This is a genomic window from Paenibacillus gallinarum, assembly GCF_014836635.1.
GTDB classification, from domain to species: domain Bacteria; phylum Bacillota; class Bacilli; order Paenibacillales; family Paenibacillaceae; genus Paenibacillus; species Paenibacillus gallinarum.
In genome coordinates this window covers 1-57,267 of sequence record NZ_JACSQL010000018.1, presented here as the reverse complement: position 1 = coordinate 57,267, position 57,267 = coordinate 1, and the positions used below count along the sequence as shown (strand labels likewise).

Below are 57,267 nucleotides of genomic sequence, written 5' to 3'. Positions count from 1 at the left end.
CTTTCTCTTGTCATCACCACTGTGGCACCTGCTTGCTGCAAGTAATCACGTAAGTAAAGAGCCACTGCTAAATTAATATCTTTCTCAATGATCCCTTGTTTGCTGACAGCTCCCCCATCAGGTCCTCCATGACCAGCATCTAGAGCTATTACCTTACCTGATAGCGGCAAGCTCCACGAACTCCATGTTTTCGATGCCGGGACCTCATACACTGCAATACAGATAAAGAGTGCCAGCAAGAGAAAACCCATCATCAGTTTTTTCATGGTGCTTACATGGATCCATACCATCAATTTGCTTGAACGCTGTTTACGCATAAAAAAGCCACCTCCGATCCCATAAATGACCATAATGATCTATATGGGACGAGGTGGACAAATATACCGTTCATATGGACAAACTTATGAAATCTAAGACGTAACGTGTTCCGTCATACCTTCAATCAATATTTGGGCCACTTCTGGACGTGTGAATTCAGGCGGCGGGCACTTGCCATCACGGAGAAGAGCTCTAACTTTGGTACCCGACAAGGTCATATGATCTTCTTTACTATGCGGGCATGTTTTGGCAGAAGCCATGTTGCCACATTTTAAACAAAAGAAGCTATGTTCAAAGAAAAGAGGAGTAATCCCCAGTTCCTCTCTTGTAAAGTTAGTAAATATCTCTTGAGCCTCATAGGTACCGTAGTAGTCTCCTACTCCAGCGTGATCCCGACCAACAATAAAATGAGTACATCCATAGTTTTTGCGTACAATCGCGTGGAAAATAGCCTCTCTAGGGCCCGCATAACGCATTGCTGCTGGAAAGACACCTAAAAAGGTGCGATCGGCAGGATAATAATTCTCAAGCAGCGCTAGATAACTGTTCATACGAACATCGGCGGGAACGTCGTCTGATTTTGTTTCGCCTACCAGCGGATTAAGGAATAATGCATCTACAATCTCCATGGCGCTTTTTTGGATATACTCATGGGCACGGTGAACAGGGTTCCGTGTTTGGAAACCAACAATCGTTTTCCAGCCATTTTGTTGAAAAAGTTGCCGTGTTTGTTGGGGGTCAAAGTAGAACTCATTAAATTTAGCAGGTTGTTTACGGTTTAACACGAAGATGGGACCGCCAATATAAAAGACAGAACGTTCAAACAGCTTTTTTACCCCTGGATGTTCCTGATCATTTGTCTTATAAACATTCTTCGCCTCTTTATCATGATCAACTTCATAAATACTCTCTATCTTGAGGGTGCCGTATATAACATTGTCCTCTTGACCTGTAAGTGCAATGGTCTCACCAATTTGGAGGGTTTGTGCCGTATCCCGATCAACGTCAAGCGTAATAGGTATACTCCAAACGGTGCCATCCGAAAGTCTCATTCCTTCAATCACGGACTGATAGTCTGCTTCATTCATAAAGCCCGTAAGCGGAGAAAAAGCTCCTACCCCTATGAGATCAAGATCAGAAATGGTCCAGTTGCTAATCGGTAATTTTCTTAGTTTCTCTGCGGTTTGAAGTAATTCTTCCCGATTCTTATCTTCTACAATTCGATTCACTAATGTACCACCGTGAGGTAATATCGATGCCATGATCTCATCTCCCTATAGTCTATACACACTTTAGCAACGTGATAGATATGTTATTTATGAAGCCCACATTCGGTCTTATCATTACCTGACCAACGCCCAGCGCGCGGATCTTCACCTGGCATCACTTGTCTAGTGCATTGTTCACAGCCAATGCTAGGGTAGTTTTGATCATGCAATGGATTATAAATCAGATTATTTTCATTAATGTATTTCCACACATCCTCATTAGTCCATCCGGCAATTGGGTTGAATTTCATAAGTCCAAATTTCGTATCATACTCTACCTTCTTAGAGTTAGCACGAGTCGGGGCTTGATCTCGGCGGATGCCAGTAATCCACGCATCATATTGGGATAAAATACGGGTAAGCGGTTCTACTTTGCGAATATTACAGCAAGCGTTAGGCTCAGAATTCCAAAGTTCTGGACCATGAGCAGCCGCTTGTTCGTCTGGTGTTAATTTCGGAGACACTCGAACGAAATCAATATGATAGCGTGCTACAAGTCGATCTCTTGTTTCATACGTCTCTTTAAAGTGAAAGTCTGTATCAAGATAAAAAATATCGGTAGAAGGACTGACTTTTTGAATCATATCCACTAAAACAACATCTTCCGCACCAAAACTACATGCAAAAGTGATGTTCGGGAATGTCTCTACAGCGTAACGAATAATCTCTTCTGGAGAAGCATCTTCCAGTTCAATTGCCTTGTCTCTAGCCAACTCTTCTTTTTCTAACAGATTCACAATGAAGACCTCCCACAGGGGTATATTTTTTACACTAAACCGATATATATGATATGAATTACAATTAAGTATAAATATTTCCAGTTGGATGTCAATGCTATTTCCAAGGCAAACTGTCAGAATTATTAGTAATTATTGATATTCATCTTATATTCCTACTATGTAAACAGCAAAAAAAGTCCTCTCTTCCGAAGAAGAAAGGACTTTTGATCCGAACAGATTAACGTTTGGAGAACTGAGGTGCGCGACGAGCCGCTTTAAGACCGTATTTTTTACGTTCTTTCATACGTGAGTCACGTGTTAAGAAGCCAGCTTTTTTCAAGCTTCCACGGTACTCAGGATCTACTTTAAGAAGTGCACGGGAGATACCGTGACGAATTGCTCCTGCTTGACCAGTAATACCGCCACCGTGAGCAATAACGAGAATATCGTAGTTGCTTGTAGTTTCAGTCAGTTCAAGTGGTTGTTTAACGATCAGTTTGAGTGTTTCCAAACCGCCGAAATAATCGTTGATATCACGTTTGTTAATGACAATGCGTCCTTCACCCGGTATAAGGCGAACACGAGCTACCGAATGTTTACGACGACCTGTCCCATAGTATTGTACTTGTGCCATGAAACTGTCCTCCTTTTAATTATCCGCGAAGTTCGTAAACTTCAGGTTTTTGTGCTGCATGTGGATGTTCAGCGCCAGCATATGCTTTCAATCTAAGTTTCATTTGGTTACCCATACGTGTTTTAGGAAGCATGCCGTGTACAGCAAGTTCGATCATACGTTCAGGTTTGTTTTTCACCATGTCTTTTGCAACAGTGACTTTGAGGCCACCTGGGTGCATGGAATGACGATAGTATTTTTTGTTCTCCATTTTCTTACCTGTAAGAACAATTTTCTCAGCATTGATGACAACAACGAAATCACCAGTGTCAACGTGTGGAGTGAATTGTGGCTTATGTTTACCGCGGATCAGAGCCGCAGCTTCGCTTGCCAAACGGCCAAGCGTTTTGCCTTCAGCGTCAATGATGTGCCAGTTACGCTCAACTTCACTAGGCTTAGCCATATAAGTGGTACGCATGAAAAGATCCTCCTTTAAATATCGCGTTCATAATACGCATTAATAGTTATCATTTATATTCGTTAAAAGTTGCTGTTAGTTTGATGGATTTACGTGTGTTGCATATTGTTTACTTAAGTGGGGCTGTGGGAAAGCCATTAAGAAAACACAACTTATATATTACACGATTAAATGCTACTTCGCAAGACATTATCGCAGGTTTTTTTTAGGAGATTTTCGTACTCTACATTCCATAACATTAAACCCTTGCTAACCGCTGTAGGACCAGCTGCAGAGCGGTCTTGTGCAGCCAGAATATGTTTCATATCTTCAGGCTGACGTTTCCCTTCTCCTATTTCCAAGAGCGTACCGATAATAATTCGCACCATATGCTGAAGAAAACCATTACCGGTCAAATAGATATGAATAATACCTTGATCTCGCGGATGATCCACTCTGCACATGGAAGTGTCGTGGTCCATTCGCGCTTCATATAAAGTCCTGACATGGGAATCCTTCGTTGAATGCCTAGATGCGAAAGAAGTAAAGTCGTGCGTACCTAGTAAGTACGGCAGACTTTCATTCATTGCCTTAATATCGAGCTTGCCTGGATGGTGCAGCTGTATTCGTCGATTAAATAGATCTGCAAATTGATTCGCATTAATCGTATAACGATAAGTTTTTCTTTTGGCAGAGCGCCGGGAATGAAATGAGAGTGGTACTTCATATGCATCTGTTATAAGGATGTCGTCAGGAAGTCTTGTGTTAAGAGCCATGCACCAGCGTTCAAGAGGAATCTTGGACTCTGTGTGAAAGTGAAACACTTGTCCCCTTGCATGGACCCCAGCATCAGTACGTCCTGAGGCATGGATTTTGATTTCCTCTCCAGTCAGATATTTAATCGATTTCTCGATAACATCCTGTATTGTGTTGCCAATGGGCTGTGTCTGAAAACCAAAGTAATCCGTTCCATCATAATTCACACGCATACAAATGTTCCGCATTATTCTCACCTCATCATACCATACTAATCACAGTAACCACTTCGTATCGAATGCAAGCACCACAATGAAAAAGAGCTCCTCTCGGAGCTCCTCCCCAAACTACAGCGTAGCGCAAGTGAAAAAAAGGGGCAGTTCAGAACCTAGATCCTGTCCACCCTTCCTTCACTCTCGCCTAATATTACACGCGGTCTACTAATTCCAAGTAAACCATAGGTGCAGAATCACCGCGACGAGGTCCCAGTTTCATGATACGAGTGTATCCACCTGGACGCTCAGTGTAACGTGGTGCAATATCGCTGAACAGTTTTTGAATTGCATCCTGTTCACCATCAATTGTTTCACGGCGCACATATGCAGCAACTTGACGACGTGCGTGCAAATCACCTTTTTTAGCTTTAGTGATCAATTTCTCAGCGATAGAACGAACTTCTTTCGCTTTCGCTTCCGTCGTTTGAATGCGCTCATATAAGAACAGATCCGTTACGAGGTCACGGAACAATGCTTTACGAGCACTGGAGTTACGACCCAACTTTTGGTATGCCATGTTTTCCCCTCCTTCACTTCAAGCAATCGTGTTGCTACTCTTCTGTACGAAGACCCAAACCAAGCTCTTCGAGCTTCTCTTGCACTTCTTCTAAAGATTTACGACCCAGGTTACGTACCTTCATCATGTCCTCTTCAGTTTTCGTTGTAAGTTCTTGAACCGTATTGATACCAGCACGTTTCAAGCAGTTATAGGATCGAACAGATAGATCGAGCTCTTCGATCGTCATTTCGAGTACTTTTTCTTTTTTGTCTTCCTCTTTTTCGACCATGATTTCTGCATCTTTTGCTTCGTCTGTTAGACCCACAAAGAGCAGTACATGTTCAGTCAAGATTTTTGCGCCAAGACTTACCGCTTCTTCTGGACGAATGCTGCCATCTGTCCAAATTTCAAGTGTAAGTTTGTCGTAGTTTGTTACTTGACCTACACGCGTATTTTCAACACCATAGTTGACACGCGCAATCGGGGTATAGATCGAATCCACAGGGATGACGCCGATCGGCTGATCATCGCGTTTATTCCGATCTGCCTGGACGTAGCCGCGACCGCGATTGGCATAAATACGCATGTGTAGTCTCGAACCTGGACCAAGAGTAGCGATATGAAGATCCGGATTAAGGATTTCAACATCACTATCCGCACGGATATCTCCGGCTGTAACAGCCCCTTCACCTTCAGCATCAATCTCAAGAATCTTCTCTTCATCAGAGTGAATCTTCAAAGACAAAGCTTTAAGGTTCAGAATGATTTCCGTAACGTCTTCCATTACGCCAGGAACTGTAGCAAACTCGTGCAACACTCCATCGATTTGCACCGATGTAACTGCCGCACCTGGAAGTGAGGAAAGCAAGATACGGCGAAGCGAGTTACCTAGCGTCGTACCATATCCGCGTTCCAGCGGTTCTACCACAAATTTGCCATAAGTGCCATCATCGTTGACGTCTACCGTCTCAATTTTTGGCTTTTCGATTTCTATCACTGCAATACCCCTCCTTCAAAACGTCGGTCCGATATGAAATATTTACCTTATCTAGTGTTACCATGTAGTATGCCTAAACAACCATTATTAACAGATTGTGCCGGATTATACCACACGAAGGGGGCAAATCTCATTAGACACGACGACGTTTTGGAGGACGGCATCCGTTATGTGGCACAGGAGTTACGTCTTTGATCAGGTTAACTTCAAGACCAGCAGCTTGCAAAGAGCGGATCGCTGCTTCACGGCCAGCACCTGGACCTTTAACCATAACTTCAACTGCTTTCATGCCGTGTTCCATTGCTGCTTTAGCTGCAGATTCTGCTGCCATTTGAGCTGCGAATGGAGTCGACTTACGGGAACCTCTAAATCCAAGACCGCCGGAGCTTGCCCAAGAGATAGCGTTACCGTGTGGATCCGTAATTGTAACAATTGTGTTATTGAACGTGGAACGAATGTGAGCCACGCCAGACTCAATATTTTTACGGTCACGACGTTTAGTACGTACGACTTTTTTCGGTTTAGCCATTGTAGATTATCCTCCCTTCTTATTTCTTTTTATTTGCTACAGTACGACGAGGACCTTTACGCGTACGAGCATTTGTTTTAGTACGTTGTCCACGAACTGGAAGACCACGACGGTGACGAATACCACGGTAGCATCCAATCTCAGTCAAACGTTTAATATTTAAAGAAATTTCTCGACGAAGGTCACCTTCTACTTTAACCATTTTGTCGATACTTTCACGTAATTTGCTCACTTCATCTTCCGTAAGATCACGGACACGAGTATTCGGACTAATGCCTGTTTCGCTCAAAATTTTCTTGGAAGTCGTTGAACCGATTCCGAAAATATATGTCAAGGCGATCTCAACGCGTTTATCACGTGGCAAATCCACACCAGCTATACGAGCCATTTTACGCTACACCCCCTTCTATTAACCTTGTTTTTGTTTGTGTTTCGGATTTTCGCAGATGACCATTACATTACCTTTGCGGCGAATGACTTTGCATTTCTCGCAGATAGGTTTTACAGAAGGTCTTACCTTCATGTTGATTACCTCCTCAAAGTTTTACGATGAGTAAAACTGACTTCGAAAGCATGCTAACAGCCAGATAATACACAATCTATTTACATAGAGTACACTAGATTATGATACCATGCAAAGCTGATATAAACCTTCATCGTTATTTCAGAAAATAAGCCTTACTATTTACGATAAGTTATACGCCCTTTTGATAGGTCATAAGGCGATAACTGAACAACCACTTTATCTCCTGTCAGAATGCGGATAAAGTGCATCCGCAGTTTGCCGGAAACGTGAGCTAGAATTTGATGACCATTCTCAAGCTCTACTTTGAACGTTGCGTTGGGAAGCGGCTCAAGAACCGTTCCTTCCACTTCAATGACATCTTCTTTGGCCACAGTTAGTCTCCTTTCTCTTCAGCTTTGAACTCCGCCTACATTTAAGAACTGCTGAACTGCATAACGCAGTTTTCCGTTCGTTACCCGTCCAACTTCGTTTAAGCTGTTCACAACCTCGCTGCTAATCATCGGCTGGGGTTCCAGGTGAAGAAGGTTCTTCTTCTTTCGTCCGTCAAACTTACGTTTGTATCCGTCAGCAATATACACGAACCTGTTGTCCTCAACAGCAATGACTACTGCAATCTGACCGGCATCTCTGCCTCGAAGTATTTTTACGATCTGTCCGACTTGTGGGATCTTTTGATTCATCGTCTCATCACCTACGCATCTCGCTTTCGTAAAAATTACATCCTGTCTGGTTAAGAACAAAAGAAAGTTCTTGAGCACACAGCACATTGTCATACGACATTGTATACAGCCGAACATTGTTCGACGCTTCATGCACTCTTCGTTCATCGACTGAAGTACAAATACTGGCAGGAAAACCGTTATAACCTGTGAAAGACGGCACAGCCCCTTGACTGCGATTATGTTGATCAGTCATTTGGTCAAGTTCTCCGGACAAAACCCGAGCAATACCGTGATTTGCAGGATCAGCCTGCACTAATGTGCGAGTTAATCTTGCATCACAGTTTGATCCCAGTTCTGCATCGGACTTACAAATGATCATTACCATTAACCTCGCAGTAAGGATACGATCTCTTGCGACACCGCATGAATTTCCTGTTCCCCGTCGATTTGACGCAGAAGACCTTTGTTCTCATAAAACGTGAGGAGTGGTGCAGTTTTGTTGATATATTCGTCAAGACGTGTACCTACGCTCTCTTCATTATCATCAGAACGTTGATACAATTCGCCGCCGCATTTATCACAAATGCCTTCCTGTTTAGGAGGGTTAAAAACAACATGATACGTAGCACCGCAATTTTTACACAAGCGACGTCCCGTTAGACGAGCAAGCAGTTTGTCACGGTCTACTTTCAAGTTGATGACATGGTCCAAACCAGTATTAAGTCGATTTAGGATACCGTCAAGCGCTTCTGCTTGAGAAATGGTTCTTGGAAATCCATCCAATAGAAACCCTTTCTTGCAATCAGGCTGCTGTAGGCGTTCTTCAACAATACCGATTGTTACATCGTCTGGTACAAGCAGTCCTTGGTCCATGTATTCTTTAGCTTTCATCCCAATAGGAGTTCCCTGTTTGATCGCTAAGCGAAATGCATCGCCTGTTGAAATGTGAGGAATGCTGAATTCATTTACAATTGCTTCTGCTTGTGTCCCTTTCCCTGCCCCAGGAGGGCCCATGAATAAAATGTTCACGTTATGTCACTCCCTCCAAGACTATCCCTTCAACAAGAAACAGCACAATAGGTGCCGGTTCTGGCAACAATCAAACAAATGATTAGCTGCTTTCAATACCGGAACCTATGGCTACTTATTGATGAAACCTTTGTAATGGCGTTTAATCAATTGACTTTCGATTTGTTTGGTCGTATCCAGTGCTACACCGATTACGATCAGCATGGATGTACCAGCAAGTTGTGCAACTTGCGGCAAACCAGAAAGCGAACCTAAGAATACAGGTAGAACGGAGATGACAGCCAAGAACAAAGCTCCGGTCATAGTCAAACGAGTCATGACACGGGACAAGTATTTCTCAGTTGCTTTACCCGGGCGAATGCCTGGGATGTAACCACCATTCTTCTTCATGTTATCGGCCATTTGTTGCGGATTCATCTGCACGAAAGTGTAGAAGAATGTAAAGCCGATAATCATAAGTACATAGAGTACCATACCCAGCGGTTTGTCATAAGACAAATTAGCAGTTACCCAATCAGCCCAGCCATAATTAGCCCAAAATGAAGCAATGATGACAGGGAACTGAAGAAGTGATACAGCAAAAATGACTGGGATTACACCTGCCGCATTAATTTTCAGCGGAATATGAGTGTTTTGTCCACCGTACATTTTGTTACCTACAACACGTTTAGCATATTGAACCGGAATCTTCCGAATCGCTTGCTGGATGTAAATAACCCCTACTACTGTTAACAGGAGAACCAGTACCACAATGATCACTTTAAGTGCATTCATGAATACTTGATCAGCCTGGATAAATTCAGATTCAACTGTCGTACGGATCACATTAGGAATCGTTGAAACGATACCTGCAAAGATAATGATGGAAATCCCGTTACCAATACCTTTTTCAGTAATCTGTTCACCGAGCCACATGAGGAATGAAGTACCTGCAGTCAATACAATTGCAATGACAATATAGTCAATGAATGTTGCATTCGGCACCATTTCCTGTCCATACAACCGGTTAAAACCGATAGATGTACCAAAAGCCTGGATTAACCCCAAAATTACTGTACCATAACGCGTGAGCTGCGCAAGTTTTTTCTTACCATGCTCACCTTGTTTAGCCCATTCCGCTAGTTTCGGAATAACATCCATCGACAGAAGCTGTACAATGATGGATGCTGTAATATATGGCATAATCCCGAGCGCGAAGATCGAAAATTGGAACAACGCTCCGCCCGAGAATGTGTTCAGAAGACCAAACAATTCTCTGCCTTGCGAATCTGCCGCAGTGAATACTTCTTTGTTAACTCCGGGAACCGGAACAAAGGAGCCAATGCGATAGATTATCAGAACAAAGAGAGTGAATAAAATCCGTTTACGCAGATCTTCGACTCGCCATATATTCTTTAAGGTTGTGAGCATTAGATCACCTCGGTTTTACCGCCGGCAGCCTCGATTTTCTCTACCGCAGATTGAGAGAACTTGTTAGCTTTAACTGTCAACTTCACAGTAATATCGCCATTACCCAGAATTTTGATTCCGGATTTTGTGTTTTTCACAATACCCGAATTAACCAAAATTTCTGGAGTTACTTCTGTACCTGCTTCAAAACTGTTCAGATCTTCAAGATTCACAACCGCATACTCTTTACGAGTAGGATTCGTGAAACCGCGTTTTGGCAGACGACGATACAATGGGTTTTGTCCACCCTCGAAGCCTGGACGTACACCACCGCCAGAGCGAGAGTTTTGACCTTTATGACCGCGACCTGAAGTTTTACCCATACCGCTGGAAGTACCGCGTCCAACGCGTTTGCGTTCTTTGCGGGATCCAGGTGCTGGAGAAAGTTCATGTAACTTCATCGTTCGTTGCACCTCCTTAATGATTTGTGGGACATGTCCCTTACGAATTACTCTTGGATTTCTTTAACAGAAACCATGTGACTTACTTTGTTCACCATACCGCGGATAGCAGCATTATCGTTATGAACCACAGTTTGGTTGATCTTACGAAGACCGAGAGTATTAACAGTCGCTCTTTGTGACTCATTACGTCCGATCAAACTGCGAACGAGGGTAATTTCCAATTTAGCCATGAGATTCCCTCCTTAGCCCCGAAGCTCTTCGACAGTTTTTCCACGCAATTTCGCTACATCTTCAGCGCGTTTCAAGCGGGACAAACCTTCCAAGGTCGCATTGACCATGTTCATGGAATTCGAAGAACCCAGTGATTTTGTCAAAATGTCACCTACACCAGCAAGTTCCAAAACGGCACGTACTGGTCCACCAGCGATAACTCCAGTACCTTCAGAAGCTGGTTTCAAAAGAACACGGCCAGCGCCGAACTTACCAGTGATCATGTGAGGAATAGATGTTCCTACGATTGGTACATAAATCAGATTTTTCTTAGCATCATCAATACCTTTGCGAATCGCATCAGGTACTTCGCCAGCTTTACCAATACCAGCTCCAACCCAGCCGTTGCCATCGCCGACAACAACTAGTGCGCTGAAACTGAAACGGCGTCCGCCTTTTACTACTTTAGCTACGCGATTAATATTTACAACTCTTTCAGTGAGTTCTAAAGTGTTAGGATCTACACGCAAGTCGTTAACCTCCTTTTAAAAATATCTTAGAATTCAAGCCCTGCTTCACGAGCAGCATCAGCTAATGCTTGAACACGTCCATGATAAAGGTAGCCACCACGATCGAAAACGATGTTAGTGTATCCTTTTTCTTTTGCACGTTTAGCAACGAGTTCGCCCACTTTACGAGCTGCTTCTACGTTACCACCGTTATTGATTTCGCCACTGATTGCTTTATCTACTGTTGATGCGGATACCAGGGTTACACCTGCTACATCATCGATCAATTGAGCGTAGATATGCTTGGATGAACGGAATACGTTCAAACGTGGACGTTCAGCTGTTCCAGAAATTTTACCACGAACACGGATATGTCTTTTCAGACGTACTTTGTTCTTATCTTGTTTAGTAATCATCTTCGTTTCACTCCCTTCAGTTTGCCTTTAACGCTTCATATTAAGACGCACAGGGTATATTAGAAACACGAGCATATCGCCACCATATGATAGGGACGAGGGAAAAACGGTAAGAAAACTTATTTCTTCTTACCGGCTTTACCTTCCTTACGGATAATGCGCTCGCCTTCATATTTAATCCCTTTACCTTTATAAGGCTCAGGTTCGCGAACAGAACGGATCTCAGCTGCATATGCACCTACACGCTCTTTATTGATACCGCGAACGATGATTTTTGTGTTCGTAGGAACATCGAACTCAATGCCCGGTTCCGGAGTGATTTCTACCGGATGGGAGTAACCCACGTTCAGTACAATCTTATCTCCAGATTTGCTTGCACGATATCCGACCCCAACCAGCTCTAGAGATTTTTCGAAACCTTCAGTTACACCACTTACCATGTTACTAACAACGGAACGAGTAGTACCGTGTAGGGAACGATGGAGTTTGTTGTCAGAAGGACGAGTTACAAGAATTTCATTATTTTCAACAGTTACCTTCATATCTTTATGAAGTTCACGTGTGAGTGTACCTTTAGGACCTTTTACCGTAATAACGGTGTCATTCAAAGTGACTTCTACGCCACTTGGTACAGTAATTGGTTTGCGACCAATACGGGACATGTGTTGCACCTCCTTGTTTTGTGACTTATATTACCAAACGTAGCAGATAACTTCGCCGCCAGATTTTGCTTGGCGAGCTTCTTTATCTGTCATTACGCCTTTGGAAGTAGAAATGATCGCGATTCCGAGACCGCCAAGTACGCGAGGTACTTCATTGCTCTTCGTGTAAACACGTAGACCTGGTTTACTGATTCTTTTCAGACCAGTAATAACACGCTCGTTGTTTTGTCCGTATTTCAAGAAGATACGGATAATTCCTTGTTTGTTATCATCCACATATTCAGCATCACGGATGAAACCTTCACGCTTCAGGATTTCAGCGATTTGTTTTTTCATCGTCGAAGCAGGCATTTCTACCGTTTCGTGACGAACTGTGTTCGCATTACGAATGCGAGTAAGCATATCTGCAATTGGATCAGACATAGTCATTGTGTGTAACCTCCTTCCCGTTCAGGACTTTTTACCAGCTTGCTTTTTTCACGCCAGGGATCTGGCCTTTATAAGCTAATTCACGGAAACAAATTCTGCAAATTTTAAACTTCTGTAATACAGAATGTGGACGACCACAACGTTCGCAACGAGTATAAGCACGAACTTTAAACTTCGGAGCACGTTGTTGTTTAACTTTCATTGAAGTTTTTGCCACTTAGCCTGACACCTCCTAAATAATTTCGGAGAATTCGGGGTCTGTCAAGGACACCCGGATACTATTAGTTTCTTACTTTGCGAAAGGCATTCCGAGTTGAGTAAGCAATTCGCGAGACTCTTCATCGGTTTTAGCCGTAGTTACGATTACGATATCCATACCGCGGACTTTGTCCACTTTATCATACTCAATCTCAGGGAAGATGAGTTGCTCTTTAAGACCAAGTGTGTAGTTACCACGACCATCAAACGCTTTGTTTGATACCCCTTGGAAGTCACGTACACGAGGAAGAGTAATGTTGAACAATTTATCAAGGAAGTGGTACATACGCTCGCCGCGCAATGTCACTTTAACCCCGATTGGCATGTTCTCACGTAGTTTAAAACCAGCGATTGATTTTTTAGCTTTTGTGATTACTGGTTTTTGACCAGAAATCAGCTGCAAATCATTCACAGCGGAATCAAGCACTTTGGAGTTTTGGACAGCGTCACCCACCCCCATGTTGATAACCACTTTCTCGATTTTAGGAACTTGCATTACTGAGCTATATTCAAACTTCTGCACCAAAGCAGGAGTTATTTCATTTAGAAAACGTTCTTTCAATCTTGCCATGAATTATGGACCTCCTTTCTCATTCGGTTACATTAGTCGATCGATTCTCCGGAACGTTTAGCAACGCGTACTTTTTTGCCGTTGTCCAAAACTTTGTAACCAATACGGGTTACGTTTCCGCTCTTCGGATCAATATGCATCACGTTCGATACATGGATTGGAGCTTCTTTCTCGATGATGCCGCCTTGCGGATTAAGCTGGTTAGGCTTTTGGTGTTTTTTCACGAGGTTAACACCTTCTACAAGAACACGGTTTTCACGAGGATAAGCTGCGATGACACGGCCTTTTTTGCCTTTGTCTTTACCGCTGATCACCATAACAGTGTCGTCTTTTTTGACGTGCAACTTGTTGTTATGAGATTCCAAGACCTTTTTCACTTTTGCCATTTCGTACACCTCCTATGACTTGCGTGAACAAGCTATAAATCAATCCTCAGAAGGATTAAGTTGTGATATTAGATAACTTCTGGAGCCAAGGAAACGATTTTCATGTAGTCTTTTTCGCGAAGTTCGCGAGCAACTGGTCCGAAAATACGAGTACCACGAGGGCTTCTGTCTTCTTTAACTACCACTGCTGCATTCTCATCAAATGCGATGTAAGATCCGTCTTTACGACGAACAGAACGTTTTGTGCGAACCACAACTGCTCTTACCACATCACCTTTTTTGACAACGCCGCCTGGTGTTGCTTGTTTGACAGAACAAACGATAAGGTCTCCGATTGAAGCTGTACGACTACGTCCCGTACCACCCAGTACGCGGATACACATCAGTTCCTTCGCACCAGAGTTGTCAGCTACAGTCAAACGTGTAAATGGTTGAATCATCTTGTTTTCCTCCTTTCAGCCAAGCTGAAAATCATTAAATGATAATCGCTTTTTCCACGACTTCAACAAGTCTCCAGTTCTTGTCTTTCGACAAAGGACGAGTTTCCATGATTTTTACAACATCACCGATTTTAGCAGTGTTATTTTCATCATGTGCTTTGAACTTTTTAGTGTACTTGATGCGTTTATGGTACAAATCATGCTTTTTGTAAGTTTCTACAGCAACCACAATTGTTTTATCCATTTTATCACTAACCACTTTACCGACTAACACTTTACGTGCGTTGCGTTCTTCGCTCATTGTTGGGCCTCCTTCCTCAATTACAGACGGATTGTCCATCCGGTACTATATATTAGCTAATCCCAAGTTCTCTTTCACGGATGATCGTTTTAGCACGTGCGATTTCTCTACGTACGTCACGAATACGAGTTGGGTTATCAAGCTGACCGGTAGCGAGTTGAAAGCGGAGGTTAAAGAGTTCTTCTTTAAATCCGGCAATCTTTTGCTCAATTTCAGCAGTGGTTAGGTTGCGGAATTCACTAGCCTTCATTTACTTCACCACCCAATTCTTCACGTTTCACAAACTTCGTTTTGATTGGCAGCTTGTGAGCAGCCAGACGCATTGCTTCGCGAGCAACATCTTCTGGTACGCCAGAAAGTTCAAACATGATCTTTCCTGGTTTAACTACAGCAACCCATTTCTCAACGTTACCTTTACCACTACCCATACGAACCTCTAGAGGCTTTTGAGTGATTGGTTTATCAGGGAAAATTTTAATCCAAACTTTACCACCACGTTTGATATAACGAGTCATCGCGATACGAGCTGCCTCGATCTGACGGTTCGTAATCCACGCTGGCTCAGTAGCTTGCAAGCCATATTCGCCAAAGTTCAGTGTAGTTCCGCCTTTAGCTTGGCCTTTCATGTGTCCGCGTTGTTGCTTACGGTGTTTAACACGTTTTGGTACCAACATGATTAGTTGCCTCCTTCCTTGACAGCTTTCTTAGCCGTAGGAAGAATCTCTCCACGATAGATCCATACTTTTACGCCCAGACGGCCGTAAGTAGTATGAGCTTCAGCTGTACCGTAGTCAATGTCGGCACGAAGCGTATGCAGTGGAACAGTTCCTTCGCTGTAGCCTTCAGAACGTGCGATCTCAGCTCCGCCAAGACGTCCGCCTACTTGTGTTTTAATTCCTTTTGCACCAGAGCGCATAGTTCTTTGAATTGCTTGTTTTAGAGCACGACGGAAAGAAACACGGCGTTCCAATTGTTGTGCAATGCTTTCAGCAACAAGAATTGCGTCAAGATCTGGTTGTTTAATTTCAGAAATGTTGATGTGAACTTTTTTACCGCCTGCAATCTTCGTGATTTGACCACGTAGATTTTCAACTTCAGATCCACCTTTACCGATAACCATTCCTGGTTTAGCAGTATGGATCGTTACATTGACACGGTTAGCCGCTCTCTCAATTTCAATACGAGATACTGCGGAGTCTTTCAATTTGTTTTTCAGGTATTCACGAATTTTTACGTCTTCAAGCAAAAGATCACCGAAATCTTTGCCTGCGTACCATTTGGATTCCCAGTCACGGATAACTCCGATACGGAGCCCGATGGGATTTACCTTTTGTCCCACACGTTTTCCCTCCTTATTTTTCGGATACCACCAAAGTAATGTGGCTGGTGCGTTTATTGATACGACTTGCACGTCCCATTGCACGAGGGCGGAAACGTTTCATAGTCGGTCCTTGGTTTACATAAGCTTGTGAGATAACCAGATTGTTAATATCCAAAGAGTAATTGTGCTCTGCATTTGCAATAGCAGAGTTGAGCAATTTCTCAACTACTGGAGAAGCGGATTTTGGAGTGTGACGCAGAATTGCGATCGCCTCGCCCACTTGCTTACCACGAATCAAGTCAACAACAAGTTGAACTTTACGAGGAGCAATCCGAACAAACTTGGCATGTGCTTTTGCTTCCATTGTTTAACCTCCTCTCAAACATTAGCGCTTGATCATTTATCTTCTTGTTTTCTTATCGTCTGCTGCATGACCTTTGTAAGTACGCGTAGGAGCGAACTCACCCAGTTTGTGTCCAACCATATCTTCCGTTACATATACAGGAACGTGTTTACGGCCGTCATACACACCAAACGTATGTCCAATGAATTGTGGGAAAATTGTAGAGCGACGGGACCAAGTTTTGATCACTAGTTTCTTCCCGGACTCGTTCAAATCTTCAACTTTTTTCATCAGGTGTCCATCAACAAATGGCCCTTTTTTTAGACTGCGACTCATGTGTAAATCCTCCCTTCATCCAATGTTCTCGTTCATTCACGATCGCGCGCGCGAAGTTATGCACAGTGATGTGTATTACTTCGTGCGGCGGCGAACGATGTATTTGTCAGAAGCTTTGTTTTTCTTACGCGTTTTGTATCCAAGAGTTGGTTTGCCCCAAGGAGACATTGGCGATTTACGACCGATTGGAGCTTTACCTTCACCACCACCGTGTGGGTGATCGTTAGGGTTCATTACTACCCCGCGGACTTCAGGACGTCTTCCGAGCCAGCGACTACGGCCTGCTTTACCGATTTTGATCAATTCGTGATCTTGGTTACCAACGGATCCGATTGTAGCGCGGCAAACTTTAAGAATGCGACGAACTTCACCAGAAGATAAACGAACAGTCACGTATTTTTCTTCTTTACCAAGAAGTTGTGCTTCTGTACCAGCTGCGCGAACCAATTGGCCACCTTTACCTGGTTGAAGCTCAATGTTATGAATAACAGTACCTACTGGGATATTTTCAAGAGGCAAAGCATTACCTGTTTTGATATCTGCAGTTGGTCCAGATTCGATTAGATCTCCTACTTTAAGTCCTTTTGGAGCGATGATGTAACGTTTCTCACCATCTGCGTAGTTGATCAGAGCAATATTAGAAGTCCGGTTAGGGTCGTACTCGATTGTAGCAACGCGGCCCGGTATTCCATCTTTAGTACGTTTGAAGTCAATAATACGATATTTACGTTTGTGTCCGCCGCCATGATGACGAACCGTAATTTTACCTTGGTTGTTGCGGCCTGCTGTTTTGCTCAGCGGAGCAAGCAACGATTTCTCAGGCTGGTTAGTCGTAATTTCTTCGAAAGTGGATACGGACATATTACGTCTAGCCGGAGATGTCGGTTTGTACTTTTTAATTGGCACTGAATTTCCCTCCTTACTTTAGCAGTTTCTTATACAGATTCAAAGAACTCAAGTGCTTTGCTATCTGGAGCGAGAGTTACGAAAGCTTTTTTCCACTCTGGAGTATAGCCAGAGTAACGGCCGTAACGTTTCAACTTACCAGGTACGCGAAGTGTGTTCACGTTTTTCACTTTAACGTTGAAGATTTCTTCAACAGCAGCTTTGATTTCCGTTTTATTTGCACGAATATCTACTTCGAAAACATATTTCAAATCAGCCATCATATCAGCTGTACGTTCAGTGATTACTGGACGTTTAATGATATCACGAGGATTTTTCATTACGCAAGAACCTCCTCTACCATCTGTACTGCTTCTTTTGTAATGATCAGTTTGTCGTACGTAAGTACGTCAAGAACATTAATGCCGTCAGCCGCAACAAATTTCACACCTGGAATATTTCTCGCGGAAAGAGCAACATTATCATCATAGCCTGAACCAACGATCAAAGCTTTGCGATCTACTTTAAGATTGTTCAAAATAGCAGCAAATTCTTTAGTTTTCGGAGTGTTCAGTGTAAGAGCATCCAGAACGATGATTTCGTTGTCGATTACTTTAGAAGACAATGCGGATTTAATCGCCAGACGACGAACTTTTTTAGGTAGTTTGAAAGCGTAACTGCGCGGAGTTGGACCGAATACAGTACCACCACCTACCCATTGTGGTGCACGGATCGAACCTTGACGAGCGCGACCTGTACCTTTTTGTTTCCAAGGTTTACGTCCACCGCCACGTACTTCAGAACGTCCTTTTACTTTGTGTGTACCTTGACGAAGGGAAGCGCGTTGCATAACAACAGCATCATGAAGAACGTGAGTGTTCGGCTCAATTCCGAATACTGCGTCATTCAATTCAACTTCTCCTACTTGGCTACCACTGACATTATAAAGTGCTACTTTTGGCATTTTGTGTTCCTCCTTTCCTTAGGTGATTATTTCTTCACCGATTCTTTAATTTTAACGAAGCTGTTTTTCGGTCCAGGAATAGAACCTTTAACAAGCAATACATTACGTTCAGCGTCTACTTTGATTACTTCAAGACGTTGAATTGTAATTGTTTCGTGTCCCATGTGTCCTGGAAGGTGTTTACCTTTAGGTACACGGTTCGCTTGAATGGAACCCATGGAACCTGGTCCTCTGTGGTAACGGGAACCGTGAGACATTGGGCCTGTTCTTTGTCCCCAACGTTTGATAACACCGGCAAAACCTTTACCTTTAGAAATACCTGTTACGTCAACAAATTCGCCTTCTGCGAAGATGTCTGCTTTAATTTCTTGGCCAACCTCGAATCCCGCAAGATCAACACCGCGGAGTTCGCGAACGTAGCGCTTAGGAGCTGTATTAGCTTTTTTCGCATGTCCTGTTTCAGGTTTGTTAGCATTTTTTTCTTTCTTATCGGCATAACCTAGTTGTACAGCTTCATAGCCGTCGTTTTCTAGGTCTTTCTTTTGCAAGACAACAGATGGACCTGCTTCGATAACTGTTACAGGAATTACGTTACCTTCTGGTGTAAATACTTGCGTCATGCCTAGTTTTTTACCTAAGATACCTTTCATGTTGACACCTCTTTTCCTTCATTAATACGAGTTTGATATTACAATTTAATTTCGATATCTACACCGGACGGTAGATCCAAGCGCATCAAGGCATCCACAGTTTGTGGAGTTGGGTTCACAATATCGATCAAACGCTTATGTGTGCGTTGTTCGAATTGTTCACGAGAATCCTTGTACTTGTGTACCGCACGAAGAATGGTAATGATTTGTTTTTCAGTTGGAAGCGGAATCGGACCGGATACACCTGCACCCGAACGTTTTGCCGTTTCTACAATTTTCTCAGCGGATTGATCAAGAATCCTGTGGTCGTAAGCTTTCAAACGAATACGAATTTTTTGCTTTGCCATTTTAGTCCCTCCTTTTATCGCCCAATTTAATATCGGACATACTCCGTGAAAATTTTCTAACCCACTCTCCCATGGCAAAGGGGCCGGGTGTGTCAGTAACCTCTCACATCATCGCAACGTCACAGAACAACATTTATTATTATATCGAAAACATAGGCATAATGCAAGCATTAATATAAAAGATTCTATAACCAACTAATCTTTTATTATTCTATCTCTTGTTCGGCTTTATACACGTTAATATCGCAGCCTACTAGAACAATAGAGTTGCCTTACTTCCTTTGATCTGTTGTCCTCGAATCACAACTTTTCCTATTATATATTAAATTATAAAAAAAGCAAAAGGAAAAAAATGAAAAAAGGATCCTGCCATCTCTGGCAAGATCCTTTTTTACTGTCCAATACAATGTTACTCGTTCCAATACACTGTTACTTTATTTTTAATTTGACCTAAGAGTCAAATTATTTTTGAATGGATGCTACTGCACCAGCGCCTACAGTACGTCCGCCTTCACGGATTGCGAAGCGAGTACCCTCTTCAATAGCGATTGGAGAGATCAATGATACTGTAACTTCGATGTTGTCGCCAGGCATAACCATTTCAGTACCTTCTGGAAGGTTGATGATACCAGTTACGTCAGTTGTACGGAAGTAGAACTGTGGACGGTAACCAGTGAAGAAAGGTTTATGACGTCCGCCTTCTTCTTTAGTCAAAACGTATACTTGAGCAGTAAACTCAGTATGAGGATTAACGGAACCTGGTTTGGAAAGGACTTGTCCACGCTCGATTTGAGAACGGTCTACACCACGAAGCAATGCTCCAATGTTGTCACCAGCTTGAGCGGAATCCAGAAGTTTACGGAACATTTCAACGCCCGTTACAACGGATTTCTTAGTTTCTTCGTGAATACCTACGATTTCGATCTCTTCGCCGACTTTGATAGTACCACGCTCTACACGACCAGTAGCAACTGTACCACGACCAGTGATAGAGAATACATCCTCAACAGGCATCAAGAAAGGTTTGTCAGTGTCGCGCTCTGGATTCGGGATGTAAGTATCGATTTCTTTAAACATCTCAACGATTTTTTGAGCCCACTCACCTTCTGGGTTTTGAAGTGCTTCACGAGCAGATCCACGAGTGATTGGAGTGTCATCACCTGGGAAGTCGTATTCGCTAAGAAGGTCGCGAACTTCCATTTCAACGAGTTCAAGAAGCTCTTCGTCTTCTACCATGTCGCATTTGTTCAAGAATACAACGATGTAAGGTACGCCTACTTGGCGGGACAGAAGGATGTGCTCACGAGTTTGCGGCATTGGGCCGTCAGCTGCGGATACAACCAGGATAGCTCCGTCCATTTGTGCAGCACCAGTGATCATGTTTTTAACATAGTCAGCGTGACCTGGGCAGTCAACGTGTGCATAGTGACGAGCATCAGTTTCATATTCAACGTGTGAAGTAGAGATTGTGATACCGCGTTCGCGCTCTTCTGGAGCTTTATCGATTTGATCGAAAGCGATCGCTGCGCCACCGTAAGTTTTACCCAATACAGTAGTGATTGCAGCAGTCAAAGTAGTTTTACCATGGTCAACGTGACCGATAGTACCAATGTTAACGTGTGGTTTATTACGTTCGAACTTAGCCTTTGCCATTTGAACGTGGCCTCCTTAAAATGGATAGATTTATATGTTGGCACTGTGTGGATAAGCACCATCAGATTAATATTAACCTTTCGGTGCTTTCACACATCAGTTAGTAAAAATTATTCTCCCTTAGTTTTAGCAACAATTTCTTCGGAAATTGTTCTTGGAACTTCTTCATAATGAGAGAGTTCCATAGAGAACACACCGCGACCTTGTGTACCAGAACGGAGAGTAGTGGAGTAACCGAACATTTCAGAGAGAGGTACCTTAGCACGAATGACTTGCGTACCACCGCGAGAATCCATACCTTCAATTCTACCACGACGGGAATTCAGCATACCCATTACGTCGCCCATGTATTCCTCTGGAACAGTTACTTCAACTTTCATGATTGGCTCAAGCAGGACAGCTTTACACTTGTCTTTAGCTGCTTTAAGTGCCATGGATCCAGCAATTTTAAACGCCATTTCATTGGAATCGACATCATGATATGAACCGTCTACGATTGTAGCTTTAACGTCTACAAGCGGGAATCCTGCAAGGACACCGTTTTTCATAGATTCTTCAATACCTTGTTGTGCAGGTCCAATGTACTCACGAGGTACGGATCCACCGACTACTTTACTTTCAAATTGGTTACCGCTACCCGCTTCGAGCGGTTCGAATTCAACCCATACGTGTCCATATTGACCGCGGCCACCGGACTGACGTACGAATTTACCTTCAACACGCGCTGCTTGACGGAATGTTTCACGGTAAGCAACTTGAGGTTGACCAATGTTAGTATCCACTTTGAACTCACGACGCATACGGTCAATGATGATGTCAAGGTGAAGTTCACCCATACCAGCCAAAATAGTTTGTCCTGTTTCTTCATCAGTATGAGCACGAAGGGTTGGATCCTCTTCAGTCAACTTACCTAGAGCAACAGACATTTTATCTTGGTCAGCTTTTGTTTTTGGTTCAACCGCGATTTGAATAACCGGATCTGGGAAGTTCATTGACTCCAAGATGATCGGATTTTTCTCATCACATAGTGTATCACCTGTACCGGTATCTTTCAAACCTACGGCAGACGCAATATCACCAGAGAATACTTCAGTGATTTCTTGACGTGTGTTCGCATGCATTTGCAGAATACGTCCGATACGTTCGCGTTTTCCTTTTGTTGCATTCAATACGTATGAACCGGATTGAAGTACACCAGAGTATACGCGGAAGAATGTAAGTTTACCAACATAAGGATCCGTCATAATCTTAAACGCAAGAGCCGAGAATGACTCTTCGTCAGAAGAGTTACGAACCGCTTCTGTTCCATCTTCCAAATGACCTGTGATAGCAGGAACATCAATAGGAGATGGGAGGTAATCAAGAACAGCATCCAACATAAGTTGAACACCTTTGTTACGATAAGAAGATCCACAGATAACTGGGAAGATTTTAACTTCTACAACACCTTTACGAAGAGCTGCTTTAATCTCTGGAACAGAGATTTCTTCACCTTCGAGGTATTTCATAGTCAAATCTTCGTCAAGTTCTGCTACTTTCTCGATCAGTTCCATACGAAGTTCTTCAACTTGGTCAGCAAATTCTGCTGGCACGTCAGTTTCTTCTACTTCTCTACCGAGATCGTCTTTGAACATATATGCTCTTTGCTCGATGATGTCGATAATACCAACAAAATCATTTTCAGCTCCGATAGGAAGTTGAATCGCAACAGCATTAGCTTGAAGACGCTCGCGCATATCTTTAACTACGTTAAGATAGTCTGCGCCAATGATATCCATTTTGTTTACATATGCGATACGAGGAACGCCGTAACGATCAGCCTGTCTCCATACAGTTTCAGACTGAGGCTCTACGCCTTCTTTCGCACTGAAAACACCTACAGCTCCGTCCAATACACGAAGGGAACGTTCAACTTCTACAGTGAAGTCAACGTGCCCCGGGGTATCAATAATATTAACGCGGTGACCTTTCCATTGAGCAGTAGTCGCAGCGGATGTAATCGTGATACCGCGCTCCTGTTCTTGCTCCATCCAGTCCATAGTCGCAGCACCCTCGTGAACTTCACCGATTTTGTGCGTACGGCCTGTATAGAATAAGATCCGCTCAGTGGTAGTAGTCTTACCAGCGTCAATATGTGCCATGATCCCGATATTACGTGTATTTTGCAAGGAGAACTCTCTAGTAGCCATGACTTGGGTCTCCCTTCAAAATGAAGTATATTTTTAAGACTGAAATCCTACCAACGGTAGTGAGCAAATGCTTTATTTGCTTCAGCCATTTTGTGTGTGTCTTCACGTTTTTTAACGGAAGCACCAGTGTTGTTGGAAGCGTCGATGATCTCAGCTGCCAAACGTTCTTCCATTGTTTTCTCACCGCGGCTGCGGGAGTAGTTTACAAGCCAACGTAAACCAAGGGCAGTACGTCTTTCAGGTTTAACCTCGATAGGTACTTGATAGTTAGCACCACCAACACGGCGAGCTTTAACTTCCAGAACCGGCATAATATTTTTGATAGCTGCTTCAAAGACTTCCATAGGATCTTTACCAGTACGTTCTTGAATCAAGTTGAACGCATTGTACAAGATGCTTTGAGCAACACCACGTTTTCCATCAAGCATGATGCGGTTGATCAGGCGAGTAACAAGTTTGCTATTGTAAACCGGATCAGGCAACACGTCTCTTTTGGTAACAGGACCTTTGCGTGGCATAGAAATCCCCCTTTCTTATATGTTTATACTTTTGTTGTTGTTGTTGTTGTTGTTCTGCGACCGAAGCGTTATGCTATCGGTTTACTGACACACTAAGATTAAAAATTAATCTTATGCTTTTTTAGCTTTAGGACGTTTCGCACCGTATTTAGAACGGGCTTGCATCCGGTTAGCCACACCTGCTGTATCCAAAGCACCACGAACGATATGGTAACGAACCCCTGCAAGGTCCTTCACTTTACCTCCGCGAAGCAATACAACACTGTGTTCTTGTAAGTTATGTCCGATACCCGGGATATAAGCTGTTACCTCGAGACGGTTCGTCAAACGAACACGGGCATATTTACGAAGCGCTGAGTTTGGTTTACGAGGAGTCATTGTACCTACACGAGTACAAACACCACGTTTTTGTGGAGCACTAATGTTAGTGGATTCACGTTTTAGGGCATTGTAGCCTTTTTGCAACGCTGGTGATTTAGACTTGTAGACTTTAGCTTGACGTCCTTTACGAACTAGCTGATTAATTGTTGGCATGTTGCCACCCCCTTCCCAGATTCGTCATTCTATTTATAAACCTCACTTTTTAAGTCCACAGACCCAGGCGGTTCATAAAAGAACAAATGAAAAGTTTTTGCCGTATTAGGAAGCTTGAGCATCCAGACAAAAACGTCTTCTAAAACTATTGTTTCACAACGGCTACCATCGCCGCTCCTACTTCGATCCCGCATGCTCTACCGAGTCGTTCCATCGTATCAACTAATGTTAGTTTCACTTGGTGTTTCTCACATAAAGCCTGGATTTTTGAAGTAATCCGCATATCAGCATCTTGCGCCACATAAACCTCAGCAGCAATTCCTGACTCAACCATCTTCATGGTCTGCTTGGTACCGATCTTGACATGAGCATCCTGCAAAAAGTTGTCGTTCGACATTTATCAATACCTCCGAAAAGACATGATAACATGTGACTACTCACGCACCTTTGCTATATTAGCACCTAGAGACATTCGTTGTCAAGAGATTCATATAAATTCTAAGCATTGGAATTGTTATATCAAGGGGAAATTAATATCTCCCCTTGATATACAATTGGTACGGTCAAGCCGAATTTGGTGTCCTTTCAGACTCCAAAGTTGTGTTACTAGTCTACTGATACCGTTTCAAGCGCTTCTAGGTTAGACTCGCCATCTTCCGGTTGTGCCAATTTCACACTGCGGTAACGATTCATACCAGTACCGGCAGGGATCAATTTACCAAGAATTACATTCTCTTTCAAACCAAGAAGTTGGTCGACTTTACCTTTAATAGCAGCATCAGTTAAGACACGAGTCGTTTCTTGGAAGGAAGCTGCAGACAAGAAGGAATCTGTTTCAAGGGATGCTTTGGTAATACCAAGAAGTACTGGTTTCGCCACAGCAGGTTCCTTGTCACTAAGAATCGCATCTTTATTCGCTGCCTCGTATTCATGTGTATCTACGAAAGATCCTGGAAGCAGCGTTGTATCCCCTGCATCCACAATGCGAATCTTACGAAGCATTTGACGAATCATAACTTCAACGTGTTTGTCGTTAATTTCTACACCTTGGTTACGATATACGCGTTGTACTTCTTGCAAGATGTAGTTTTGAACTCCACGAACACCTTTGATTCGAAGCATTTCTTTCGGGTCAATAGAACCGTCTGTAAGCTCGTCGCCCGCTTCAATTTCCATGCCTTCGCTTACGCGCAGACGGGAACCGTAGGTAACAGCATATATTTTCGTTTCTGCTTCCCCTTGGATTTCAATTTCACGGCGATCTTTTGCTTCACGGATTTCTTTAACAACACCATCAATTTCACTGATTGTTGCTTGACCTTTAGGATTACGCGCCTCAAAGAGCTCTTGGATACGCGGAAGACCTTGTGTAATATCATCTCCTGCAACACCACCGGTATGGAACGTACGCATTGTAAGCTGTGTTCCTGGTTCACCGATGGATTGAGCAGCGATAATACCAACTGCTTCACCAATCTCCACATGTTTACCTGTTGCCAGGTTACGTCCGTAACACTTCTTGCAGACCCCATGACGCGCACGGCAACTAAGCACTGAACGGATCTGTAGCTTTTGAACACCAGCAGCTACAATAGCTTCTGCTTTATCCGAATCGATCAACTCATTACGATTGGCAATAACTTCTCCCGTTTCTGGGTGACGAACAGTTTGGAAACAGTAACGGCCTTCGATACGATCGTATAGATCCTCGATAACCTCTTTACCATCTTGAATACGGCTAACCGTAAATCCTTTGTCCGTTCCACAGTCATCTTCTCGAACAATAACATCCTGTGCTACGTCTACCAGACGACGAGTCAGATAACCGGAGTCAGCAGTACGAAGCGCTGTATCGGCAAGACCTTTACGCGCACCGTGAGTGGACAAGAAGTACTCGAGTACTGTCAGACCTTCACGGAAGTTCGATTTAATAGGGAGCTCGATGATACGTCCAGATGGGTTGGCCATCAGTCCACGCATACCGCCCAGCTGAGTGATCTGTGATTTGTTACCACGGGCTTTAGAGTCCACCATAAGCATAATGGAGTTAAAGCGATCCATGGATTTCATAAGAATATCAGTAATTTCATCTTTTGCTTTGGACCAAATATCAATTACGCGGTCATAACGTTCTTCGTTCGTGATAAGTCCGCGACGATACTGATTCGTAACGACAGCAACTTTTTCATCAGATACACGAAGAATCTCATACTTCGCCTCAGGAATGATAACGTCGGATACACCAACAGTAACCCCTGCACGAGTGGAGTATGTGAAACCAAGTTGCTTGATTTTGTCCAAAATAACAGATGTTCTTGTTGTATGGTAAACCTCAAAACAACGTGCAATGATGTGACCAAGATACTCTTTACCAACACCATTGGTTTGAGGTGCATTCATGATTGCTTCCTGCAAGTTAGCACCTTTCTCATATACAAAGGAAAACTCAGGTGTACCTTGGATAAGGTTCGCACGAGTTGCATCATTAATATAAGGGAAGCTGCTAGGGAAGATCTCGTTAAAGATAATCTTACCGATTGTTGTAATCATCATTGCTTCTTGTTGTTTTTCAGTAAAGCTTGTTTTATTCAGAGCTTTAACTGGAATAGCAACACGAGCATGAAGACCAGCAGATCCACGTTGGTAAGCAGATACTGCTTCGTTAACCGTACGCAGGATCATACCTGTACCTTTTTCCTCTTTATTATCCATCGTCAGATAGAAAGAGCCAAGGACCATATCTTGAGATGGAGTTACAACCGGCTTACCATCTTTAGGGTTCAAGATGTTACCTGCTGCAAGCATCAAAAGACGTGCTTCAGCTTGCGCTTCTGCAGACAAAGGTACGTGAACGGCCATTTGGTCACCGTCAAAGTCGGCATTATAAGCCGTACATACGAGCGGATGCAAACGAATCGCTTTACCTTCTACAAGAATTGGTTCGAACGCTTGAATACCAAGTCTGTGAAGAGTTGGTGCACGGTTAAGTAATACTGGATGTTCTCTAATTACTTCTTCAAGAACGTCCCATACTTCCGGACTTACACGTTCAACTTTACGTTTTGCACTCTTAATATTATGAGCAAGACCTTTGTTAACAAGTTCTTTCATAACAAAAGGTTTGAACAATTCAAGTGCCATATCTTTTGGAAGACCACATTGATACATTTTCAGGGAAGGACCTACAACGATAACGGAACGACCAGAATAGTCAACCCGTTTACCGAGCAAGTTCTGACGGAAACGACCTTGTTTACCTTTCAGCATATGGCTGAGAGATTTCAAAGGACGGTTACCAGGACCTGTTACCGGACGACCACGACGGCCATTATCGATAAGAGCATCTACTGCTTCTTGAAGCATCCGTTTTTCGTTTTGAACGATAATATCAGGAGCACCAAGATCCAAAAGACGTTTCAAGCGGTTATTACGGTTAATAACGCGACGGTACAGATCGTTCAGGTCTGACGTTGCAAAACGTCCACCATCCAGCTGAACCATTGGACGAAGCTCAGGAGGAATGACAGGAAGTACATCCATGATCATCCAATCCGGCTTGTTGCCAGAGTTACGGAAAGCTTCAATTACTTCAAGGCGTTTAATCGCACGATTACGACGTTGTCCTTGAGCAGTACGAAGCTCTTCCTTCAAGAATTCAAGTTCTTTTTCAATATCAAGATCTTGAAGTAGTTTTTTTACTGCTTCTGCACCCATGCCTGCATGGAATCCGTATCCGTATTTTTCACGGTAACTACGATATTCTTTTTCGGACAAAAGTTGTTTTCTTTCCAGGGGAGTCTCACCTGGGTCAGTAACAACATAAGATGCAAAATAGATGATCTCTTCCAAAGATCTCGGAGACATATCTAGAGCCAGACCCATACGGCTCGGAATGCCTTTGAAATACCAGATGTGTGAAACCGGAGCTGCCAGTTCAATATGCCCCATGCGTTCGCGACGCACTTTAGCGCGAGTTACTTCAACACCACAACGATCACAAACTACGCCTTTATAGCGCACACGTTTGTATTTACCACAGTGGCATTCCCAGTCCTTTGTAGGACCGAAGATTTTCTCGCAGAACAGACCTTCTTTTTCCGGTTTCAACGTACGATAGTTAATCGTCTCCGGCTTTTTCACTTCTCCGCGGGACCAAGAGCGAATTTTTTCCGGCGATGCAAGCCCGATTTTCATATATTCGAAATTGTTTACGTCCAACAAGGAGCAACCCTCCTTAACCAAGTCCTAAATTCTAGGTTCTTTCCCCTCTAGAGATCTGTAAGACCGCCAAAGGGGAGTAAGAGCCTGATGAAAATTCCGGTATTGAGACAAATGACAGTGACTTACTAATGAATTACTCTGCGCCTACTTCTGAACCTTCAAGATTGAGGCTCAGCTTATCGCTCGCAGCATCGTCATCATCATCTGATTCTTTCAAATCAATTTCTTCTTCATCTTTAGTGAGCATCTTAACGTCCATACCAAGACTTTGAAGCTCTTTAATAAGAACTTTAAAGGATTCTGGAATACCTGGTTCTGGTACATTCTCACCTTTAACGATGGATTCGTAAGTTTTCACACGACCAACCACATCATCTGATTTTACAGTAAGGATTTCTTGAAGCGTGTAGGCAGCACCGTAAGCTTCAAGCGCCCATACCTCCATCTCCCCGAAACGTTGTCCACCAAACTGAGCTTTACCACCCAGCGGCTGTTGCGTAACGAGTGAGTAAGGACCTGTAGAACGAGCATGGATTTTATCGTCAACCATGTGGGCAAGTTTGATCATATGCATGACACCAACGGTAACTTCACGCTCGAAGCGATCACCTGTACGGCCATCATACAGAACAGTCTTACCGTTACGTTGCATTCCTGCTTCTTCCATCGTATCAAATACGTCATACTCCGTTGCACCATCAAATACTGGTGTAGCAACATGAATACCTAGCTGCATTGCAGCCATACCCAAGTGAACTTCAAGCACCTGACCGATGTTCATACGGGATGGTACACCCAGCGGGTTCAGAACAACTTGAACTGGCGTTCCATCAGGAAGGAAAGGCATATCTTCTTCTGGAAGAATACGCGCCACGACCCCTTTGTTACCGTGACGTCCTGCCATTTTATCACCCTCGGAAATTTTCCGTTTTTGAGCGATATAGACACGAACGAGTTGATTCACACCTGGAGGGAGTTCATCACCATTCTCACGAGTAAACACCTTCACATCGACTACAATCCCGTCAGTACCATGTGGAACTCTCAGAGATGTATCACGAACTTCACGAGCCTTCTCACCGAAGATTGCATGAAGGAGACGTTCTTCCGCCGTAAGTTCTGTTACCCCTTTTGGTGTAACTTTACCTACCAAGATATCGCCTGCAGCGATCTCGGCACCGATACGGATAATACCACGCTCATCTAGATTACGAAGAGCTTCTTCCCCGACATTCGGAATGTCGCGTGTGATTTCTTCTGGTCCAAGTTTCGTATCACGAGCTTCGGACTCATACTCCTCGATATGGATCGATGTATAAACATCTTCTTTAACGAGTTTCTCACTAAGAAGGATCGCATCCTCATAGTTGTAACCTTCCCAAGTCATAAAGGCAACGACAACGTTACGGCCAAGTGCTAGTTCACCCAACTCAGTAGATGGACCATCTGCCAAAATGTCGCCAACCTTAACGCGATCACCAATTTTAGCAATTGGACGCTGGTTAATGCATGTTCCTTGGTTCGAACGCATAAATTTGTGTAATTTATGTTTAACAAGATCGCCTTTAACTTCTTTACCATCTACCATTTCAATTTTACGAACCCAAATTTCATTGGCAGAAGATCTTTCAATAATCCCGTCATGTTTGGATACAATACATACACCAGAATCTTTCGCAGCCTTATGTTCCATCCCTGTACCTACTAGTGGTGCTTTAGGAATCAGAAGAGGAACGGCCTGCCGCTGCATGTTAGATCCCATGAGTGCACGGTTGGAGTCATCGTTCTCAAGGAACGGAATGAGTGCCGTTGCAACGGAAACTACTTGTTTAGGCGATACGTCCATATAGTCAACTCGATTATTAGGCATGGTTGTGATGTTATCTGACTGTTTGTTATAACGTACAACAACCATATCCTCAGCAAATGAACCGTCATCATTCAACTTCGCGTTTGCCTGAGCGATAACATAGTTATCTTCCTCATCAGCTGTAACGTAGCGAACTTGATCAGTAACTCGGCCTGTCTTAGGGTCTACCCAACGATAAGGAGCCTCAATAAAACCATACTCATTAACGCGAGCAAAGGTAGACAAGGAGTTGATCAAACCGATGTTTGGTCCCTCTGGAGTTTCAATTGGACACATACGGCCATAGTGAGATGGATGAACGTCACGCACTTCAAAGCCAGCGCGCTCACGAGTCAAACCACCCGGTCCGAGTGCGGATAAACGACGTTTGTGAGTAAGTTCTCCCAGCGGGTTCGTTTGATCCATAAATTGAGACAACTGAGAACTACCGAAGAATTCTTTAATCGATGCAATTACAGGGCGAATATTAATAAGCGCCTGAGGTGTAATAACATTCGCATCTTGGATAGACATTCTTTCACGAACTACACGTTCCATACGGGAAAGACCAATACGGAATTGATTCTGCAAGAGTTCACCCACAGAACGCAAACGACGGTTACCCAGATGATCGATATCATCTGTATCACCAATTCCTTGCAGTAAGTTCAGGAAATAGCTGATGGAAGAGATAATATCTGCTGGAGTTATGTTCTTCACAGATTTATCAATATTGCTGTTCGCTATTAACTTCACAACTTTTCCATCTTCAGTTGGTGAGAATACATCAATTGTTTGAACAGGAATATCATTAGCATCAAGAACACCATTAGCTACATGATAAGTACGTGTTCCAACTCCGTTTTCACTTTCAAGGTAAGGAAGAATCTCATCAAGCAAACGGCGGTCAATAACTTGACCTGCTTCAGCAATAATTTCCCCTGTTGAAGTATCAATCAGAGACTCAGCTAGACGCTGATTGAACAAACGGTTCTTGATGTGAAGTTTTTTATTCATTTTGTAACGACCTACATTAGCAAGGTCATATCTTTTTGGATCAAAGAAGCGAGCTACAAGCAAGCTTTTTGCATTATCCAATGTTGGCGGTTCGCCTGGACGAAGACGCTCATAAATTTCAATCAGCGCTTTCTCTGTCGAATCCGTATTGTCTTTGTCCAGCGTATTCCGGATATACTCGTCATCGCCGAGCAACTCCAAAATTTCTGCGTCTGTACCGAATCCAAGAGATCTTAGTAGTACGGTAACAGGGATTTTACGAGTACGATCGATACGAACATAGATAATGTCCTTCGCATCCATCTCGAGTTCGAGCCATGCTCCACGGTTCGGAATCACTGTTGCTGTATAAGATTTCTTAGCATTCTTATCTATTTTAGTGCTGAAATAGACGCTAGGGGAGCGAACCAACTGGCTGACAATAACCCGTTCCGCACCGTTAATGATAAACGTGCCTGTTTCCGTCATCAGCGGGAAATCCCCCATGAATACTTCCTGCTCTTTGACTTCGCCCGTTTCCTTATTAATGAGCCGGACCTTAACCCGAAGTGGTGCGGCATAAGTAACGTCGCGTTCCTTCGCGTCGTCTACCGTATATTTCGGTTCACCGAGACTGTAGTCGATAAATTCCAATACCAAATTACCGGTAAAATCCTGAATTGGCGAGATGTCCTTGAACATTTCGCGCAAACCTTCCTCCAAAAACCATTCGTAAGATTTTTGTTGGATTTCTATCAGGTTCGGAATTTCGAGTATCTCGTTAATTCGTGCATAACTGCGCCGAGTGCGTCGACCATACTGAACAAGATGTCCTGCCAACTTAAACTCACCCCTCAATGTCTACTCACTTTTAAAAATTTCGTTGCGAACCTCTGTTTGTAACCTTATAATGGAACTCATAACAAGATTATCTGTTAACAGAGTTTGCGTATCCACAAATAAAGAAAAGCCCTTAATTCGAATTTTTTTTCGATAAAAGAGCAACTTAATTAGTGGATGTCCTCTTCATCCCAGAAAAACCCACTTACGTATAGTTTGCCCAAAATGTTCATATTATACGCCGATCTGCACAGAAATATGCCAAAAAAGGCGAAAAAAAGATTGACATTTTTACAAACTAAAGCTAAGTAGGGCATCTTAATACTGACATTCACTAAGAATACCATAACTGATTTGTCAAGTCAATAGTCCAATTGCATTTTTTTGCAATTATATACTTGCCATCTCTTGGTTATTTCTCCGCTCTGAAAATCCGATATCCTTTATCTTTGGTAACTTCTTCAACATATTTGAACATGGAAGAAAGCTTTTCTTTCGCTGAAGGTGCGCCCTGTTTCTTCTGAATTACAATCCACAGAGATCCTCCCACTCTAAGCTGCTCATATGCCTGTTCAAAAATAGAATGCACGATCTCTTTACCTGCTCGAATCGGTGGATTCGTTAGAATGAGATCAAACGTTTGATTCCTTACCGCTTCAAGACGATCGCTTTGTTTAATCACCGTATTACTACTCACTTGATTTTGAATGGCATTGTGTCTGGCAAGTTCAACAGCTCTTTCATTAATATCAAGCATTGTCACAATCGCATCCGGGACAAGTTTCGCTGCCGTAATACCAATTGGACCGTACCCACAACCAACATCAAGAATTGCTTTGGCACCTGTCAAATCCATTGCATTAATCAGGACCCGACTACCATAATCCACACCATTCTTCGAAAAAACTCCAGCATCACTTGTCAGTTTCAGCGGAAAACCTCTCAAATCTACTGCAAGCGTCTGCCGATCATGAGCAGTTTCAGGCTTACTGGAATAGTAGTGATCGGACATGATACAAAACCCCTTCTCTAACAAAGTACATTAGCATAATTAAAGATACTCTTTATCTTCAATTATTACCAATCATGCCCCTTCATAACAACAAACCCCTTGATTGCTTCAAGGGGTTTGTATGTTAATTTCCTATTCACTTAAATAGTGAAATGGACTATTTCAATTCAACGGAAGCGCCAACTTCTTCAAGTTTAGCTTTAACTGTTTCAGCTTCTTCTTTGCTTACTTTTTCTTTCAAAGCTTTAGGAGCGTTATCTACTACTTCTTTAGCTTCTTTCAAGCCAAGACCAGTGATTTCGCGAACTGCTTTGATTACGTTGATTTTGGAACCGCCAGCAGATGTAAGGATTACATCAAATTCTGTTTGCTCAGCAGCTTCAGTAGCAGCAGCGCCACCCGCTACAGCTACAGGAGCTGCAGCAGTTACGCCAAATTCTTCTTCGATTGCTTTAACAAGATCGTTCAGTTCCAATACAGTCATACCTTTGATTGCTTCCAAGATTTGCTCTTTACTCATGGTTGAACCTCCATTATTTTAATTAGTATTTTATACAGCTTGTTTAATCAAAAAATTAAGCGCCTTGCTCTTCTTTTTCGCCAACTGCTTTAACAGCAAGGGCGAAGTTGCGTACAGGTGCTTGAAGCACGCTGAGGAGCATAGAAAGAAGACCTTCGCGTGAAGGAAGCTCTGCAAGTGCTTGAACTTCTTCAAGACTAACTACACGACCTTCAACTACCCCACCTTTAATTTTCAAAGCTTCGTTTTTCTTAGCGAAGTCATTCAAAATTTTGGCTGGAGCAACAACATCATCAGCACTGAAAGCAATTGCAGTAGGGCCAGTAAGAACTTCATCAAGTTCAGTCAGCTCAGCAGCCGCAGTTGCGCGGCGAAGCAATGTGTTTTTCAGTACTTGGAATTCGATTCCCGCATCACGAAGCTGTTTACGCAGCTCAGTTACTTGGGAAACGTTTAGACCACGGTAGTCAGCAACTACAGTAGTTACGCTTTCGCGTAATTTAGCTGATACTACATCAACCGCTTCTTGTTTTGCTTGGATCACTTTTGCGTTTGCCAAATTGTACACCTCCTGATAGATTTCTTGCAGATCACCCGAAGGCTGTCCTGCATCCAGCACCTTCTCTCCATTAATGAAAGATCAGGGCTGTAAAAACCGCTTATTCGCGGAAGATTTTCCGTAAGATACACGAATCGGGAAGCATTACGATTCCCGATTCATTTATCCATAAGAAAAGCCTCCGTAGAATCACGAAGGCTTGATAAAGTCATATTGAGCAAAACACTCAAATGATACGTTCTATCATCACACCTCGGTAGGAAATTAAGCTTGTTAAAGCACCTACTGTCTACGGTAAGCATATTCGAATTTAATGGTCAGTCACAAGGACTAAACAACTTCATCAGAATAACAGATTCAGATGACATAAGTCAACTGGAATTTATTATTTAAAAGAAGCTGTGTTCACACGCGCACCAGGTCCCATTGTAGAGGACATGCTGATGTTTTTCAGGTAAACACCTTTTGCAGCAGCTGGTTTTGCACGGTTAAGTGCTTCAACCAAAGCAGTCAGGTTTTCATTCAACTGCTCAGCAGTGAAAGAAGCTTTACCGATTGGCGCATGAATTTGTCCCGCACGATCCAGACGATACTCGATTTTACCAGCTTTGATTTCTTGAACAGCTTTAGTAACATCAAAAGTAACCGTACCAGCTTTCGGGTTAGGCATAAGACCTTTACCACCGAGCAGACGACCCAATTTACCTACTTCACTCATCATATCAGGTGTAGCTACGCAGACATCAAACTCGAACCAACCTTGTTGGATTTTTGTGATCATATCTTGATCTCCAACGTAGTCTGCTCCAGCTGCTTCCGCCTCTTTCGCTTTTTCACCTTTTGCAAATACCAATACGCGTTGTGTTTTACCTGTACCATGTGGCAAGACAACAACACCACGAACGGCTTGGTCTTGTTTACGAGGGTCTACGCCCAAACGTACTGCAACTTCGATTGTTTCGTCGAATTTTGCAGTAGCTGCCTTTTTGACAAGCTCTACAGCTTCCAAAGGCTCGTAGCTTGCTTCGCTGTCAATCAGCTTAGCAGCTTCAACATATTTCTTACCATGTTTAGCCATGTTTTTTTCCTCCTTTGTGGTTTTAACGGATATACCTCCCACAACACAGGCTGCGAATCAGCCTGTGTACGAATACTTGTAATTAGTCTTCGATGGTGATACCCATGCTGCGAGCAGTACCCTCTACCATGCGCATTGCGGACTCAACGTTCGCAGCGTTTAGGTCAGGCATTTTTTGCTCTGCAATTTGACGAACAGCGTCACGTTTTACAGTTGCGACTTTTTTCGTGTTCGGCTCACCGGATCCTTTTTCAAGTTTAGCAGCTACTTTAAGCAATACTGCTGCCGGTGGAGTTTTAGTGATAAATGTGAAAGAACGATCTTCAAAAACCGTAATTTCAACTGGAATAATCAAACCTGCTTGATCAGCAGTACGAGCATTAAATTCTTTACAGAATGCCATGATGTTGACACCTGCTTGACCCAATGCTGGACCTACTGGTGGTGCTGGGTTTGCTTTACCTGCAGGAATTTGCAGTTTTACCATTTTCATTACCTTTTTAGCCATGTAAGACACCTCCTTGCATCAATAGTGGTTAGCGAGCATGTAGCCCTCCCACAGAAACCATGAAGCTTGCGCTCTATAATTTTTCCACTTGATCATAATCTAGCTCAAGCGGGGTTTCCCGTCCAAACATGTTGACGTGAACTTTCAACTTACTCTTCTCAGCCAATATTTCTTCCACGGAGCCCACAAAATTCGCAAAAGGACCAACTTTAATTCGTACGGATTCCTTAATATCGAATTCAATCTTCGGTTTTGGCTCCACAACACCCATATGCTTCAGAATCTGTTCAACTTCATCCGGCAATAGTGGCGTGGGCTTCGAACCAGATCCTGTTGATCCAACAAAACCAGTAACTCCCGGAGTGTTGCGAACAACATACCAAGAATCATCAGTTTGAACCATCTCAACAAGGACATATCCGGGGTAAATTTTACGCATGACAGTTTTTGTCTTACCGTCTTTATTTACCACTTCTTCTTCCATTGGAACAAGAACACGGAATATTTTGTCCTCCATGCCCATGGACTCTACGCGTTTTTCCAAATTGGCTTTGACTTTGTTCTCATACCCTGAATAGGTATGAACGACATACCATCTTTTTTCCATATCAAGCCACCTGGGACCCTTCTTAAATTATCGCTTCAATCACAGCGGAAATACCGATGTCAAGCACCCAAAAATAAAGCGTAATAACAATAACCGTCCCCAAAACAATAAGGGTGTAGTTAGTTAACTCTTTACGATTAGGCCAGCGAACCTTTTTGAGCTCTGCCCAGCTTTCTGAGAAAAAGGAAAACAGAGACTTGAAACTACGTTTCACGCCGACTACACCTCCAAATAACTATCTGGTTTCGCGATGAGAAGTCTGCTCGTTACAAAACTTGCAAAATTTCTTCATCTCCATGCGGTCGGGGTGATTACGCTTGTTTTTAGTCGTTGTGTAATTTCTTTGTTTGCAATTGGTACAAGCCAAAGTAATAATTACCCGCATGATGTGCACCTCCCGAAGACATCCGAACATTATCAGAGTCTCTAAATTGGTTCCTAAAAAGAATAGCGCGAATTTAGGCCTACCTAAAACACTTTATCACAAGGGTATATTCATGTCAATCGAAGAATAGGCTTTAATCTCTGCCTAAAATACCCTTTTCTAGAGTTTCTTACTTCAAGTCTAACTTTTTCTCAGAAAGCTGTTCTTGACACCTATTGCATATCGGACAGAAAAATGAATGAAATGATATTCATTCGATATCTCATGATCGATAGCTTGGATCGAGCGTACAATCGAAAACGTCAATGTTTATCAGTATGAATCAATCCGCTTTTTTTAAACGCTCTTCCTCTTCTCCAACAAAAAAAGACTCGATCTAGTCTGAGTCCTTCTTCAGAAAACGAGTTAATCTAATTATCTCTTACTTCTAGATATTTCTCAAGTTTTCGTTTTACACGCTGTAATGCATTATCAATCGATTTCACATGACGGTTGAGATCCACAGCAATCTCCTGGTAAGATCTCCCGTCTAGGTATAACATAAGCACTTTGCGTTCCAAGTCACTTAAAATCTCGGACATTTTGTCTTCTAATCCAGTAAATTCTTCCTGGTTAATAACAAGTTCCTCTGGATCAGTTACTTGTGTGCCACAAATAACATCCATCAAAGTGCGATCAGATTCTTCATCATAGATCGGTTTATCCAGAGAAATATACGAATTCAGTGGTATATGCTTCTGGCGAGTCGCTGTTTTTATAGCCGTAATGATCTGCCTCGTTATACATAACTCAGCAAATGCTTTAAATGATGCCAGCTTGTCTCCTCTGAAATCACGTATCGCTTTGTACAGCCCAATCATTCCTTCTTGAATGATATCTTCTCTATCAGCACCAATTAAAAAGTAAGATCTTGCTTTGGCTCGTACAAAATTACGATACTTGTTGATCAAGTATTCTAGTGCCTCACTGTCGTTGTCATGAACGGCTTGGACAATATCCTCATCACTTAGGTAATCAAACTTGGACAACATGATATCTTTGAGGTCAACACTCACTAACAATCCCTCCGGCTGCAACGCAAGGACCCCGTTACCTATCAAAATATAGCCCAAGTATATATGAACATACCTTCAAACGTCAACCACACTTCGCCTAAAAAAGAAAAGAATGATATAAATGTCAAGAGATTCATAATTTCAATATTCGCAAAATGATAGATTTGATCTCAATCTCTTCTCCATTTTTCGAACATTTTTCGCACTTCGGGTGACAATTTCGAATCTATTGTATTTTTGGTTGATTTCTTCTGGTAATCCTCTTGTATCTTTCGGCCAAGTTCCTTATCATTCTGTTCCAGCTCGATATAAAGTTCACGGGCGGATAGACGGAGCGCACCTTGACCAAAAATAACATGCTGCTCCACCATATCGCTTGTAGCCACATAGATTTGACGCCTCCGAGAACTAAGCTCACCTACAAGTCGTTCAATACACTCGTCAGCTGTCTCTTTTTCTTTAGTGAAATGCACCTGTACTTTACTCTCTGTGAAAGATTTACCTAAACCAGGCACTCTATAAGCATCAAAAACTACGATCACTCTTATCCCCGAAAAACCCTGGTAATCGGCCAGCCGTACCAACAGCTTGTCCCGTGCGTCCTGCAAATCGGTTCGGGCAAGGGCAGAGAATTCTTTCCAAGCCCCTATCATGTTATAACCGTCCACGAGAAGCACATCACGGGTATCCTTCATTTTCTGCTGGTCCTTATGACTTCCGAGATCTAAGCACTTCGTACATCACTACGCCTGCGGCAACAGAAGCATTCAGGGAGTTGATCTGGCCAGCCATTGGTAACTTCAAAAGAACATCACATTTTTCACGTATAAGTCTTCCTATACCTTTTCCTTCATTACCGATCACGATAGCGACAGGTCCCGTAAATACATTATTTCCAAAAACAGACTCTGTTGCTTGCAAGTCGGTTCCCACAACCCATACACCCGCTTCTTTAAGCTCATCAATGGTTTGTGCCAAATTGCTTACTCTTGCTACAGGAACATACTCCGCTGCACCGGCAGAAGTTTTAGAAACAGTTGCTGTTACCTGAGCCGAGCGACGTTTCGGGACAATAACGCCATGAGCTCCCGTGCAGTCTGCAGTTCGTAAAATAGAACCTAGATTGTGGGGATCCTCAATCTCATCAAGCAGAACTAGAAAAGGATCTTCTCCTTTATCTCGTGCCGCAGCGAGTAGATCTTCCACATGTGCATATTCATAAGGAGCAGCCTGTGCCACAACACCTTGATGCTGTACGCCAGGAACCATTTGCTCTAACTTACGCTTATCTACCTGTTGAATAATCACGCCAGCTTTCTTCGCCTCAGCATAGATCGGCAAGGTAAGATGCTTTTGCGCCTGTTCAGCAATCCATATTTTGTTTATCGTTCTTCCGGAACGCAGCGCCTCAATAACTGAGTGCTTACCGGCAATCCATTCTTCTTCCATTTCTCTATATCCTCCTAGCTTCGATACGCCATACTTTGACTGTTTAGAAGCTCTATATTTCGTTATAATCCATTACTTTTGTGCTTTTCCATCTTTTTTTGCTTGCTCCATTCTCTGAATGCCAAGAACAATAAGTTCGCGGAGTCTTTCTTGATATCCACTCGTGTATAAATACCCGATCAGACATTCAAAAGCGGTAGCATGTCTATATTCCAAAACATCTGCATTTTTTGGGACATTGGATTTGGCATTTCTACCTTGTCTCACAATATCCGCTTCGGCAGGTAACAATTCTTCCTCAATATACGACAAAATCCTGCTTTGAGCTTTCGCAGATACAAAACTTGTCGCATTTTGATGAAGATGATTGGGACGGAGATTAGACTTTGACAGCAAATATTGTCTGACAGCCACCTCATAAACTGCATCTCCTATGTAGGCAAGAGCAATAGGGGGAATAAGTTCCGGCTTACGGGAAGGGGGGTAAGGAAATAACCACCCTTTCTCCCCTTGGCCACCGTCATAATTCTGCAGTTGTTGATTCTCACTCATTTGCGCCGCCATCTTACACCTTGTGGTGTATCTTCAATAACGATCCCCATATCTGCCAGCTCATCGCGAATCTCATCAGAACGAGCCCAGTCCTTTGCCTTACGAGCTTCCGCACGCTCATGGATCAGCTTCTCTACATCGGCATGAAGTTCATCTTGCTCTTCGGTATACACGCGAAGTACCGCATTCATTTCGTCAAACAACGCAAGCATTGCTTCAAGTTCAGCGCGGTTAACTACTTCTGCCTGAAGAAGCATGTTCGCTTCATTTACCCACTCAAAAACAGCAGTAATCGCATCTGGTGTATTAAAATCATCCTGCATTTTTTCGTGAAATTGATCACGAATTTCTGCAATTTTCGCCTCCCGCTCTTGCGGAATCGCTTCGTTAATTGTGACTGTATTCAGACGGTGTTTCATGTTATTAACCGCATTGGCGATCCGATCCACACTATTTTCAGCCTGTTCCATAATATCTTCACTGAAATTAAGTGGATTCCGATAATGTGTCGAAAGCATGAAATATCGAATAGCTTCTCTTCTGTACTGCTCACGCAAATCTTTTACAAGGATACCGTTACCGAGTGATTTCGACATTTTCTCGTTATCAATACGGATAAAACCGTTATGCATCCAGTAATTTGCGAGAGGTTTTCCTGTTAACACTTCGGATTGAGCTACTTCACATTCGTGATGCGGGAATTGCAAATCTTGTCCTCCGCCGTGAATATCCAGTGTATCCCCCAAGATGTTACGGGCCATTGCAGAGCATTCAATATGCCAGCCTGGACGACCTTTCCCCCACGGGCTATCCCAGAAAATTTCGCCTGGCTTTGCCGCTTTCCACAAAACAAAATCTTGTGGATGTTCTTTACGCTCATCGACACCAATCCGAATTCCAAACTGAAGTTCATCGAGATTCTGTTTGGACAGTTTACCGTAATCCGGGAATTTGTGAGTACGGTAGTACACATCGCCGCCTTTTTCATAAGCGACCCCTTCATCCTCAAGTTGCTTAATAAAGTCAATAATCAAATTCATATTCTCGGTTACACGAGGATTATGTGTTGCTCTCGGGATCCCTAAACCATCTAGATCTTCGTAGTATGCTTGAATAAAACGATCCGCTACTTCCGGTACCGTCGTACCAAGTTGATCTGCTTTTTTAATCAATTTATCATCTACGTCCGTGAAGTTCACGACATAATTCACATCATTACCAATCACCTCAAGGTAACTGCGAACAACGTCGAAAAAAATCATTGGTCTTGCATTACCAATATGAATATAATCATACACAGTCGGTCCGCAGACGTACATTTTTACTTTCCCCGGTTCCTGAGGAACAAAAGTATCTTTATGCCTTGTGAGCGTATTATAGATTTGAAGCGTCATCAGTCACATTCCTTTCGATCTTTTCCATCATTATATTGTACCACGTTTATACTTTGTTACCACGAACCACCGGTTCTTTTTCAAGGCAGTCCTGCTGTTGCAAAGATTTCAGCTTTTTTAGCTCTTCCCGAAGTTCATAGATCTCGAGCTGGAGTTCACGCATGGAATCAATAATAGGATCAGGAAGCTGCTGACTTAAACGATCAATTCGTTTACCATCCTGTTTCACTACACGCCCTGGGATGCCAACGACTGTGCTGTTTGGAGGAACTTCTTTCAGGACTACAGAATTGGCTCCAATATTACTGTAATCCCCCACTTTAAACGAACCGAGTACGTTGGAACCGGATGAAATTACGACATTATTCCCTATGGTCGGATGCCGTTTTCCTTTTTCTTTTCCTGTTCCTCCTAAAGTTACTCCCTGATAGATAACAACGTCATCACCAATCTCGCACGTTTCTCCTATTACTACACCCATGCCATGATCTATAAAAAGCCTTTCACCAATCGTAGCACCGGGGTGTATTTCAATCCCTGTCATAAAACGACTCGCTTGGGAAATGGTTCTCGCTAAGGCAAACCATCCTCTACGGTAAAAACGGTGAGCCAGTCGGTGAGCCCAGATTGCATGCAAGCCGGAATACGTAAAGATGACCTCAAACCAGCTTCTAGCTGCGGGATCGTTATCAATTACTGCCTGAATATCCGATTTCATTTTTCTAAACATGTCTGTTCCCCTCTTTGGCACCAAGCACCGTCTTAATTTCGTATTGCTTGCAGGTCTATGAAAAAAACGCCTCTGCAGCCCATATAGGCTGCAGAGGCGTCATAAGTCCGCGGTTCCACTCTGCTTAGTTATGTTCAGAATGAGCATAACTATCTTTGAACGTCCGATAACGAGGACGACGCGTCGCCACCTACCTGCCGTGCCTTGTTTATTGCTACAAGGGGCCAGGTTCGGAAGCGCAGCTCCCAGGCGCATTTCGATCGACATATTGTGAGATAACTTCCAGCCTCGAAGGCCCTCAGGCCTTACCTGGTTATCTTCTCTGGTTCACAACCACACCGCCTACTTCTCCTGATCATAGCTATTGAATAATCGTTACACTATTATTTCTTATATCTTAACGAAAAGAACCCCTGCTGACAAGAACAAGAAACATTCGTTTGATTACTTTATTACTCTTGTTCTACAGTCGTGCATTCAGACGAGAAATTACCTTTTCACGGCCTAGCAAATAAATGGTCTTATTCAAATCTCGTCCATGCGTCTGACCCGTTAGAGCCACACGAATTGGCATAAAGAGTTGTTTCCCTTTAAAGCCTGTTTCTTTCTGAACTTCTTTAATAAGTGCAGCCATACGGGGCGCTGAAAAATCTTCTTCTACTGCTACTTTATCAGCAAAAGCACGAAGAACAACAGGAACTTGTTCCTCCTCCAGGATGGCAGCCGCGTCACCTTCAAATTCCACTTCTTCTTTGAAGAACAAGGCAGATAGTTCCACGATATCAGAGGCAGCCGTCATTTGCTCTTGATAGAGAGCTACCAATTCCTTGGCCCAGCTTTCTTGTTCTGGACTAAGTTCAGCAGGCAACAGTTCTGCTTTTTGCAAATGAGGGATAGCAAGTTTAGCAATCCGATCCGTGTCCGCATTTTTGATATACGTATTATTTAAATGAGCCAGTTTGTTTGTATCAAATACAGCCGGGGATTTCGAAAGACGGTTTGGATCAAAGATCTTAATCAGCTCATCTTTGCTGTAAATCTCCTCTTCACCTTCCGGAGACCAGCCTAATAAGGAAATGAAGTTAAACATCGCTTCCGGCAAGTATCCCAGTTTATCGTACTGCTCAATAAATTGAATGATTGACTCATCCCGTTTACTGAGTTTTTTGTGATTCTCATTCACGATCAGTGTCATATGACCAAAGATCGGAGGTTCCCATCCAAGAGCTTCGTAAATCATGAGCTGTCTTGGTGTATTAGAGATATGATCTTCACCACGCAGAACATGAGTGATCTTCATTAAATAATCATCTACTACAACTGCAAAGTTATACGTAGGGATTCCATCTTTTTTGACAATAACAAAGTCGCCGGACTCTTTCGAATTAAAAGAGATCGTTCCTTTTACCATATCATCAAAAGTATAAACTTTTTCATCCGGTACACGGAAACGCACGCTTGGTACACGGCCTTCTGCTTCAAATGCCTTACGCTGTTCTTCCGTTAAATTCCGGTGTTTACCAGAGTAGCGCGGAGTTTCTCCGCGGGCTGTTTGCTCTTCTCTCTCCTGCTCGAGTTCTTCCTCCGTACAGTAGCAGAAGTAAGCAAGACCACGGTCAATAAGTTCCTGCCAATATTCACGATAAATATCAAGACGTTCCGTTTGACGGTAAGGACCGTATTCTCCCGGTACATCTACACTTTCATCCCATTCCATACCGAGCCATTTCAGGTATTTGAGCTGACTTTCTTCTCCACCCTCCACGTTCCGTTTCACATCGGTATCTTCGATACGAATGATAAATTTTCCACCTTGGTTTCTAGCATACAAATAATTAAAAAGCGCCGTTCTGGCATTCCCAATATGTAAATGACCTGTCGGGCTTGGCGCGTAACGCACGCGGACTTCCGTGCTCATAATATCCCCTCCGAATTGTTTATCTCAAGATGATAGCACAGGTTGGATCAGGCAGACAACCGATTGCGCGGCGATTCCTTCTCCTCGTCCTGTAAAACCTAACTGTTCTGTTGTCGTTGCTTTTACGTTCACTTGCGATACCTCAGCATGTAGTGCCTTTGCGATAATCTCAGCCATTTGCGGAATATAAGGAGCCATTTTTGGCTTTTGTGCAATAATAGTAGAATCAATATTTCCAAGCTTATAACCACGCTCTTCTGCAAGTTCCCATACTCGCTCCAGCAGCTTCAAGCTGTCAGCATCCTTAAATACAGGATCCGTATCAGGAAAATGTTTGCCGATATCCCCCAAACCTAGTGCGCCGAGGATTGCATCGCTGATCGCATGCAGTAATACATCGGCATCAGAGTGACCAATTAAGCCTTTTTCATAAGGAATCGTTACACCGCCGATAATACATGGCCTGCCTTCCACCAACTGATGGACATCAAAACCTTGTCCTACTCGAATCATTGTTCTCTCTCCCCTTTTTGCATAAATGCAGCATAATCTAGATCTTCCGGTGTTGTAATCTTGATATTAGTATAACTGCCCTCTACAATCTTAACCTGTCTTCCCAGACGTTCAACCAGCATAGCATCATCTGTTCCCGCAAAACCTGATTCTATCGCCAGTTTATGCGCCTCTATTACATCCGAAAGACGAAAAGCCTGTGGGGTTTGAATGCTCCACAGACTGCTCCGATCGGGGGTCGCAGTTATCATTCCATCTGTACTTACCTGCTTAATTGTATCTTTGACAGGAACAGCAAGCACTGCAGCTCCAAATTGTTCTGCCGCCTTCATGCAAGCCTCAATGTGATCTGGCTGGACAAAAGGACGAACGCCATCGTGGATGAGTACATAATCCGTCTCAAGCTTCTGAAGACCCGCATAGACCGAATCTTGTCGTTCCTTCCCTCCTGCAACAACGAAAGTACGATGGTCATGAAGTCCAGATTGCTTAATCCATTCTTCACACCGCTTTACATCGGGCGCACCAGTTACCACAATGATATCCTTAATCATAGGTATGCGGTTAAACACTTCAAGTGTATGTATAAAAATGGGCTTGTCTTGCAGCAGCAGAAACTGTTTGCTCTCACTTGTCTTCATTCGTGAGCCTCTTCCTGCTGCGACAATGACTGCCCCCCATGATTTCGTCATGTGCATTAACCCCTGCCTTGTCCGTCATCTGTCAGTATCCAGTACATGGACACTTACTCTCCATCATAACGCTTTATTGCGCTTTTTCCAACAGTTTCGGCTTGGCAAAAATCATTCGTCCTGCAGAAGTTTGTAGTACACTCGTCACCAGGACTTCCATCATTGTACCGATATACTCGCGTCCGCCTTCAACGACAATCATCGTTCCATCATCTAAATAGGCTACACCTTGACCGTGTTCTTTTCCATCTTTAATAATCTGAACCATAATTTCCTCACCAGGAAGTACAACAGGCTTCACTGCATTAGCAAGATCATTGATATTAAGGACAGAAACACCCTGTAGTTCACATACTTTATTAAGGTTAAAATCGTTTGTCACTACTTTTCCCTGCAGGACTTTCGCTAATTTTACAAGCTTGCTGTCTACCTCAGAGATTTCTTCAAAATCACCCTCATAGATCAGGACTTTAATCTCCAGTTCTTTCTGGATTTTATTTAAAATATCGAGCCCTCGGCGTCCGCGATTTCTTTTTAGAAGATCAGAGGAATCTGCAATATGCTGTAACTCTTCCAGTACAAATTCAGGGATTACAATGGTCCCTTCAATAAACCCGGTTTTACATATATCAGCGATCCGGCCATCAATAATCACACTCGTATCGAGGATTTTATGTTCTTCAATGCGCCTTTCCTCATTCACTGTACCTGTATTCCATCTTCCTGAAGTCCAGAACGAACCCAAATCTTCTTTTTTGGCAAGCCCAACCCGAAGACCCATATAACCGAATATGAGCATAAGCGCCACTTGAAGTAAGTCCCCTGGTCTGCCAAGCCAGTTAAGCGAGGGATAAAGAAGTAACGAGAACAATAAACCTATACCTAGCCCCAGTGCTCCTGCTGCAAGTTCTCCCATCGGAACCCGTGCAAGTTTGGAAACTCCTTCTTCTACCCGTAAATCAAGAAGTGAACCAAGCATCCTACTTAACAGAACAAAAAATACAGCACCAATTAACATAAACAGTGTTAATGCCAAACCTACTCTGAATGTACTTGTTCCCTCACTTAACCAAGGGATCGTTTGTCCTACTGAATAATAAAGCGCATAACCAGACCATGCTCCGCAAAGCCCCGTAAAAATAAAAACAAGCTTTCTCCACACGTCCCTACACCTCCTTAATTGCTTTTCTTTATCCAGTATGAACCAATTTTTTAGGTCCTAATCGTGGTCAGAAGGTATTTTTCACGTTAATCGTACGATTGTCATTTTCTCTATATTGTAAATCATGGTTGAAAATGGTTTGTCTACTGTCATATAATAAGTTCAACTGATAACCCGAGGTGAAAATAAAATATGAGCGCATCAAGTTTGCAAACATTTCAGAACCAAGTATCCGAACTGTTGCTCCGCCACCGAAGTCTAATTGACGTTTTGTCCAAGAATGGACAAGCGGATGCTTCTGTTAACCGGGCTGTTTCCAAAGCCATTACTGACTGTGGTTGTATTGAACTGCATGCAACCAAGCAATCTTACGCTCATAATGGCGATCTAGAAGATGCCAAATCTTCGGTACAAACACATGTACATGGTGATCTGTGTGACCAGTGTAAAGAAGTCATCAGCTCTGAACTTGGACGTAATCTGTTCTACATGTCAGCACTATGCAACCTACTTAATATTCAGTTAGAAGAGGTGCTTGAAAATGAAGCGAAAAAGTGTTCTACACTGGGTATCTTCAACCTCTCCTGATCTCACAAGTAGCTTTTAGTCATACACAGACAATCAATCGACTCAAAGAGTGAATATAAAAAATAAAAAAGCATTTACCTCTCCATACCAGGAAGGGTAAATGCTTTTTCTTATGATAATTTATAATGATTTCTATTTGAGCTTAGAGAGAAGTTTCATCTCTTTCTCTTTTCTTTTTCTTCTTGCGATTTCGGGATAGAATAAGATCAATATTATGAGTCATACCATATACGGCATAAAGTACAAGAGGTATAAATACAAACATAGATAGTTGCTCTGAGAATAGTACCGCAAGTGCAATAGAAAAAAGAACAACGAGCGGAGCAATCCATACTGCTTTTTTAGGAAGCCCCACTTTTTTCAGGTTAGGATATTTCAACGAACTAATCATCAAATAAGCAAGCAACAAAGTTGCAATCATCATGAATGGTGCAGAAATATCTTTACTGAATAAAGACAAGGTCGCAAGTACACCGCCCGCAGCAGGAATAGGAAGCCCTGTAAAGTACCCAGGAATCCCAGGCCGTACATTAAAGCGAGCCAGCCTCAAGGCCCCGCATATCGGGAACAGACACGTTACAATCCAAGCGAGAGCGATAGGAGCCTCCTGAAATGAAACGCTGTACATTATATAAGCCGGTGCAGCCCCAAAAGAGATCATATCCGATAAGGAATCAAGCTCTTTGCCAAAATCACTTTGAGCATTTAAAGCTCTAGCAATTCGACCATCCAGTCCATCCATCAGCATCGCTACAACAACCATAATCGCTGCTAAACTGTAACGACCCTCGGATGCCAGCAGAATGGCAATCATTCCGAGAGATAGATTACCTAAGGTAAACAAGTTCGGAATTGATTTTGTTATCATCACGTCACCTCGTAAGTGTAACTGTACAATTTTCTTCTAAATCTAAGCTAAACAACTTTACAACTTTACATTTGCCGATCAATAAACATCTGCTCTTGCAGACGCTTCAAGCCATCCTTGATCGTTCGAGCACGAACTTCACCAATACCGTCCACTTCATCAAGTTCCTCAATCGTAGCCATAATTACATGTGGTAATCTTTCAAATTCTTCAACTAAATTATGAATAATGACATTAGGCAATCTTGGAATTTTGCTTAAAACTCGGTACCCTCTTGGAGCTACTGATTCTTCAGAAGCAGCCGCAGCAGCACCATATCCGAGAAGCCGGCCAATATGATGGGTATCAAGCAACTCATCATCTGTAGATCGTTTTAAGCCGTTAATAATGTCTTTGATCTTCTCATCACTGTTATCTTTGGCATAATCCTTATACAAAAGCCAAGCTTCCTCTTCTGTATTCGCAACAAGTTCTTCCATCTGCATGTTAATGAGGCGTCCTTCATTGCCCAGTTCATTAATATAGCGTTTAATTTCCATCTTGATTCTCAGCACCATTTCCACGCGCTGTATTACGTTGATTACTTCAGGAATCGTAACCAATTCTTCAAACTCGGATGCACTCAGATTTGTGAGTGACTGGTTTAAGACTGCTTTATATTTCTCCAAAGTTTGAATCGCCTGATTGGCTTTTGTTAAAATAACTCCAATTTCCTTCAATGCATAACGCAGCGTTCCTTGGTAAAGAGTGATGATATTCCGTCTTTGCGAAATGGAAACAACCAGCTTTCCCGTCTGTTTCGCTACACGTTCTGCCGTACGGTGACGAATACCTGTTTCGGATGAAGAAATGGAGGAATCGGGAATTAACTGTGTATTTGCATACAATATCCGTTTCAAATCTTCGCTAAGAATAATAGCACCATCCATCTTGGCAAGTTCATATAAATAGTTCGGTGAAAAATCACAATTAATCGAAAATCCACCATCCACTACTTCCATGACTTCTGGACTGTAACCGACAACAATCAATGCACCCGTTTTTGCACGAAGCACATTTTCAAGCCCTTCGCGGAAAGGCGTTCCCGGTGCAACCAAACGTAACAACTCATTCATTTTATCCAGTTGGCTCGATTCTTTCATCTATTCAATGCCCCCTAATCTAAAGCAGCCGCTAGTGCATCTCCGACCGTATTAATACCGATCAGTTCTATTCCAACAGGATGCTTCCACCCCTTTAAGCTCTTCTCTGGCATAATTACCCGCTTAAACCCAAGTTTTTGCGCTTCTTTGGCTCTTTGTTCCGCTCTTGAAACGCCACGCACTTCTCCAGTCAAGCCTACTTCTCCAAATATGACATCATAGGGTTTGGTTGGCAAATCGCGAAAACTGGAGGCAATACTTACTGCCATGGCCAAATCGGTTGCGGGTTCATCCAGTTTCACTCCCCCAGCTACATTTAGATAAGCATCTTGATTCTGGAGGAACATTCCTTGTCGCTTCTCAAGGACTGCAATGATCAGTGCCATACGGTTATAATCAACGCCGGTAGCCATTCGCCTAGGTGACGGGAATTGTGTAGCCGAGATCAGTGCCTGAAGCTCAACAAGCATGGGACGCGTTCCTTCCATACTTGCTGCAACGGTGGAACCTGCCACTCCTAGCGGTCGCTCAGATAAGAACATTTCTGATGGATTAGCCACTTCTCTTAGGCCCGATTCCCCCATCTCGAAAATCCCGATTTCATTCGTCGAACCAAAACGGTTCTTTACCGCACGAAGCAAACGATACGTATGATGACGCTCTCCTTCAAAGTAAAGCACACAATCCACCATATGTTCCAGCATTCGAGGACCTGCAATAGCACCCTCTTTAGTAACATGCCCTACCAGAACCGTTGCAATGCCTAACCCTTTCGCGATCCGCATAAACCTTGATGTACATTCTCGTACCTGTGCAACACTTCCGGGAGCACTTGTTATTTCCGGTAAGAATACGGTCTGAATCGAATCAATCACCAGAAAATGAGGGTCGACCTGATTTACTGCCTCTTCGATCCGTTCCATATTGGTTTCACTAAGAACATATAGATCTGGAGACAATGCTTCAAGCCGATCGGCTCTCAGTTTGGTTTGTCTGACGGATTCCTCACCCGAAATATACAAGACACGTAGCCCTGAAGCTGTCATGGCATGAGAAGTTTGGAGCAAGAGCGTTGATTTACCAATACCCGGATCCCCACCAACAAGAATCAACGAACCTGGTACTACTCCTCCGCCAAGAACTCGATTCAGTTCCTGAATGCCAGTTAGAATACGCGGCTCTTGGTCACTTTCTATATTTATGATGGGAAGCGGTTTTTCTTTACTATCAAAAAGGGAAGAATTCCTCCCCTGTGTCTTTACAATACTTTCGGTTTCCTCAACCATGGAATTCCATGACTGGCAACCTGGACATTTACCGTACCATTTCGGCGATTCATAACCGCATTCTGCACAGTAAAACTTCGTTTTTACTTTAGCCACTTCACTTCTCCTCATTTAACTTTTCTTAAACTTTAAGTATAAATTTTGCATACCGAATTTACCAATAAAGGATTTATTAAAAGTTTAACATTGAATGCATTTTAACGTAAAGCTTAATCACAAACTTTACATCACAGGGAATCATTCTTTTCACTAAAAATAAAAAATGCCCCCTGAGTAATCAGGGGGCATTACCATCAATAATTAAGAATTAGTTGACACATTGCTCTTTTTCGTAACAGAGAGTGCACCATCTTCTTCATCAATGAGAAGGAAATCACCTTTCGTAATTGAACCCGTAAGAAGTTCCTCAGATAGACGATCTTCAATGTGCTTCTGAATCGCACGGCGAAGCGGTCTTGCACCATAGGCTGGATCGAACCCTTCCTTCGCTAAGAAGGCTTTCGCCTTATCAGTAAGCTCGAAATCCACCTCATATTCAAGCAGACGTTTACGAAGTTCCTCAGCCATAAGAGTAACAATTTCTCCAATATGTTTCTCTTCAAGTGAATGGAAGACAATAAGTTCATCAATCCGGTTTAGGAATTCAGGACGGAAGCTCTTCTTGAGTTCCTCCATCACTTTTCCTTTCATGTTACCATACTCCGCACCCGCATCTGCAACCGCAGTAAATCCAAGAGTAGAATTACGTCTGATTGCATCTGCACCTACATTAGATGTCAGGATAATGAGGGTATTCCGGAAGTCTACAACGCGACCTTTCGAGTCAGTCAAACGTCCGTCTTCAAGAACTTGAAGCAAGATGTTGAATACTTCTGGGTGAGCTTTTTCGATCTCATCCAAGAGAACTACGGAATACGGTTTCCGGCGAACTTTTTCAGTCAACTGACCGCCTTCTTCATATCCTACATATCCTGGAGGCGCTCCTACCAATCGAGAAGTAGAGTGTTTCTCCATATATTCGGACATATCGATCCGAATTACCGCATTTTCGTCTCCAAACATCGCTTCGGCAAGCGCACGAGCAAGTTCCGTTTTACCTACCCCTGTAGGTCCGAGGAAGATAAAGGAGCCTATTGGACGTTTTGGATCTTTTAGACCTGCACGTGCCCGGCGAATCGCACGGCTGACAGCTACAACCGCTTCGTCCTGGCCGATAACACGTTGATGAAGAATAGACTCCATATTTAACAAGCGGTCTGTTTCTTCTTGTCTCAGTTTGCTAACAGGGATTCCCGTCCAGCTTGCTACCACTTGAGCGATATCTTCTGGAGTTACTTCTGAATCAGTACGACCTTGTTTTTCTTTCCACTGATTTTTGGTTATGTCCAGTTCTTCACGAATTTTCTGCTCTGTATCACGCAGCGCTGCTGCTTTCTCGAATTCTTGACTTTGAACCGCAGAATCTTTTTCTTTACGGATATCATCAAGACGATTTTCTAGTTGTTTGAGATTAGGCGGTACTGTATAAGAATTCAGTCTTACTTTAGAACCTGCTTCATCAATAAGGTCAATCGCTTTATCTGGCAGGAATCGATCTGTAATATAACGGTCAGACAGTTTTACTGCTTGTTCAATTGCCTCATCCGTAATTTTTACACGGTGATGGGCTTCATAACGATCTCTAAGTCCATACAAAATTTGAATGGCTTCCTCAACCGATGGTTGATCAACGGTAATTGGCTGGAAACGACGTTCAAGAGCAGCATCTTTTTCAATATATTTACGATACTCATCAAGCGTAGTTGCACCAATACACTGTAGTTCTCCACGAGCAAGAGCAGGTTTTAAAATGTTAGAAGCGTCGATTGCTCCTTCTGCTCCACCTGCACCAATAAGGGTATGCAACTCATCAATAAAGAGAATAATATTTCCTGCCTGACGAATCTCATCCATAATTTTCTTGAGTCGATCCTCAAACTCACCACGATATTTCGTTCCAGCAACAACAGAACCCATATCTAGTGTCATTACACGTTTATCACGCAACGTTTCAGGTATTTCATTCGCAATAATCTTCTGAGCTAGGCCTTCTGCAATCGCCGTTTTACCAACCCCTGGTTCCCCAATCAGAACCGGGTTGTTTTTTGTGCGTCGACTAAGCACTTGAATAACACGCTCTATCTCTTTACTACGGCCGATTACCGGATCAAGATTGCTCTCTCTCGCAGTAGCTGTTAGATCCCTTGCCAAACTATCCAGTGTAGGAGTGCTTACATTGGCTTGTGTTCCGTTATGACTGGATACTGCTTCACTGCTGCCTAGCAGCTGCAAGACTTGTTGACGAGCCTTATTAAGGCTAATACCCAGGTTATTCAGTACACGTGCTGCTACACCTTCACCTTCACGAATTAATCCAAGCAAAATATGTTCGGTTCCCACATAAGTATGACCTAGCTTACGAGCCTCATCCATTGAAAGCTCAATTACTTTTTTCGCACGCGGCGTATATGCAATATTGGTAGGTTGCTCTTGGCCACGGCCAATGAGTGTTTCTACCTCATCCTGTATTTTTTCAAGACCAAGGCCAAGGCCGATGAGAGCTTTTGCAGCAATACCTTCACCTTCACGAATCAGGCCGAGCAAAATATGTTCGGTACCGATGTTATTATGACCTAAACGAACTGCTTCTTCCTGAGCCAAAGCGAGAACTTTTTGAGCTCGTTCCGTAAATCTTCCAAACATCATATTCCTTGCACCTCCATAAATTTAAAAAATAATTCCTTTATATATATCTAGGCTATTCTAACGATTGCCCAGCCGACATAATGCCGGTAAATCCCATAGCTCTCGTTCTTGTCAGACAAGAATGTAAGGTGTGGGTTATTACTTCGTATAAAAGCTTAGTTCATAATAAGGGCGTACATTAAGCCTATGCCTTACTTCATTCCTTATGGAAAAATTCCCTTATCAACTGCGCACGGTACATATCTCTTTCTCCTGATTCAAGCGTTCTCCCAAATTTCTTCTGAAGAAAACCTGGTTGGATCAGAACATTGAGTTCATTCATTTCAACAATCGTTTTTTCCCTAATCAGATCCAAATCAATACCAAGCCGAATATCAGATATACGCTGAGCTGCTTCCTTCGAGTCCATCAGGTAAGCATGAGATAAAATACCATATGATCTCATTACTCGATCCGCAATACGAAGTTTAGAATCCGTCATGAGTCTTTCTCTAGCATTACGCTCGTGACCAATAATCTGCAGAACAACACTATATAAATTATCGATAATCTCAGCTTCAGTTTGTCCTAATGTAATTTGATTCGATATTTGAAACAGATTTCCTGTCGCTTCACTGCCCTCACCGTAAATTCCTCTTACAGCAAGACCTACTTGGGATACAGCAGTGAGTACCCTGCCTATCTGTTTCGTCATCACAAGAGCCGGTAAATGCATCATTACGGAAGCCCGAACTCCGGTCCCTACATTGGTTGGACAGCTGGTTAGGTATCCTCTGCGATCATCGAAAGAATAATCGATATGGGCTTCAAAAACATCATCAATGGCTGAAGCACGTTTCCACGCTTCTTGAACCTGAAAACCAGGATATAAACATTGAATGCGCAAATGATCCTCTTCGTTCACCATAATACTAATGGATTCATCTTCACTGAGAATAACCGCGCCATTTCTTGATTCATTCGCCAAGTTCGGACTAATGAGATGTTTTTCGACTAGTATTTCTTGGTCAAGGTCAGATAGTTCATTCAGATTTAGGACATGGAAACTGCCAAACTGATGAATATCATCAAATTGAAGGACTTCCGTTACCTTATCGAGTACCGCTCTCGATTGCTGGTCGGTTGCCAACATAGGAAATGGAAAACTCTGCACATTCCGTGCCACTCTTACCCGGCTGCTAATGACAATTTCTGAATCAGCTGCGCTACTACGCATCCATTCACTAAGTGGTTTATCGGTAAACCGGATATCTGACATAGTGCATACCTCCTGCTCTTTACCAAACTTTACTCTTCCGCTATTTCTCTTTCCAGTTCACGAATCTGGTCACGTAATTCAGCAGCAGACTCGAATTCCTGTAGGTTAATTTGTTCTTGAAGTTCTTTTTTGAGTTCATCCACTCTTCGTCTTAAGTGAATCTTTCCTCCAGCACGAACAGGAACTTTCCCCACATGAGTTGTATTTCCATGTACGCGCTTTAAGAGAGGATCTAAACGATTAGAAAAATACTTATAGCATGAACTGCAACCAAATCGATTGAGCTTGCTAAACTGCTGTATCGTCATTCCGCATTCCTTACACTGAAGTGTCTCGGGTGCAGGTGCCCCAGCTGTTTTATATTTCCCAGATTCAAAATCCATAAGGCCTGAAAGGAGTCCATGGATCGAGAACCCATTAGAGATACCGGATAGATGATCTCCCTTTTCTCTTGCGCAGCTTTCACAAATATGGAATTCCGTCTTTTCGCCATTCACAATCTTCGTAAAATGAAGAGTAGCCGGACGTTCATTACATTCTTGACAAAGCATACCGCATACCTCCTTTATTCGCTCTTATCGGATAGATACAATGACTTTCATACTACTTACCGAGGAGCGAAATTAACATTGCCTTTAACATACGAGCACGGATTTGATCACGATAGGGAAGCTTTATGAATAATACTTCTCTAGACATCGCTGCTTTGATTAAAGCAGCCTCCCGGCTGTTAAGAAATTTAGCTTCTTCTAACTGGTAGATAAGACCTTCGGCAGAAGCCTGGTTGATTTCATCCCCAATGTGCTGATGGAAATGTCCTCCGAGCACAGAGTGTGCAGGGAGCTCTACTCGCTGTATCCGTATATATCCACCACCACCGCGCTTACTCTCAACAAGGTAACCTTTTTCAAGAGTAAAACGAGTACTAATTACATAATTAATCTGGGATGGCACACAGGAGAATTTATCTGCTAGATCATTTCTCTGAATTTCAATCATTCCATCAGAGCTATCCTGCAAAATATTTTTCAGATATTGTTCGATAATATCAGAAATATTACGCATTCTCATCCCCCACTGTATAAAACCGGTAAGCTAATCACATGCATTCATTCGAATTTATCCAGGTAGGTAGCTCCAATAAATTACCCATCTTACTTAGCAGGCGAACCTCTTTGGCTTAAATGAATGCTCTCTTTTATAAACAACCACTTAAAACGTCTAAATATCCATTCTGTGTGTTATTTATAAATGAGCCTAAATTAACTTACTACATAATAATATTAGTTTAACCAACAATTTAAATTCTGATCTTTGTTGACTTTGACTTTCTTTGACTTTGTATCCATTATAACATACTGTACAGAAATCTCAAGTAAGATTCCCTTCTCATTTTTCACTTATTTACATAAATTATTCCCTCTAACAAAAAAACTCTCCTGACGGAATGCAGAAGAGCAGTTCTTATATTTATTAGAAAAAGTCCATTAATAAGGTTTGTGCTTTGGGAATGAGGTTTTCAAGTTCTTTTCCTTTTTGCGATTGCCCTTTTAGCTTCTGTATATGAAATAATTGCTCCGGACGCTTATATCCCAGAAAAAGAGCAGTCCAATCTTGAATATCTGCTATTAAATCTGGTTGGACCTCTTCTTTTTCTCCCATTGTCTTTATTACCTTCGCTTGACCTTGTTCATTAATGGAAATCTTCCACAACCCTGCATTCCATGGAGCCGCCTTATCTTCAACTTGAATTGTTAATTCTGAACTATTGCCAGCTTCAAATGTATACTGTTGTATAAAAGACTCTATATCAACAATACGTGCCATGAAATAAGGAATCGTTTCTTGGATCACCCGCGGATCTGGAAGCATATAAGGCAGATCATCATCACATGGAACCATGGTTAACTTCACTTGCTCAATACGAGAGTCGTGATTCGAGAAAAAAGTCCATAGTGCTCCCCGCGCTTCTTCATTCAAATAAACAAATTCATGACAAACAAGCATTTTATCTTTTAGTTCATATAACACATAGCCTTGTGGATCTCCATCATGAGAATAATAGACAGCACTATGTTTGGTATGATCCAGGACGGAATACTTCCACCATTCTTCATCTCGAACAAGAGTGCCCTGATAGCAGCTTGCAAAAGACTGGTACAATTTATTTAGAATAGAAATATCCTTAATATCCCTTACTACCTTACCTGGGTACTCTATTTTAGGAGGAAACTGTTCTGAGGAAATAATGTAATTTTTATATTCTGCATATAGCTCCCAGCCATACTTACGATAGAATGGAATCGAAAACGGATGTAGAAAGGATAAGCTCTGTCCTTGCTCCTTCATCGCCTTGAGTGCTTGCCCTAGTAACTGAGAGACATGTCCTTTACGGCGATTCTCTGGCCAGGTTGCCACGCCTGCAATTCCACCCATAGGCACTACTTTTCCTTGCAAGTATACTTTAAGCGGAAGAATCGTTAATTTTGCTTGTAATCGCTCCTCTTCAAAAACACCCCAAAATTGCTCGGGTTTAAATCGCTCTTTCCTTTCTTCTTTTTGTTCCGGTGTTAATGTATATTGAAAGGCATATTCTGATAAGCTAACACTTTGCTCGTATTCCTCTGCTTTTAATTGTCTGATTTCCATGGGCTCACCTCTTTTAATGGATTTATATCCTATAATTTCATAGATATACCTTAGTCTGAGTGTCTCAGAGCTCCTTTTAAAAGTCAATCATGATACCCATCGGTCAAGGAATGGCCACATTAAAAGGATATATTAAAATGTAAGTATTTAATAAATAAATCCAGATAACAAAAAAGACACTACCAAATGGTAGTGTCTTTATCTATTGCTTGGCGACGTCCTACTCTCCCAGGACCCTGCGGTCCAAGTACCATCGGCGCTGGAGGGC

General features: G+C 42.8%; 69 protein-coding genes, 2 pseudogenes and 1 other annotated feature (1 of these 72 only partly in view). Of the genes and pseudogenes, 1 reads left to right on the top strand and 70 read right to left on the bottom strand.

Going from position 1 to position 57,267, the window contains the following annotated elements; all coding sequences use genetic code 11:
• The 62 genes and pseudogenes from cwlD to H9647_RS23045 all read right to left on the bottom strand — a co-directional run.
• A protein-coding gene (cwlD, locus tag H9647_RS23350; protein WP_404822653.1) for an N-acetylmuramoyl-L-alanine amidase CwlD crosses the window boundary here: on the bottom strand, positions 1-290 show its start. The gene continues 439 nt to the left of window position 1, outside the view; only the first 290 of its 729 coding nucleotides appear in the window; it begins with the start codon at positions 288-290; the stop codon falls past the left edge of the window.
• 120 nt (positions 291-410) lie between these two features.
• Positions 411-1,580 (bottom strand): sulfate adenylyltransferase, encoded by a 1,170-nt coding sequence (gene sat, locus H9647_RS23345; protein ID WP_191804560.1) that lies wholly within the window; start codon positions 1,578-1,580, stop codon positions 411-413.
• Positions 1,581-1,630: 50 nt separating this feature from the next.
• Complete coding sequence (locus H9647_RS23340; protein ID WP_191804558.1) at positions 1,631-2,323, bottom strand: phosphoadenylyl-sulfate reductase; 693 nt, start codon at positions 2,321-2,323, stop codon at positions 1,631-1,633.
• A 220-nt stretch (positions 2,324-2,543) separates the two neighbouring features.
• Positions 2,544-2,939, bottom strand: a complete 396-nt coding sequence (gene rpsI, locus H9647_RS23335) for a 30S ribosomal protein S9 (RefSeq protein WP_191804556.1) — start codon at positions 2,937-2,939, stop codon at positions 2,544-2,546.
• Between the two features lie 19 nt (positions 2,940-2,958).
• On the bottom strand, positions 2,959-3,396 hold the full coding sequence (rplM, locus tag H9647_RS23330; RefSeq protein ID WP_191804554.1) for a 50S ribosomal protein L13: 438 nt from the start codon (positions 3,394-3,396) through the stop codon (positions 2,959-2,961).
• A 167-nt stretch (positions 3,397-3,563) separates the two neighbouring features.
• The gene (gene truA / locus H9647_RS23325) at positions 3,564-4,379 is read right to left on the bottom strand and encodes a tRNA pseudouridine(38-40) synthase TruA (protein ID WP_191804552.1); all 816 of its coding nucleotides are present in this window, start codon (positions 4,377-4,379) and stop codon (positions 3,564-3,566) included.
• Positions 4,380-4,557: 178 nt separating this feature from the next.
• Positions 4,558-4,923 carry a 50S ribosomal protein L17 gene (gene rplQ / locus H9647_RS23320; protein ID WP_160036628.1) on the bottom strand — a complete coding sequence of 122 codons (366 nt, stop codon included), beginning with the start codon at positions 4,921-4,923 and terminating at the stop codon, positions 4,558-4,560.
• 34 nt (positions 4,924-4,957) lie between these two features.
• On the bottom strand, positions 4,958-5,902 hold the full coding sequence (locus H9647_RS23315) for a DNA-directed RNA polymerase subunit alpha (RefSeq protein ID WP_160036627.1): 945 nt from the start codon (positions 5,900-5,902) through the stop codon (positions 4,958-4,960).
• Positions 5,903-6,035: 133 nt separating this feature from the next.
• Positions 6,036-6,431, bottom strand: a complete 396-nt coding sequence (rpsK, locus tag H9647_RS23310) for a 30S ribosomal protein S11 (RefSeq protein WP_191804550.1) — start codon at positions 6,429-6,431, stop codon at positions 6,036-6,038.
• A 19-nt stretch (positions 6,432-6,450) separates the two neighbouring features.
• Positions 6,451-6,819: a 30S ribosomal protein S13 gene (gene rpsM, locus H9647_RS23305; protein WP_191804548.1), complete on the bottom strand. Its 369-nt coding sequence runs from the start codon at positions 6,817-6,819 to the stop codon at positions 6,451-6,453.
• A gap of 21 nt (positions 6,820-6,840) precedes the next feature.
• Positions 6,841-6,954 (bottom strand): 50S ribosomal protein L36, encoded by a 114-nt coding sequence (gene rpmJ / locus H9647_RS23300; RefSeq protein WP_003333770.1) that lies wholly within the window; start codon positions 6,952-6,954, stop codon positions 6,841-6,843.
• A 158-nt stretch (positions 6,955-7,112) separates the two neighbouring features.
• On the bottom strand, positions 7,113-7,328 hold the full coding sequence (gene infA / locus H9647_RS23295; protein WP_036652996.1) for a translation initiation factor IF-1: 216 nt from the start codon (positions 7,326-7,328) through the stop codon (positions 7,113-7,115).
• 2 nt (positions 7,329-7,330) lie between these two features.
• Positions 7,331-7,637, bottom strand: a pseudogene (locus H9647_RS23290) (KOW motif-containing protein).
• 130 nt (positions 7,638-7,767) lie between these two features.
• Positions 7,768-7,890: pseudogene (locus H9647_RS26345) on the bottom strand (type I methionyl aminopeptidase); the annotation flags it as partial.
• 113 nt (positions 7,891-8,003) lie between these two features.
• Positions 8,004-8,648, bottom strand: coding sequence for an adenylate kinase (locus tag H9647_RS23280; protein ID WP_191804544.1), 645 nt, complete (start codon positions 8,646-8,648; stop codon positions 8,004-8,006).
• 111 nt (positions 8,649-8,759) lie between these two features.
• Entirely contained in the window at positions 8,760-10,058 is a 1,299-nt protein-coding gene (gene secY / locus H9647_RS23275) for a preprotein translocase subunit SecY (RefSeq protein ID WP_191804542.1), read from the bottom strand.
• The gene (gene rplO, locus H9647_RS23270; protein ID WP_191804540.1) at positions 10,058-10,498 is read right to left on the bottom strand and encodes a 50S ribosomal protein L15; all 441 of its coding nucleotides are present in this window, start codon (positions 10,496-10,498) and stop codon (positions 10,058-10,060) included. The genes secY and rplO overlap by 1 nt, the downstream gene beginning before the upstream one ends.
• 47 nt (positions 10,499-10,545) lie before the next feature.
• The gene (gene rpmD, locus H9647_RS23265) at positions 10,546-10,731 is read right to left on the bottom strand and encodes a 50S ribosomal protein L30 (RefSeq protein ID WP_160036622.1); all 186 of its coding nucleotides are present in this window, start codon (positions 10,729-10,731) and stop codon (positions 10,546-10,548) included.
• Positions 10,732-10,743: 12 nt separating this feature from the next.
• Positions 10,744-11,241, bottom strand: a complete 498-nt coding sequence (rpsE, locus tag H9647_RS23260; RefSeq protein ID WP_191804538.1) for a 30S ribosomal protein S5 — start codon at positions 11,239-11,241, stop codon at positions 10,744-10,746.
• A 26-nt stretch (positions 11,242-11,267) separates the two neighbouring features.
• Positions 11,268-11,636 carry a 50S ribosomal protein L18 gene (gene rplR, locus H9647_RS23255; protein ID WP_191804536.1) on the bottom strand — a complete coding sequence of 123 codons (369 nt, stop codon included), beginning with the start codon at positions 11,634-11,636 and terminating at the stop codon, positions 11,268-11,270.
• A gap of 119 nt (positions 11,637-11,755) precedes the next feature.
• Positions 11,756-12,298 carry a 50S ribosomal protein L6 gene (gene rplF, locus H9647_RS23250; protein ID WP_191804534.1) on the bottom strand — a complete coding sequence of 181 codons (543 nt, stop codon included), beginning with the start codon at positions 12,296-12,298 and terminating at the stop codon, positions 11,756-11,758.
• A gap of 30 nt (positions 12,299-12,328) precedes the next feature.
• Positions 12,329-12,727, bottom strand: coding sequence for a 30S ribosomal protein S8 (gene rpsH, locus H9647_RS23245; RefSeq protein WP_160036618.1), 399 nt, complete (start codon positions 12,725-12,727; stop codon positions 12,329-12,331).
• Between the two features lie 31 nt (positions 12,728-12,758).
• Positions 12,759-12,944 carry a type Z 30S ribosomal protein S14 gene (locus tag H9647_RS23240; protein ID WP_010348808.1) on the bottom strand — a complete coding sequence of 62 codons (186 nt, stop codon included), beginning with the start codon at positions 12,942-12,944 and terminating at the stop codon, positions 12,759-12,761.
• A 72-nt stretch (positions 12,945-13,016) separates the two neighbouring features.
• Positions 13,017-13,556: a 50S ribosomal protein L5 gene (gene rplE, locus H9647_RS23235; RefSeq protein ID WP_191804532.1), complete on the bottom strand. Its 540-nt coding sequence runs from the start codon at positions 13,554-13,556 to the stop codon at positions 13,017-13,019.
• A gap of 32 nt (positions 13,557-13,588) precedes the next feature.
• Positions 13,589-13,942, bottom strand: coding sequence for a 50S ribosomal protein L24 (gene rplX / locus H9647_RS23230; protein WP_076315706.1), 354 nt, complete (start codon positions 13,940-13,942; stop codon positions 13,589-13,591).
• A 68-nt stretch (positions 13,943-14,010) separates the two neighbouring features.
• On the bottom strand, positions 14,011-14,382 hold the full coding sequence (gene rplN / locus H9647_RS23225) for a 50S ribosomal protein L14 (RefSeq protein WP_160036616.1): 372 nt from the start codon (positions 14,380-14,382) through the stop codon (positions 14,011-14,013).
• Positions 14,383-14,416: 34 nt separating this feature from the next.
• Positions 14,417-14,683, bottom strand: a complete 267-nt coding sequence (gene rpsQ, locus H9647_RS23220) for a 30S ribosomal protein S17 (RefSeq protein WP_191804530.1) — start codon at positions 14,681-14,683, stop codon at positions 14,417-14,419.
• A gap of 52 nt (positions 14,684-14,735) precedes the next feature.
• Positions 14,736-14,933, bottom strand: coding sequence for a 50S ribosomal protein L29 (gene rpmC, locus H9647_RS23215; protein WP_160036614.1), 198 nt, complete (start codon positions 14,931-14,933; stop codon positions 14,736-14,738).
• Complete coding sequence (gene rplP / locus H9647_RS23210; RefSeq protein ID WP_160036613.1) at positions 14,923-15,357, bottom strand: 50S ribosomal protein L16; 435 nt, start codon at positions 15,355-15,357, stop codon at positions 14,923-14,925. The genes rpmC and rplP overlap by 11 nt, the downstream gene beginning before the upstream one ends.
• 2 nt (positions 15,358-15,359) lie before the next feature.
• Positions 15,360-16,022, bottom strand: coding sequence for a 30S ribosomal protein S3 (gene rpsC, locus H9647_RS23205; RefSeq protein WP_191804528.1), 663 nt, complete (start codon positions 16,020-16,022; stop codon positions 15,360-15,362).
• 13 nt (positions 16,023-16,035) lie between these two features.
• The gene (gene rplV, locus H9647_RS23200) at positions 16,036-16,368 is read right to left on the bottom strand and encodes a 50S ribosomal protein L22 (RefSeq protein ID WP_160036611.1); all 333 of its coding nucleotides are present in this window, start codon (positions 16,366-16,368) and stop codon (positions 16,036-16,038) included.
• Positions 16,369-16,404: 36 nt separating this feature from the next.
• Positions 16,405-16,683 (bottom strand): 30S ribosomal protein S19, encoded by a 279-nt coding sequence (gene rpsS / locus H9647_RS23195; protein WP_191804526.1) that lies wholly within the window; start codon positions 16,681-16,683, stop codon positions 16,405-16,407.
• 75 nt (positions 16,684-16,758) lie between these two features.
• Positions 16,759-17,589, bottom strand: a complete 831-nt coding sequence (gene rplB, locus H9647_RS23190; protein ID WP_191804524.1) for a 50S ribosomal protein L2 — start codon at positions 17,587-17,589, stop codon at positions 16,759-16,761.
• A 29-nt stretch (positions 17,590-17,618) separates the two neighbouring features.
• Entirely contained in the window at positions 17,619-17,909 is a 291-nt protein-coding gene (rplW, locus tag H9647_RS23185; protein WP_191804522.1) for a 50S ribosomal protein L23, read from the bottom strand.
• The gene (gene rplD, locus H9647_RS23180; RefSeq protein ID WP_191804520.1) at positions 17,909-18,532 is read right to left on the bottom strand and encodes a 50S ribosomal protein L4; all 624 of its coding nucleotides are present in this window, start codon (positions 18,530-18,532) and stop codon (positions 17,909-17,911) included. Before rplD ends, rplW begins: the two co-directional genes overlap by 1 nt.
• A gap of 26 nt (positions 18,533-18,558) precedes the next feature.
• Entirely contained in the window at positions 18,559-19,182 is a 624-nt protein-coding gene (gene rplC / locus H9647_RS23175; RefSeq protein WP_160036606.1) for a 50S ribosomal protein L3, read from the bottom strand.
• 38 nt (positions 19,183-19,220) lie between these two features.
• Positions 19,221-19,529: a 30S ribosomal protein S10 gene (gene rpsJ / locus H9647_RS23170; protein WP_017692074.1), complete on the bottom strand. Its 309-nt coding sequence runs from the start codon at positions 19,527-19,529 to the stop codon at positions 19,221-19,223.
• A 462-nt stretch (positions 19,530-19,991) separates the two neighbouring features.
• Complete coding sequence (gene tuf / locus H9647_RS23165; RefSeq protein ID WP_191804518.1) at positions 19,992-21,182, bottom strand: elongation factor Tu; 1,191 nt, start codon at positions 21,180-21,182, stop codon at positions 19,992-19,994.
• Between the two features lie 110 nt (positions 21,183-21,292).
• Positions 21,293-23,371, bottom strand: coding sequence for an elongation factor G (fusA, locus tag H9647_RS23160; protein ID WP_191804516.1), 2,079 nt, complete (start codon positions 23,369-23,371; stop codon positions 21,293-21,295).
• 47 nt (positions 23,372-23,418) lie between these two features.
• The gene (rpsG, locus tag H9647_RS23155) at positions 23,419-23,889 is read right to left on the bottom strand and encodes a 30S ribosomal protein S7 (RefSeq protein WP_191804514.1); all 471 of its coding nucleotides are present in this window, start codon (positions 23,887-23,889) and stop codon (positions 23,419-23,421) included.
• 111 nt (positions 23,890-24,000) lie between these two features.
• A complete protein-coding gene (gene rpsL / locus H9647_RS23150) occupies positions 24,001-24,423 on the bottom strand; it encodes a 30S ribosomal protein S12 (RefSeq protein ID WP_160036603.1) in 423 nt (140 codons plus the stop codon).
• A 145-nt stretch (positions 24,424-24,568) separates the two neighbouring features.
• The gene (locus H9647_RS23145) at positions 24,569-24,820 is read right to left on the bottom strand and encodes a ribosomal L7Ae/L30e/S12e/Gadd45 family protein (protein ID WP_191804512.1); all 252 of its coding nucleotides are present in this window, start codon (positions 24,818-24,820) and stop codon (positions 24,569-24,571) included.
• A gap of 209 nt (positions 24,821-25,029) precedes the next feature.
• The gene (rpoC, locus tag H9647_RS23140; protein WP_191804510.1) at positions 25,030-28,644 is read right to left on the bottom strand and encodes a DNA-directed RNA polymerase subunit beta'; all 3,615 of its coding nucleotides are present in this window, start codon (positions 28,642-28,644) and stop codon (positions 25,030-25,032) included.
• Positions 28,645-28,777: 133 nt separating this feature from the next.
• On the bottom strand, positions 28,778-32,329 hold the full coding sequence (gene rpoB, locus H9647_RS23135; protein WP_191804508.1) for a DNA-directed RNA polymerase subunit beta: 3,552 nt from the start codon (positions 32,327-32,329) through the stop codon (positions 28,778-28,780).
• A 412-nt stretch (positions 32,330-32,741) separates the two neighbouring features.
• Positions 32,742-33,341 (bottom strand): class I SAM-dependent methyltransferase, encoded by a 600-nt coding sequence (locus tag H9647_RS23130; RefSeq protein ID WP_191804506.1) that lies wholly within the window; start codon positions 33,339-33,341, stop codon positions 32,742-32,744.
• A 157-nt stretch (positions 33,342-33,498) separates the two neighbouring features.
• The gene (gene rplL / locus H9647_RS23125) at positions 33,499-33,861 is read right to left on the bottom strand and encodes a 50S ribosomal protein L7/L12 (RefSeq protein WP_191804504.1); all 363 of its coding nucleotides are present in this window, start codon (positions 33,859-33,861) and stop codon (positions 33,499-33,501) included.
• A 55-nt stretch (positions 33,862-33,916) separates the two neighbouring features.
• Complete coding sequence (gene rplJ / locus H9647_RS23120; RefSeq protein WP_191804502.1) at positions 33,917-34,420, bottom strand: 50S ribosomal protein L10; 504 nt, start codon at positions 34,418-34,420, stop codon at positions 33,917-33,919.
• Between the two features lie 162 nt (positions 34,421-34,582).
• Positions 34,583-34,733 (bottom strand) — a sequence feature (ribosomal protein L10 leader region).
• 72 nt (positions 34,734-34,805) lie between these two features.
• Entirely contained in the window at positions 34,806-35,498 is a 693-nt protein-coding gene (rplA, locus tag H9647_RS23115; RefSeq protein WP_191804500.1) for a 50S ribosomal protein L1, read from the bottom strand.
• 82 nt (positions 35,499-35,580) lie between these two features.
• Entirely contained in the window at positions 35,581-36,006 is a 426-nt protein-coding gene (gene rplK, locus H9647_RS23110) for a 50S ribosomal protein L11 (RefSeq protein ID WP_160036596.1), read from the bottom strand.
• Between the two features lie 73 nt (positions 36,007-36,079).
• Positions 36,080-36,613, bottom strand: coding sequence for a transcription termination/antitermination protein NusG (nusG, locus tag H9647_RS23105; protein WP_191804498.1), 534 nt, complete (start codon positions 36,611-36,613; stop codon positions 36,080-36,082).
• A 22-nt stretch (positions 36,614-36,635) separates the two neighbouring features.
• Entirely contained in the window at positions 36,636-36,827 is a 192-nt protein-coding gene (secE, locus tag H9647_RS23100; protein WP_160036594.1) for a preprotein translocase subunit SecE, read from the bottom strand.
• A gap of 21 nt (positions 36,828-36,848) precedes the next feature.
• Positions 36,849-36,998: a 50S ribosomal protein L33 gene (rpmG, locus tag H9647_RS23095; protein WP_072735843.1), complete on the bottom strand. Its 150-nt coding sequence runs from the start codon at positions 36,996-36,998 to the stop codon at positions 36,849-36,851.
• A gap of 410 nt (positions 36,999-37,408) precedes the next feature.
• Complete coding sequence (gene sigH, locus H9647_RS23090; protein ID WP_191804496.1) at positions 37,409-38,053, bottom strand: RNA polymerase sporulation sigma factor SigH; 645 nt, start codon at positions 38,051-38,053, stop codon at positions 37,409-37,411.
• Positions 38,054-38,223: 170 nt separating this feature from the next.
• Complete coding sequence (locus H9647_RS23085; RefSeq protein WP_191804494.1) at positions 38,224-38,748, bottom strand: NYN domain-containing protein; 525 nt, start codon at positions 38,746-38,748, stop codon at positions 38,224-38,226.
• 13 nt (positions 38,749-38,761) lie between these two features.
• Positions 38,762-39,502, bottom strand: a complete 741-nt coding sequence (gene rlmB, locus H9647_RS23080; RefSeq protein WP_191804492.1) for a 23S rRNA (guanosine(2251)-2'-O)-methyltransferase RlmB — start codon at positions 39,500-39,502, stop codon at positions 38,762-38,764.
• 72 nt (positions 39,503-39,574) lie between these two features.
• Complete coding sequence (locus H9647_RS23075) at positions 39,575-40,054, bottom strand: Mini-ribonuclease 3 (protein WP_225229521.1); 480 nt, start codon at positions 40,052-40,054, stop codon at positions 39,575-39,577.
• Complete coding sequence (gene cysS, locus H9647_RS23070; RefSeq protein WP_191804488.1) at positions 40,051-41,448, bottom strand: cysteine--tRNA ligase; 1,398 nt, start codon at positions 41,446-41,448, stop codon at positions 40,051-40,053. The genes H9647_RS23075 and cysS overlap by 4 nt, the downstream gene beginning before the upstream one ends.
• A gap of 46 nt (positions 41,449-41,494) precedes the next feature.
• Positions 41,495-42,178, bottom strand: coding sequence for a serine O-acetyltransferase (gene cysE / locus H9647_RS23065; protein WP_191804486.1), 684 nt, complete (start codon positions 42,176-42,178; stop codon positions 41,495-41,497).
• Between the two features lie 463 nt (positions 42,179-42,641).
• On the bottom strand, positions 42,642-44,096 hold the full coding sequence (gene gltX, locus H9647_RS23060; RefSeq protein WP_191804484.1) for a glutamate--tRNA ligase: 1,455 nt from the start codon (positions 44,094-44,096) through the stop codon (positions 42,642-42,644).
• Between the two features lie 24 nt (positions 44,097-44,120).
• On the bottom strand, positions 44,121-44,609 hold the full coding sequence (gene ispF / locus H9647_RS23055; protein WP_191804482.1) for a 2-C-methyl-D-erythritol 2,4-cyclodiphosphate synthase: 489 nt from the start codon (positions 44,607-44,609) through the stop codon (positions 44,121-44,123).
• Positions 44,606-45,301: a 2-C-methyl-D-erythritol 4-phosphate cytidylyltransferase gene (gene ispD / locus H9647_RS23050; RefSeq protein WP_191804480.1), complete on the bottom strand. Its 696-nt coding sequence runs from the start codon at positions 45,299-45,301 to the stop codon at positions 44,606-44,608. Before ispD ends, ispF begins: the two co-directional genes overlap by 4 nt.
• A 73-nt stretch (positions 45,302-45,374) precedes the next feature.
• Positions 45,375-46,463, bottom strand: coding sequence for a PIN/TRAM domain-containing protein (locus H9647_RS23045; RefSeq protein WP_191804478.1), 1,089 nt, complete (start codon positions 46,461-46,463; stop codon positions 45,375-45,377).
• A gap of 192 nt (positions 46,464-46,655) precedes the next feature.
• Between H9647_RS23045 and H9647_RS23040 the strand changes: the two genes are divergently transcribed.
• Entirely contained in the window at positions 46,656-47,051 is a 396-nt protein-coding gene (locus tag H9647_RS23040) for a nucleoside triphosphate pyrophosphohydrolase family protein (protein ID WP_191804476.1), read from the top strand.
• Between the two features lie 142 nt (positions 47,052-47,193).
• On the opposite strand, the gene pssA is transcribed toward H9647_RS23040, so the two are convergent.
• The 8 genes from pssA to H9647_RS23000 all read right to left on the bottom strand — a co-directional run bounded on the left by pssA (position 47,194) and on the right by H9647_RS23000 (position 56,999).
• Positions 47,194-47,919: a CDP-diacylglycerol--serine O-phosphatidyltransferase gene (pssA, locus tag H9647_RS23035; protein ID WP_191804474.1), complete on the bottom strand. Its 726-nt coding sequence runs from the start codon at positions 47,917-47,919 to the stop codon at positions 47,194-47,196.
• Between the two features lie 65 nt (positions 47,920-47,984).
• Positions 47,985-49,061: a DNA integrity scanning diadenylate cyclase DisA gene (gene disA, locus H9647_RS23030; RefSeq protein ID WP_191804472.1), complete on the bottom strand. Its 1,077-nt coding sequence runs from the start codon at positions 49,059-49,061 to the stop codon at positions 47,985-47,987.
• Between the two features lie 14 nt (positions 49,062-49,075).
• Positions 49,076-50,443 carry a DNA repair protein RadA gene (gene radA, locus H9647_RS23025; RefSeq protein WP_191804470.1) on the bottom strand — a complete coding sequence of 456 codons (1,368 nt, stop codon included), beginning with the start codon at positions 50,441-50,443 and terminating at the stop codon, positions 49,076-49,078.
• Positions 50,444-50,647: 204 nt separating this feature from the next.
• On the bottom strand, positions 50,648-53,092 hold the full coding sequence (gene clpC / locus H9647_RS23020) for an ATP-dependent protease ATP-binding subunit ClpC (RefSeq protein ID WP_191804468.1): 2,445 nt from the start codon (positions 53,090-53,092) through the stop codon (positions 50,648-50,650).
• Positions 53,093-53,288: 196 nt separating this feature from the next.
• The gene (locus tag H9647_RS23015; RefSeq protein ID WP_191804466.1) at positions 53,289-54,350 is read right to left on the bottom strand and encodes a protein arginine kinase; all 1,062 of its coding nucleotides are present in this window, start codon (positions 54,348-54,350) and stop codon (positions 53,289-53,291) included.
• Positions 54,351-54,379: 29 nt separating this feature from the next.
• A complete protein-coding gene (locus H9647_RS23010) occupies positions 54,380-54,901 on the bottom strand; it encodes a UvrB/UvrC motif-containing protein (protein ID WP_191804464.1) in 522 nt (173 codons plus the stop codon).
• 52 nt (positions 54,902-54,953) lie between these two features.
• Positions 54,954-55,415 carry a CtsR family transcriptional regulator gene (locus H9647_RS23005; RefSeq protein ID WP_160036576.1) on the bottom strand — a complete coding sequence of 154 codons (462 nt, stop codon included), beginning with the start codon at positions 55,413-55,415 and terminating at the stop codon, positions 54,954-54,956.
• Between the two features lie 408 nt (positions 55,416-55,823).
• The gene (locus H9647_RS23000) at positions 55,824-56,999 is read right to left on the bottom strand and encodes a GNAT family N-acetyltransferase (protein WP_191804462.1); all 1,176 of its coding nucleotides are present in this window, start codon (positions 56,997-56,999) and stop codon (positions 55,824-55,826) included.
• Positions 57,000-57,267: the final 268 nt, after the last annotated feature.

Bases quoted from the DNA above. Each gene is read 5' to 3' on its own strand.
- H9647_RS23000 (WP_191804462.1), bottom strand. From the start codon at position 56,999: ATGGAAATCAGACAATTAAAAGCAGAGGAATACGAGCAAAGTGTTAGC.
- rpsM (WP_191804548.1), bottom strand. From the start codon at position 6,819: ATGGCTCGTATAGCTGGTGTGGATTTGCCACGTGATAAACGCGTTGAG.
- ispD (WP_191804480.1), bottom strand. From the start codon at position 45,301: ATGACGAAATCATGGGGGGCAGTCATTGTCGCAGCAGGAAGAGGCTCA.
- pssA (WP_191804474.1), bottom strand. From the start codon at position 47,919: ATGATAACAAAATCAATTCCGAACTTGTTTACCTTAGGTAATCTATCT.
- rpsI (WP_191804556.1), bottom strand. From the start codon at position 2,939: ATGGCACAAGTACAATACTATGGGACAGGTCGTCGTAAACATTCGGTA.
- rplA (WP_191804500.1), bottom strand. From the start codon at position 35,498: ATGGCTAAACATGGTAAGAAATATGTTGAAGCTGCTAAGCTGATTGAC.
- rplM (WP_191804554.1), bottom strand. From the start codon at position 3,396: ATGCGTACCACTTATATGGCTAAGCCTAGTGAAGTTGAGCGTAACTGG.
- rpsL (WP_160036603.1), bottom strand. From the start codon at position 24,423: ATGCCAACAATTAATCAGCTAGTTCGTAAAGGACGTCAAGCTAAAGTC.
- sat (WP_191804560.1), bottom strand. From the start codon at position 1,580: ATGGCATCGATATTACCTCACGGTGGTACATTAGTGAATCGAATTGTA.
- rpsG (WP_191804514.1), bottom strand. From the start codon at position 23,889: ATGCCACGCAAAGGTCCTGTTACCAAAAGAGACGTGTTGCCTGATCCG.
- rplO (WP_191804540.1), bottom strand. From the start codon at position 10,498: ATGAAGTTACATGAACTTTCTCCAGCACCTGGATCCCGCAAAGAACGC.
- rpmG (WP_072735843.1), bottom strand. From the start codon at position 36,998: ATGCGGGTAATTATTACTTTGGCTTGTACCAATTGCAAACAAAGAAAT.
- rplP (WP_160036613.1), bottom strand. From the start codon at position 15,357: ATGTTGGTACCAAAACGTGTTAAACACCGTAAGCAACAACGCGGACAC.
- rpsQ (WP_191804530.1), bottom strand. From the start codon at position 14,683: ATGAGCGAAGAACGCAACGCACGTAAAGTGTTAGTCGGTAAAGTGGTT.
- rpmJ (WP_003333770.1), bottom strand. From the start codon at position 6,954: ATGAAGGTAAGACCTTCTGTAAAACCTATCTGCGAGAAATGCAAAGTC.
- fusA (WP_191804516.1), bottom strand. From the start codon at position 23,371: ATGGCTACTAGAGAGTTCTCCTTGCAAAATACACGTAATATCGGGATC.
- H9647_RS23010 (WP_191804464.1), bottom strand. From the start codon at position 54,901: ATGCTTTGTCAAGAATGTAATGAACGTCCGGCTACTCTTCATTTTACG.
- rplF (WP_191804534.1), bottom strand. From the start codon at position 12,298: ATGTCCCGTATTGGTCGCAAACCAATTACTGTACCAAGTGGCGTAGAA.
- gltX (WP_191804484.1), bottom strand. From the start codon at position 44,096: ATGAGCACGGAAGTCCGCGTGCGTTACGCGCCAAGCCCGACAGGTCAT.
- rpmC (WP_160036614.1), bottom strand. From the start codon at position 14,933: ATGAAGGCTAGTGAATTCCGCAACCTAACCACTGCTGAAATTGAGCAA.
- tuf (WP_191804518.1), bottom strand. From the start codon at position 21,182: ATGGCAAAGGCTAAGTTCGAACGTAATAAACCACACGTTAACATTGGT.
- H9647_RS23085 (WP_191804494.1), bottom strand. From the start codon at position 38,748: ATGAAGGATACCCGTGATGTGCTTCTCGTGGACGGTTATAACATGATA.
- ispF (WP_191804482.1), bottom strand. From the start codon at position 44,609: ATGATTCGAGTAGGACAAGGTTTTGATGTCCATCAGTTGGTGGAAGGC.
- nusG (WP_191804498.1), bottom strand. From the start codon at position 36,613: ATGGAAAAAAGATGGTATGTCGTTCATACCTATTCAGGGTATGAGAAC.
- rlmB (WP_191804492.1), bottom strand. From the start codon at position 39,502: ATGGAAGAAGAATGGATTGCCGGTAAGCACTCAGTTATTGAGGCGCTG.
- cysS (WP_191804488.1), bottom strand. From the start codon at position 41,448: ATGACGCTTCAAATCTATAATACGCTCACAAGGCATAAAGATACTTTT.
- rplC (WP_160036606.1), bottom strand. From the start codon at position 19,182: ATGAAAGGTATCTTAGGTAAAAAACTAGGCATGACGCAAGTATTTACA.
- H9647_RS23130 (WP_191804506.1), bottom strand. From the start codon at position 33,341: ATGTCCGATCACTACTATTCCAGTAAGCCTGAAACTGCTCATGATCGG.
- truA (WP_191804552.1), bottom strand. From the start codon at position 4,379: ATGCGGAACATTTGTATGCGTGTGAATTATGATGGAACGGATTACTTT.
- H9647_RS23075 (WP_225229521.1), bottom strand. From the start codon at position 40,054: ATGAGTGAGAATCAACAACTGCAGAATTATGACGGTGGCCAAGGGGAG.
- H9647_RS23015 (WP_191804466.1), bottom strand. From the start codon at position 54,350: ATGTCAGATATCCGGTTTACCGATAAACCACTTAGTGAATGGATGCGT.
- rplN (WP_160036616.1), bottom strand. From the start codon at position 14,382: ATGATTCAACCATTTACACGTTTGACTGTAGCTGACAACTCTGGTGCG.
- rplX (WP_076315706.1), bottom strand. From the start codon at position 13,942: ATGGCAAAAGTGAAAAAGGTCTTGGAATCTCATAACAACAAGTTGCAC.
- rpmD (WP_160036622.1), bottom strand. From the start codon at position 10,731: ATGGCTAAATTGGAAATTACCCTCGTTCGCAGTTTGATCGGACGTAAT.
- rplR (WP_191804536.1), bottom strand. From the start codon at position 11,636: ATGATTACTAAACAAGATAAGAACAAAGTACGTCTGAAAAGACATATC.
- H9647_RS23040 (WP_191804476.1), top strand. From the start codon at position 46,656: ATGAGCGCATCAAGTTTGCAAACATTTCAGAACCAAGTATCCGAACTG.
- H9647_RS23145 (WP_191804512.1), bottom strand. From the start codon at position 24,820: ATGTCGAACGACAACTTTTTGCAGGATGCTCATGTCAAGATCGGTACC.
- rplQ (WP_160036628.1), bottom strand. From the start codon at position 4,923: ATGGCATACCAAAAGTTGGGTCGTAACTCCAGTGCTCGTAAAGCATTG.
- rplW (WP_191804522.1), bottom strand. From the start codon at position 17,909: ATGAAAAATCCTCGTGATATCATTAAACGTCCAGTAATCACTGAACGT.
- clpC (WP_191804468.1), bottom strand. From the start codon at position 53,092: ATGATGTTTGGAAGATTTACGGAACGAGCTCAAAAAGTTCTCGCTTTG.
- rpsH (WP_160036618.1), bottom strand. From the start codon at position 12,727: ATGACTATGTCTGATCCAATTGCAGATATGCTTACTCGCATTCGTAAT.
- rplE (WP_191804532.1), bottom strand. From the start codon at position 13,556: ATGGCAAGATTGAAAGAACGTTTTCTAAATGAAATAACTCCTGCTTTG.
- disA (WP_191804472.1), bottom strand. From the start codon at position 49,061: ATGAAAGAATCGAGCCAACTGGATAAAATGAATGAGTTGTTACGTTTG.
- rplK (WP_160036596.1), bottom strand. From the start codon at position 36,006: ATGGCTAAAAAGGTAATGAAAATGGTAAAACTGCAAATTCCTGCAGGT.
- H9647_RS23005 (WP_160036576.1), bottom strand. From the start codon at position 55,415: ATGCGTAATATTTCTGATATTATCGAACAATATCTGAAAAATATTTTG.
- secY (WP_191804542.1), bottom strand. From the start codon at position 10,058: ATGCTCACAACCTTAAAGAATATATGGCGAGTCGAAGATCTGCGTAAA.
- rplL (WP_191804504.1), bottom strand. From the start codon at position 33,861: ATGAGTAAAGAGCAAATCTTGGAAGCAATCAAAGGTATGACTGTATTG.
- rplD (WP_191804520.1), bottom strand. From the start codon at position 18,532: ATGCCAAAAGTAGCACTTTATAATGTCAGTGGTAGCCAAGTAGGAGAA.
- cysE (WP_191804486.1), bottom strand. From the start codon at position 42,178: ATGTTTAGAAAAATGAAATCGGATATTCAGGCAGTAATTGATAACGAT.
- rpsS (WP_191804526.1), bottom strand. From the start codon at position 16,683: ATGAGTCGCAGTCTAAAAAAAGGGCCATTTGTTGATGGACACCTGATG.
- rplV (WP_160036611.1), bottom strand. From the start codon at position 16,368: ATGGAAGCAAAAGCACATGCCAAGTTTGTTCGGATTGCTCCTCGTAAA.
- rpsJ (WP_017692074.1), bottom strand. From the start codon at position 19,529: ATGGCAAAGCAAAAAATTCGTATTCGTTTGAAAGCTTACGACCACAGG.
- rpsK (WP_191804550.1), bottom strand. From the start codon at position 6,431: ATGGCTAAACCGAAAAAAGTCGTACGTACTAAACGTCGTGACCGTAAA.